The 57,671-nt window shown below is 52.4% G+C and carries 35 protein-coding genes; 24 read left to right on the top strand and 11 right to left on the bottom strand.

The window, feature by feature from the left end:
• Positions 1-131 precede the first annotated feature (131 nt).
• Together MXE39_RS09435 and serB are read left to right on the top strand one after the other, a co-directional pair.
• Positions 132-920 carry a TatD family hydrolase gene (locus MXE39_RS09435; protein WP_348647478.1) on the top strand — a complete coding sequence of 263 codons (789 nt, stop codon included), beginning with the start codon at positions 132-134 and terminating at the stop codon, positions 918-920.
• Positions 921-1,283: 363 nt separating this feature from the next.
• Positions 1,284-2,267: a phosphoserine phosphatase SerB gene (gene serB, locus MXE39_RS09430; RefSeq protein WP_246978680.1), complete on the top strand. Its 984-nt coding sequence runs from the start codon at positions 1,284-1,286 to the stop codon at positions 2,265-2,267.
• 312 nt (positions 2,268-2,579) lie between these two features.
• On the opposite strand, the gene MXE39_RS09425 is transcribed toward serB, so the two are convergent.
• Positions 2,580-3,737: a globin domain-containing protein gene (locus MXE39_RS09425; protein WP_246978681.1), complete on the bottom strand. Its 1,158-nt coding sequence runs from the start codon at positions 3,735-3,737 to the stop codon at positions 2,580-2,582.
• A 1,625-nt stretch (positions 3,738-5,362) separates the two neighbouring features.
• Between MXE39_RS09425 and radA the strand changes: the two genes are divergently transcribed.
• A complete protein-coding gene (gene radA / locus MXE39_RS09420; RefSeq protein ID WP_246978682.1) occupies positions 5,363-6,739 on the top strand; it encodes a DNA repair protein RadA in 1,377 nt (458 codons plus the stop codon).
• Between the two features lie 330 nt (positions 6,740-7,069).
• Here the strand turns inward: radA and MXE39_RS09415 are convergent, their stop codons facing one another.
• The 3 genes from MXE39_RS09415 to MXE39_RS09405 all read right to left on the bottom strand — a co-directional run bounded on the left by MXE39_RS09415 (position 7,070) and on the right by MXE39_RS09405 (position 12,199).
• A complete protein-coding gene (locus MXE39_RS09415; RefSeq protein ID WP_246978683.1) occupies positions 7,070-8,227 on the bottom strand; it encodes a globin domain-containing protein in 1,158 nt (385 codons plus the stop codon).
• Between the two features lie 1,543 nt (positions 8,228-9,770).
• Positions 9,771-10,142, bottom strand: coding sequence for a PilZ domain-containing protein (locus MXE39_RS09410; RefSeq protein WP_246978684.1), 372 nt, complete (start codon positions 10,140-10,142; stop codon positions 9,771-9,773).
• 728 nt (positions 10,143-10,870) lie between these two features.
• Entirely contained in the window at positions 10,871-12,199 is a 1,329-nt protein-coding gene (locus tag MXE39_RS09405) for a DUF416 family protein (protein ID WP_247074010.1), read from the bottom strand.
• A gap of 1,183 nt (positions 12,200-13,382) precedes the next feature.
• Between MXE39_RS09405 and MXE39_RS09400 the strand changes: the two genes are divergently transcribed.
• Together MXE39_RS09400 and MXE39_RS09395 are read left to right on the top strand one after the other, a co-directional pair.
• Entirely contained in the window at positions 13,383-13,787 is a 405-nt protein-coding gene (locus MXE39_RS09400; RefSeq protein ID WP_246978686.1) for a lysozyme inhibitor LprI family protein, read from the top strand.
• A gap of 863 nt (positions 13,788-14,650) precedes the next feature.
• Complete coding sequence (locus MXE39_RS09395; protein ID WP_246978687.1) at positions 14,651-15,040, top strand: lysozyme inhibitor LprI family protein; 390 nt, start codon at positions 14,651-14,653, stop codon at positions 15,038-15,040.
• Between the two features lie 215 nt (positions 15,041-15,255).
• Here the strand turns inward: MXE39_RS09395 and MXE39_RS09390 are convergent, their stop codons facing one another.
• Positions 15,256-15,426: a hypothetical protein gene (locus MXE39_RS09390; RefSeq protein ID WP_246978688.1), complete on the bottom strand. Its 171-nt coding sequence runs from the start codon at positions 15,424-15,426 to the stop codon at positions 15,256-15,258.
• Positions 15,427-16,465: 1,039 nt separating this feature from the next.
• On the opposite strand from MXE39_RS09390, the gene MXE39_RS09385 reads away from it, so the two are divergent.
• Positions 16,466-18,085: a peptidoglycan DD-metalloendopeptidase family protein gene (locus MXE39_RS09385; RefSeq protein WP_246978689.1), complete on the top strand. Its 1,620-nt coding sequence runs from the start codon at positions 16,466-16,468 to the stop codon at positions 18,083-18,085.
• A gap of 67 nt (positions 18,086-18,152) precedes the next feature.
• On the top strand, positions 18,153-18,698 hold the full coding sequence (locus tag MXE39_RS09380) for an Rsd/AlgQ family anti-sigma factor (RefSeq protein WP_246978690.1): 546 nt from the start codon (positions 18,153-18,155) through the stop codon (positions 18,696-18,698).
• 280 nt (positions 18,699-18,978) lie between these two features.
• Here MXE39_RS09380 and MXE39_RS09375 read toward each other — a convergent pair whose 3' ends face one another.
• From MXE39_RS09375 to purH, 3 genes are all read right to left on the bottom strand, one after another.
• Entirely contained in the window at positions 18,979-19,770 is a 792-nt protein-coding gene (locus MXE39_RS09375) for a sulfite exporter TauE/SafE family protein (protein WP_247074008.1), read from the bottom strand.
• Between the two features lie 517 nt (positions 19,771-20,287).
• A complete protein-coding gene (gene purD, locus MXE39_RS09370; RefSeq protein WP_246978692.1) occupies positions 20,288-21,583 on the bottom strand; it encodes a phosphoribosylamine--glycine ligase in 1,296 nt (431 codons plus the stop codon).
• 459 nt (positions 21,584-22,042) lie between these two features.
• A complete protein-coding gene (gene purH / locus MXE39_RS09365; RefSeq protein ID WP_246978693.1) occupies positions 22,043-23,677 on the bottom strand; it encodes a bifunctional phosphoribosylaminoimidazolecarboxamide formyltransferase/IMP cyclohydrolase in 1,635 nt (544 codons plus the stop codon).
• Between the two features lie 1,404 nt (positions 23,678-25,081).
• Here purH and MXE39_RS09360 point away from each other — a divergent pair.
• From MXE39_RS09360 to MXE39_RS09340, 5 genes are all read left to right on the top strand, one after another.
• Positions 25,082-25,363 (top strand): HU family DNA-binding protein, encoded by a 282-nt coding sequence (locus MXE39_RS09360; RefSeq protein ID WP_246978694.1) that lies wholly within the window; start codon positions 25,082-25,084, stop codon positions 25,361-25,363.
• A gap of 1,036 nt (positions 25,364-26,399) precedes the next feature.
• On the top strand, positions 26,400-28,052 hold the full coding sequence (gene pgm / locus MXE39_RS09355) for a phosphoglucomutase (alpha-D-glucose-1,6-bisphosphate-dependent) (protein ID WP_246978695.1): 1,653 nt from the start codon (positions 26,400-26,402) through the stop codon (positions 28,050-28,052).
• A 510-nt stretch (positions 28,053-28,562) separates the two neighbouring features.
• Positions 28,563-29,480, top strand: coding sequence for a flagellin (locus MXE39_RS09350; RefSeq protein WP_246978696.1), 918 nt, complete (start codon positions 28,563-28,565; stop codon positions 29,478-29,480).
• Between the two features lie 3,310 nt (positions 29,481-32,790).
• The gene (locus MXE39_RS09345) at positions 32,791-35,391 is read left to right on the top strand and encodes a flagellar hook-length control protein FliK (RefSeq protein ID WP_246978868.1); all 2,601 of its coding nucleotides are present in this window, start codon (positions 32,791-32,793) and stop codon (positions 35,389-35,391) included.
• A 789-nt stretch (positions 35,392-36,180) separates the two neighbouring features.
• Complete coding sequence (locus MXE39_RS09340; protein WP_246978869.1) at positions 36,181-36,528, top strand: hypothetical protein; 348 nt, start codon at positions 36,181-36,183, stop codon at positions 36,526-36,528.
• Between the two features lie 346 nt (positions 36,529-36,874).
• Here the strand turns inward: MXE39_RS09340 and MXE39_RS09335 are convergent, their stop codons facing one another.
• Positions 36,875-38,026, bottom strand: a complete 1,152-nt coding sequence (locus MXE39_RS09335; RefSeq protein WP_246978870.1) for a glycerate kinase — start codon at positions 38,024-38,026, stop codon at positions 36,875-36,877.
• A gap of 1,849 nt (positions 38,027-39,875) precedes the next feature.
• Here MXE39_RS09335 and MXE39_RS09330 point away from each other — a divergent pair.
• From MXE39_RS09330 to fliR, 7 genes are all read left to right on the top strand, one after another.
• Positions 39,876-40,409: a flagellar basal body-associated FliL family protein gene (locus MXE39_RS09330; protein ID WP_246978871.1), complete on the top strand. Its 534-nt coding sequence runs from the start codon at positions 39,876-39,878 to the stop codon at positions 40,407-40,409.
• A 19-nt stretch (positions 40,410-40,428) separates the two neighbouring features.
• Positions 40,429-41,475, top strand: a complete 1,047-nt coding sequence (gene fliM / locus MXE39_RS09325; RefSeq protein WP_246978872.1) for a flagellar motor switch protein FliM — start codon at positions 40,429-40,431, stop codon at positions 41,473-41,475.
• A 531-nt stretch (positions 41,476-42,006) separates the two neighbouring features.
• The gene (gene fliN, locus MXE39_RS09320) at positions 42,007-42,345 is read left to right on the top strand and encodes a flagellar motor switch protein FliN (RefSeq protein WP_246978883.1); all 339 of its coding nucleotides are present in this window, start codon (positions 42,007-42,009) and stop codon (positions 42,343-42,345) included.
• A 677-nt stretch (positions 42,346-43,022) separates the two neighbouring features.
• Positions 43,023-44,882 carry a flagellar biosynthetic protein FliO gene (locus MXE39_RS09315; protein ID WP_246978873.1) on the top strand — a complete coding sequence of 620 codons (1,860 nt, stop codon included), beginning with the start codon at positions 43,023-43,025 and terminating at the stop codon, positions 44,880-44,882.
• A complete protein-coding gene (fliP, locus tag MXE39_RS09310) occupies positions 44,869-45,756 on the top strand; it encodes a flagellar type III secretion system pore protein FliP (protein WP_348647435.1) in 888 nt (295 codons plus the stop codon). Before MXE39_RS09315 ends, fliP begins: the two co-directional genes overlap by 14 nt.
• Positions 45,757-46,014: 258 nt before the next feature.
• Positions 46,015-46,284, top strand: coding sequence for a flagellar biosynthesis protein FliQ (fliQ, locus tag MXE39_RS09305; RefSeq protein ID WP_246978874.1), 270 nt, complete (start codon positions 46,015-46,017; stop codon positions 46,282-46,284).
• Between the two features lie 319 nt (positions 46,285-46,603).
• The gene (fliR, locus tag MXE39_RS09300; RefSeq protein ID WP_246978875.1) at positions 46,604-47,404 is read left to right on the top strand and encodes a flagellar biosynthetic protein FliR; all 801 of its coding nucleotides are present in this window, start codon (positions 46,604-46,606) and stop codon (positions 47,402-47,404) included.
• 745 nt (positions 47,405-48,149) lie between these two features.
• Here fliR and maoP read toward each other — a convergent pair.
• Positions 48,150-48,497 carry a DUF413 domain-containing protein gene (gene maoP / locus MXE39_RS09295; protein ID WP_246978876.1) on the bottom strand — a complete coding sequence of 116 codons (348 nt, stop codon included), beginning with the start codon at positions 48,495-48,497 and terminating at the stop codon, positions 48,150-48,152.
• 1,454 nt (positions 48,498-49,951) lie between these two features.
• Here maoP and glnS point away from each other — a divergent pair.
• The 4 genes from glnS to purC all read left to right on the top strand — a co-directional run bounded on the left by glnS (position 49,952) and on the right by purC (position 54,664).
• Entirely contained in the window at positions 49,952-51,622 is a 1,671-nt protein-coding gene (glnS, locus tag MXE39_RS09290) for a glutamine--tRNA ligase (protein WP_246978877.1), read from the top strand.
• A 13-nt stretch (positions 51,623-51,635) separates the two neighbouring features.
• Positions 51,636-52,094: a hypothetical protein gene (locus tag MXE39_RS09285; RefSeq protein WP_246978878.1), complete on the top strand. Its 459-nt coding sequence runs from the start codon at positions 51,636-51,638 to the stop codon at positions 52,092-52,094.
• A 638-nt stretch (positions 52,095-52,732) separates the two neighbouring features.
• Positions 52,733-53,881, top strand: a complete 1,149-nt coding sequence (gene bamC, locus MXE39_RS09280; RefSeq protein WP_246978879.1) for an outer membrane protein assembly factor BamC — start codon at positions 52,733-52,735, stop codon at positions 53,879-53,881.
• 72 nt (positions 53,882-53,953) lie between these two features.
• The gene (gene purC / locus MXE39_RS09275) at positions 53,954-54,664 is read left to right on the top strand and encodes a phosphoribosylaminoimidazolesuccinocarboxamide synthase (protein ID WP_246978880.1); all 711 of its coding nucleotides are present in this window, start codon (positions 53,954-53,956) and stop codon (positions 54,662-54,664) included.
• 452 nt (positions 54,665-55,116) lie between these two features.
• On the opposite strand, the gene MXE39_RS09270 is transcribed toward purC, so the two are convergent.
• Positions 55,117-56,493: an ATP-grasp domain-containing protein gene (locus MXE39_RS09270; protein ID WP_246978881.1), complete on the bottom strand. Its 1,377-nt coding sequence runs from the start codon at positions 56,491-56,493 to the stop codon at positions 55,117-55,119.
• 756 nt (positions 56,494-57,249) lie between these two features.
• Between MXE39_RS09270 and MXE39_RS09265 the strand changes: the two genes are divergently transcribed.
• The coding region (locus MXE39_RS09265; RefSeq protein WP_246978882.1) for a hypothetical protein at positions 57,250-57,671 on the top strand (422 nt) is incomplete at its 3' end.

The raw sequence follows: 57,671 nt of genomic DNA, 5'->3' as shown, positions 1-57,671 counted from the left end.
AGTGGCCTTGTGGCTGGGATTTTTCTGTATTGAGGGGGACAGAGATGACGGGGCTTTGTGACCACCATTGCCATCTGCTGCTGGGACTTTATGACCCGCATGAGCTGGTCAGTCGCTTTTATTGCGCAGGTGTGCGCTCACATGATGACTGGTGGCAGTATCTGAATGAGCAGGTCGAAGCTCAGGCTGACAGGCTGTCCGCTGGCGGTCAGCTGGAGGCGCGGCTTGAGAGCTTTGTGTCCTCCGAGGTCGAGCATTTTGTTTTACAAAGCGTCTGTGCCTTTGATGCACTGCTGTGTGCCAGCGTGCTCAGGCGCGCCGGGCTTGCTGACAGTGGGCGCTTTTCTCTTGGAGTCGGGATTCATCCTTTCTGGCTGTCTGACGTGCTTGAGCACAACGCCTGGGAGGCAGAGCTGCAGCTGCTGTTAAAGGTCATTGCCTTTGTGCAGGACAGCTGTCCTAAGCTGTATGGGCAGGCGCTGGGTGAGGTGGGCCTTGATACGCGTTGTACTGTGGATATGGATGAGCAGTACCGCTGCCTCAGTGACTTTCTGCATGCCACCGTGCATCTGAATCTGCCTTATTCCTTTCACTGTGTACGGGCCTTTACTGACCTGCAGCGCTGCATCAGGCAAACAGATCTCAAGGGCAGAATCAGAGGCTGTTTCCATGGCTTTAATGGTAAGCCTCCCCTGGCTCGGGCTCTGATAATGGACGGCCTTAAGACCGGACTTGGGCAGGCTCTGCTCTTTGCAGACAATCAGAAAAAATTCACCCTCCTTGCTCATGACCTGCCTGCCGACCAGATTCTGCTGGAAAGCGATTTTGACGGCACTTTCAGCGACCATTACGACGGTACCCTCATTTCAAGGATCAGCGCTCACCTTGAGCACCTGAGGCAGGCTCCCCTGGTCAAGTAGCCTCTGCCCCGCCAGCCTTTGACCCAGTAGCATCTTAGCCCGTAACCTCTGAGCCTGTAGCCGCTGACCCGGCATCCTCTGACACATCTGCCTCTAAGCCAGCAGTTGGCAGCAGGCGCACAGCGGCGCGCCCAGGTCTGGGCCGCTGTCGCTGCGGCCATGCTGGCGCTGCGCCTTGCATTGGCGGAGCAGAGGCTGGTCATGGGGCGTGCTGAGTCAAAATGGCCTATAATTGGATTTCCTGTCGCCAGCTGCAGTTGCAGCAGCCGCCGCAGCCGCCGCCTGCTGCAATGGCAGCAGGGGCTGACCGGGGACGGTCAGGCAGGTGGCAGGATGTTGTTTATCAGGATTGAAGGATAGAGCATGTTCCGCGATGTATTTTTAGTAGTCAGACGTGAAAGTGGGGAGTCAGCACAGAGCATTACTGAGCGCCAGAAAAACCTGATTGATGAAGTGCTGGGGATGTGCTCATCTGATTTGGGCTCAGTGCGTACCGTTTATCAGTGCGACCCGCGCCGTGAAATGGTTTACAGCCTCAGTGTCTTTGACCATGACATTGACGAGAGCGTCGAGCGTGCGGTAAAGCATGAGGTACTCGAGGGCCGCTTCAGGGGACAGGTTGATGTGCTATTTTCTGAGAGCTTTCCATGCTTCTGTCCTGGTTCCAGCTATGACGGTGCTCTGGTAATGGACATGGACATGACCACAGTGCAGATTGAGGGTATTGATGAAATTGCCCGCTGCCTCAATGTCTTTGACCAGGTGGCCGCCATTACCTCAGAGGCCATGCATGGCAAGCTTGATTTTGCCCAGTCACTGACCCGTCGTGTTGCTCTGCTCAAAGGTGGTGATGCTGAAAGCGTGCTGGAAAAGGTTCGTGGCATCATGGTTGAGACTGACGGTCTTAATGAGCTGCTTACTTTCTGCAATGTCCTTAAGAATGCAGACCATGGTGGCAGGTTCAAAACCTGTATTGCCTCAGGCGGCTTCCATGATCTCATTGATGTCATTGTTCAGCGCTACGGTATTGATGCCGTCAGAGCCAACAGACTTGAGACCGACGACAATGGCTTATTTACCGGCAGGGTCAGCGGCCCGATCATTGATGCTCAGGCCAAGGCCGATCTGGTAGTTGAGCTCAGAGAAAGTGGCACTGCTCAGCAGAACATTATTGTGCTTGGTGATGGTGCCAATGATCTCAAGATGATGGCTCAGGGCGGTCTGGGCATTGCCTATCATGCCAAGCCAAAGGTTCAGCAGGAGGCCCGCAACTGCCTGAACATAGGCACTCTGGCAGCCGTACGTGCTCTGCTGCAGCTCAAGGCTGACCTTAATACCCCGGCCTGAAAGCTTACCATGCGCTCCCTTGGCAATGTCTTCGTCAACGGCCTTGCCAGCGTTATACGCTTCCCGCGCCTCTAGCGGCCGACAACAGCCAGCGTCTGGCTGGGCGGCAGCAGCCAGCCGCAGACCAGCCTGGCCCGGTCCTGGGCCGTGCCTTGCACAGGCCAGGGCCATCAAGGCCAGGTCAGGTCCGTCCGGTTGGGGCGGTTGAACAGCTATGAAAAAAAGCGTCCCTCTTCACAGATGTGGAGAGGGACGCTTTTTTCAGGGCGGCAGGGCCGGAAAACCGGGCCTGCCGTGAGGCGGGGGCCGGGATTAGCGGCCGGTGCCGAAACGCTCGTAGCGGATAGCTGTCTCTGGAACGCCGTTCTTAATCAGAGTGTCAATAATGTTATTGGCAAAACGGGTTGGGCAGCATACATAGTAGGTGGCATCATCAACGACGAGGTTGGCAATGTCTTCTTCTGTTGGATGGCCCATTTCAGCTGTGTAGTGCAGCTGGAGAACACGGATATCCTCTTCGGTAATGAGCTCCTCGATTTCCTCACGGTGTGGGAGGTGAGCCTCATCCTTACATACATGGAAGAAGATGAGTGGACGGCCACGGGCGTCTTCACTTCTTAACATGGCAAGGGCAGGGGTAATACCGATACCTGCAGAAATCAGGACGATAGGGTTATCGCCCTTCTCCAGAATAAATTCGCCTACTGGTGGGGAAACGTCCAGGAGATCACCCACGTTGTAACTGTCGATGAGGGTATTGGAAACCATGCCTGCAGGACGGTCATCAACAGGTGGAATACGGCGTACACTGATGCGGATAGACTTGTGGTCGTGAGCATTGACAGTGTACTGACGTGGCTGAATCAGACCCTGGTCCTTGAGGTAAATACGCAGGGATACGAACTGACCTGCGATAACATCACGCAGCTCACCGCCATCAACAGGCTCGAGAATGAAGCTGAAGATGTCCTCGGTTTCCTGATTCTTGTTGATAATACGGAAAGCACGCCAGCCGGACCAGCCGCCATTGGCGTTGGCACTCTCCTCATAGAGTTCGGCTTCGGTCTTGATGAAGATTTCTGCCAGCTGTGCATAGGCTGAAGCCCAGGCATCGAGCAGCTCATCGGTAGCGGCATCACCCAGAACTTCCTCAATGGCGTCGAGCAGGTGACGGCCCATGATTGGGTAGTGCTCAGCGCGGATGTTCAGAGATACGTGCTTACTGGCAATATGCTGCACAGCATTGAAAAGGACGATAGGGTTTTCAATATTCTGAGCATAGGAAAGGATGGCTGCAGCAAGTGACATGTGCTGCTTTCCAGTACGCTGATGTCCCTGATTAAACAGCTGACGCATTTCAGGATTGCCTGCGAGCAGGCGGCGGTACAGAGCGGCTGTAATTTCTACGCCACGCTCCTGAAGAGTAGGTACCGAGCTTTTGACCAGTTCAATCTGTTTTTCCGTAAGCATGAAGGGGTCCCTGGTTGATAAATTCAGCTAAATATCCGCATCCTTCTGGCAGGTTGCGGCTATGACTAATGGCCTTTAGGAAACTATTTCGCGTAGACAGACCTGAAAGGACCATTGAGACTGCAGCTGGCATTGTGCTCAGGCTTTGACAGGCCCGGGTACATCCACTGACCGCTGAATAATGAAATCCGTTTGTTTGAGCGAACTGCCATCCAGCCGCAGCTGGCGGCTTCCTGGGTCACACCTGCAGTGCTGTACAGGACAGAAAATTGACAGGCAACTTCTGCTTGCTGACAGCTCTGTTACAGGTTTGAGGCTCTGATTTCCCGTAATTATACGGGGCGCCCCTGAACCAGACCAGATAATTCGTTATTTATATGCAGCATTCAGGCCGCGTTTGTATGACGTTTCCCGACGGCAGGCTCATGGCACTGCCTGACGGTCAGCAACTGGAACTGCCTGCCGGGCGGCCATGGCACTGCCATCTGGCAGGCGCAGGGCACCGCCCTGGCAGTCTTATGTGCCTGAGGGTAATGCTGATGCCGTGGCCTTGAGGCCTGTCTCGGGTAGTTTCCCCTGTTAATCCTCAGCTGCATCCTCGTTTGCTGCAGGCTTTACATGCAGCAAAGGGCGATGCTGATAAGGCAGGTGAAGCTGCACTGTGCCCTGAGTCAAAGGCGGCACAGAAAATCAGAGTTTACTCTGAAAGTCTGTAGCTGTTCAGGCATGATACCGCAAACTGCAAAATATGTATCAAGGATATGCGCACAAAAGCGAATCATATCTACTGTTGTAAGTGTGTGATGCTATTGAGCAGTGTGTGGAAAAAAGGCCTGCACGTGCTGTTTGTCTTTGATTTCAGATATGGAAAAAGCCGTGATTTTTTCACTGTGCACCAGTCAAAAAGTGCGCCGGATCCCATATTGGGGCACTGTTAAAGGCACATACTAGCACATAATACGACATATGAATTTGAAGCCCGTGGCACTTATGACCAAAAGTAGGAAAAATCCTTCTCAGTCATTCACGCACGGCAGCATCCTCCTCAGCCATTAATGCGGCAGCATCCTGCACAGCCGGTATTGCGCACAGCAGCATTCTGCACTGGAGCATCCACAGCAGCATCCACAGCATCATCTGTACAGGCTCCAGCGCGGCTGCATGCCTGGTGCTGAATCAGGCTGTGATGCCTGATCCGGGGTGGCGTCCCTGCACTTCTGGCACTTGTCAGGGGCTTACAGGGTTACAGCTTTATGTCCCTGGGGACACAAAATGTAGCCATTGAGGGCCCTTAATGCTATTTTGTGCTGTGCTTTGCTCCGGCAAAAGTTCTGCAAATTCATAAACGGCAGAAAAATACACTTTCTTGAGGACAAACTCTGCATCAGGATCACAATCTTATTAAGTTGTCAGAGGCGGCCCTCAGGCGGCGCCTGCAGGTGCAGACAGGCAGCGCATAAGGGCACCAGCATGCAGCCCGGGCGCAGGCCGGGGCAGCCGGCCCGGGCGTAGGCCGGGTTCGGCTGGGTGGCTGCAAGTACGTAGCCTGTACTGTTGCAGGAGCAGAGAATATTCCGGTTTTGTGAGTACCGGCGGATTTTGATTTTTTATTCAGGCAGAGAGCTATGGCCAAAGCAAAAACAGTTTATGTGTGCCGTGAGTGCGGCGCTGAATTTTCACGCTGGCAGGGACAGTGTAAGGCCTGTGGCGAGTGGAATACCATTGAGGAGCTCAAGCTGGCCGGCCCAAAGGCCGAGCGCTCAGTTGCCCGTGGCATGAGCGGTTTTGCCGGTCAGGCCGATGGCAAAATTGAAAATCTGGCCAACGTTCAGGTGGCCCAGACTCCCCGTATTCCCAGCGGCTACGGAGAATTCGACCGCGTGCTGGGCGGCGGCATTGTGCCTGGCTCGGTAGTGCTTATTGGTGGTAATCCAGGTGCCGGCAAGTCAACCCTGCTGCTTCAGACTGTGTGCAAGCTGTCAGACACTACCAAAGTGCTCTACATCACAGGCGAAGAATCGCTTGAGCAGGTAGCTCTGCGTGCTCACCGTCTGGGCCTGCCAACAGCCAGTGTCCGCATTGGTGCTGAGACCTCCATTGACAATATTGTCAGCCTGGCCATGAAAGAAGAGCCGTCCGTACTGGTAGTGGACTCCATTCAGGTCATGCATGTAAGCGATGTTGACAGTGCTCCGGGCTCGGTATCTCAGGTACGTGAGGCCGCTGCTGCCCTTACCCAGTTTGCCAAGCGCACAGGTATTGCCGTCTTTCTGGTAGGCCACGTTACCAAGGAGGGCAGCCTTGCCGGCCCTAAGGTGCTCGAGCACTGTGTTGACTGCTCGGTAATGCTCGAGGCCGGTAATGACATGCGTTTTAGAACCCTGCGCTGTCATAAGAACCGTTTTGGCGCTGTCAATGAAATCGGTGTGTTTGCCATGACCGATAAGGGCCTGCACGAGATTAAAAATCCATCGGCCATCTTCCTCAACCGTCAGGAAACAGTGGCTCCAGGATCTCTGGCTACCTGCGTGTGGGAGGGTACCCGTCCGCTGCTGGTGGAGCTGCAGGGCCTTGTCGATATATCCCAGTATGGCAATCCGCGCCGTCTGTCTCTTGGTACCGATGCCAACCGACTGTCCATGCTGCTGTCAGTGCTGCACCGTCATGCCGGTATTCAGCTTGCAGACCAGGACGTCTTCGTCAACGTGGTAGGTGGCGTAAAAATCGATGGCACCTCAGCTGACGTACCTCTTATCCTGGCGCTGCTGTCCTCCTTTACCGAGCGTCCGGTAGAGCGCACCACCATTGCCTTTGGTGAAATAGGTCTGACCGGTGAAATCAGACCGGTGCAGTCCGGTCTTGAGCGCCTCAATGAGGCCGAAAAGCAGGGCTTTACCCGCGCCATTGTCCCTTTCGATAATGCCCCGCGTAACAAAAACCGCATAGGCAACATGGAAATCACGCCAGTCAAAAATATCCAGCAGCTCGTTGAGCTGGTCTAGCCGCCCGACAGCCAGCCTGTCTGCCAGGCTGATTGCCTGGCCTTCCTGCCGTCAGCAAGGCATGGCTCTCTGTCTGTCTGTCTGTCCCGGCCGTCTGGCAGGCTTGCCTGACATACGGTCAGGCAGGGCATGGCAATGCAAGGTCAGGCTGGGCCCAGGCAATGCCCTGCAGTGTAATTGGGGGCCGGGGCCGGTATTTTACTTAATACAAAAAAACGTCCCCTGTTACTGCGTGGAGTAACAGGGGACGCTTTTTATGGGGCTGCGTAAGCAGGCCTTAAAAGTCCGGGCTGCTCTGCACTTGCAGAGCGTGCCGGGCTGTGGCTGCTGTTAGCGGCCGGTGCCGAAGCGCTCGTAGCGGACAGCGCTCTGTGGAACGCCGTTCTTGACCAGAGTGTCGGTAACGAACTTGATCATGTCGCCTGGGCAGCAGACATAGTAGGTGGCGCCGTCAACGATCTGAGCAGCAATGTCAGCCTCGCCTGGGCGGCCCTTTTCAGCAGTATGGAAGACATTGAGCTTTCTGCCTGGCTCCCTTGCAATCAGGGCGTCAATTTCAGCACGGTGAGGCATGTGAGCATCATCGCGGCAGACGTGGAAGAAGTTGAGGGCACGACCGCTCATGTCAGAGCTCTTTAACATGGCCAGAGCAGGGGTAATACCAACACCGGCGGTGATGGTTACTACAGGGTTTTGACCCTTCTCAAGTACAAACTCGCCCAGTGGTGGGGAAACCTCAACCATGTCACCAACATTGTAGTTGTCGTGCAGAGCGTTGGAGACCATGCCGGCTGGATTGCCGTTTACAGAGTCAATGCGGCGTACGCTGATACGCATGGACTTGCCGTCGTGAGCATTAACAGTGTACTGACGTGGCTGAATGAGCTTGTCGTCCTTGAGGAATACACGTACGGATACGAACTGACCGGCAGTTACATCACCCAGCTCGCCGCCATCAGCAGGCTCGAGCACGAAGCTGGTGATGTCGCTGGTTTCCTGGGTCTTGGCAGTGATAACAAAACCACGCCAGCCAGACCAGCCGCCCTTGGCAGTGGCAGCGCTGTTGTACAGGTCGGCCTCTACCTTGATGAGCAGATCAGCAAGCTGACCATAGGCTGCAGCCCAGGCGTCGAGAAGCTCGTCATTTACGGCATCGCCCAGAACTTCCTTGATGGCCTCAAGCAGGTGACCGCCTACGATTGGGTAGTGCTCAGGACGGATGTTGAGGGATACATGCTTGCTGGCGATGTGCTTTACTGCATCGCCCAGAACTGAAAGGTTCTCAATATTCTGAGCATAGGCAAGAACGGCCATGGCAAGGGACATCTGCTGACGTCCGGCACGCTGGTGGCCCTGGTTGAAGAGCTGACGCATCTCAGGATTGAGAGCGTGCATGCGGCGGTACATGGCAGTAGTAATGGCTACACCGTGCTCCTGAAGAGCTGGAACTGAAGCTTTGATCAGTGCAATCTGGTTCTCAGTAAGCATGTAGATTTTCCTTTTTGACGAATTATCTGACATCGCGCTCTCTAAAGAGAGCTGCGATAACAACAGGGATAATATCCCTTGTATACCGCATCATAACTTCACAGTGTCAGCAGGCAGAAAGCTGACCTGGTACGGTTCGTATCATTTTGTGTACACACACGCCTGAGCTTAATACAGCATGTTCTTAGCATGGCTGCATTTTGCCTGAGGCGGGGCATGATGAGCATTGTGCTGACAGCTTCATGCTGTGGCGCAGTATGATGATATGCCGGTTTTTATAAGGCAGTGGGATATAAGGTTTGCCTGATGGGGTATGTTCTCAGGCCAGTTCAGGCCATTAAGGCCTGCCAAGTTCATGTTCCAAGTCTGGTAATGAAATCAAACGGGGCAGTAAGGCATGGAGCTTTGGAAACTGGGGGCTGCCAGTACATATAAATCTTCACTCTTAACTGCTGTGGCCGGGCAACACTGTTTAGTGTTGGGCGGCGCGCTGCAAGGTGTGAATTCAAGGTGTTCCGGACTTTTTACATACATGGCTGGTTCCAGATATAGTAAGTCAGCACTTACACAGTGACAATGAGTATTCTGGTGAAATTCTTTCACATGCATCAAAGTAATCACCTGCCTTACAGTTAATTTGTCAACTACCTATGCTGATTTGCACAGCAAGAGAACATATTTGTTCAGAAATTGACCATATTCTCAAAGATGCGGGTCTCTTCACACTGCGCTTTTTCACAAATTACGCATGACGTTGACAACAGGTAATGCTGCCACTTGGCCTGATACTGCCCCAGGTGAAATGTGAAGCGTATCTTAGGCTTTTGTCAGCACGCCGCTGCATATGCGGCTACACAGGGTCTGACCAGTACCACCGACGGCAGTGAAGAGTTGAGGGAACGATTTCACCGGCTCAAGACGGGCACAGCAGACAGGCCTGCAGCGGCGCGACATGCAGGACGGCGGCGGCACGGCAGGCAGGACGGAGGCGGCATCTGCAGTCGGGGCTGCATGCTTTGAATAATGGACTGGGTGATTAGGGACGGGACGTAAATTTCCCTGCTGTTGAACTGGAGTTGCCTGGACAACTCAATGGGGGCGTGCAAGAGGCTGAAAGGGCTGAAAAAGCTGCTCCATGGGGCCAGTGCCAGCTGCTGAGCAGGATGCGCAAGCTGCTGAGTTGGATGCGCAATATGCTCAAGCTGCTGAACCAGCTGCTGCATGGATGGGGGCAATGCTGGCAGGGACAGATTGCAACAGTAAGCGGGATGATTTCCGGCAGATATGAAAGCTAAATAGCGCATGACTGGCACAATCAGGCCATGCAGCAGTGGCAGCTGTCACAAATGCAGGGGTTGTGTCCTGGCAGGTGGTCAGCTGGTAGCAGCGGTCAGCTGACGCCTGTCTGTGCTGTGGCCGGCTGAACTGTGGGCGTCCTTGCATGGCAGTCGGCTACGGGATGGACCTTGCTGGTATGGGGTGGGTACGGGATAAAATAAAATGCCAGACATTTCGTCTGGCATTTTATGGATAAATCTTTTTATCAGTCATTATGCATGAGAACGTTAAGCTCACGGCCAAGAATATCTGAGCGGCCTACGTTCATCTCAACAAGACGGCGCAGGTTGGAAATTGAATCCGAATCAATACGCTCACACTCCAGACCCAGCTTCTTGCCTATTACGTGACGGCAAATCATGAGCATGGTGATCTTGGTAGTGGCCTGCAGCTCGATAACCAGCCTGTACTTCTGGCCTTTAAAGAAATGAGGATCGTCTTCAAAATTTCGCAGCTCTACAAACGCTCCTTTGAGGGATACGTCATGTACCAGAACCATGTAATTCTTCTTTTGAACTTCAGATTGTAAGATGCCTTCCAGATCGAGGGCAACACGAGAGTATTTGCGGCGCTCCATATTCATATTCCTTAGTATTCCTAAGCTTGTTTCCTGATGTAATTAAGAACCTGGCATGAAAATCTGCACTGATCCTGATGCTGGTTGCAGTCAGGATTAAAGGGCTTTCACGGGGTACTCTGTCAGCCTGATGTCTGAACTGACAGGCGTGAGTGCCCGGAGATTCCGCTGCTACATCCAAAACGGGCTGATGTACGCTCAGAAAAACCGTGCCTGAATACTCCCCCGTATCAGGGGAACTCAGCAGTTAAACCTTAGTTTGAATGTTTGACAGCTGCCAGTTAATAAGGTTGCCGGCGTTACCAGGTGCCTTTTCTGACACAAAAGAACGCAAATTGACGATTAAGCAAGCAAAAAAGCGATCGACATAGTGATCACCACTGACTCCGGATAACCGGCCTTTCTCAACTGTGCTTCAATGCCAGTCCTGATGTATGAAAGACTGGACAAAGCATATAGCTGTGATATTGAACTGGCACTAGTTTATCCTGATTCATACTATATTTCTAGTTACACCATAAAAAACCTACAGGCGATTATTTCTAATTGTGATGCAGCGCATCACAATATTGTTAAAAGTGCATTAGAACACGGTAAATCTGCCCTGCAGATTATTCTTAACTGTAAGTTTGTAAAATCAAATATGGACAGTTTTCAGGGGGTTTTTACTGTGTAAACGTTATACTGGTTATCAAGTGTTTGGGACAGCAGAACGTGCACTTTAAAGGTTAATTTTCGGTCCTGGATCCATATGGTCCATAGACAGTGGTCGAACGTCTGGCAGGGCTGCGGGACTGGCGATCTCCTCCTGCTCTGTCACGTCCGTGACGTGGGCCTGAACCATCACGTCCATAGCTGTTACGTTCCTGGCCCAGGCTCTCACCACGTCCGTGGCGGCCACGTCCGTCACGACCGCCCTTGCGGGCGCCGTCGCGGCCACCGGCTCGCTCGTCGCGTCGGCCACCACAGGAACGGCTGCCATTGCGGGCGCCGTCCCGGCGTCCAGGATGACGGCTGTCGCGGTTGCCTGAGCGTTCACGGCGCTGTGGGCCGTGACCGTGCTCAGAGGCGCGGGCAGTGTTCTCTGGGGACCTGGTGTCTGTGTCGCTTTCCAGGAGAGCATCGCCCTCGGTGAAAACTGCATGGCCATGAGCGCCCCGGGCATTGCTGGCGCTGCTGGCGCCGGTGTCGGCGGCTGCTGTCAGGTCGGACTCATCATCAAGGTCATCAAGATCAGCAAAGTCATCACCATCGGTGATGACCACACCGTCTGCAGTTTCGTACTGAGCATCGCTCTCCGGGCTGTCGCTGCCCTCATTGCTGCTGCCTTGAGTGCCGTTGCGGGAGGCTTTGGCATTCTTTTTTCTGGCTGGCAGCTGGCCCCAGACGTTCTCGTCGGAGCTCTCGCCGGGGCGTCCTGCACTGGTGGCGCCATCTGCACCGCCATCGGCGTCGCTGTCACGGGCTGAAATGACAAAGCAGTCGGCAAAGTCCTCGTAGCTTAGCTCAATATCAAGGCCGATATTGCTTACCTCAGGGGCAAGGGCAAAACGCAGCAGCTCCTGGACATTCTTTTCTGAGCGTGGCTCCATGACCTTGTACATAAGGTCAATCTGGAACTGCATCTCACCCTGAATCTCCTCAAGTTCGAGCAGGGCGTCTTCATCAAGTTCCTGATCCGGGTAGTTGTGCTCACAGTAGCGGATAACGCTGGCCATGGATGCCATGGAGGCGTTCTGGGCGTTCTTTGAGCTCATAGGGACGGAGGAGAGGGCTACGTCGAGCATGACGGACACGTCAAAGGCAAAGCTGTCACCTTCGGTATAGTCCTCAAGCTCCATTGGCAGATAAGGCTCGACCTGTTCGAAGGCGGCCTCAAGGTCGATGTGGTTGAATTTGTCGAAGTGATAAGTCCAGCACTGTCTCAGGGCGTTGAGAAACTCGGTGCGACCCTGCACCTGTCTGACTTCACACCACAGGGCAAAGTTGCTGTAGGAGCGGGTAGCCAGCACCAGGGCAAAGAGACTGTGACGCCATGGCGGCATCTTTTTAAGCATGGGATGGAATTTTTCACCAAAAATCAAAATTCACCTCGACGGTATCAGGGATAAACAGTTTTAAGGGCACATTTGATCCAGGCCAGAAATGATTGCATCTAATGACGCATCAAAGCGGCAGGCGGCACTGAAAGCGCCATGGGCGCTTGCTCAGAGCTGTTAACTGCGGCTGGGCAGGAAAGTTCTTTATGGTTAAGGCTGACAGCTGCAGCAGTGAAGTGCGGCTTTTGATTGAGGGCATCCGGAACAGGCCATTATGACCTTAAGTGCAGCCTTATAAGCAGGGACAGCACGCTGTATATCAGCTCTTATGCAGCTGTTAATATTATATCCCAAACACCTGCAAAGGCGATATTTACGGGATTGCATGACCATGCGGTGCCGTCTGTTATTTACGCGCGTCATTGTGTCCATAACAGCACTGCACTGGTCAAGCCCAGGGCGGAATGGTCCGTGCAGCTCACTGAAGCGACTTGGGTGGTTCCATAAGCTGAGGCCAGGCGCTGCTAATCAGGTCTTGCAGCGCAGTTCAGGCAGCATAAGGATCAGTCAGAGGCCAGTTCGAGCCTGAAAGGTCATCCACTTTCGGGCCGTTCGCGGCTGCTGTACTTTACAGGGCAGGACGGTGCTGTCGTAATACATACGACAATGCTCCCTGCCCTGATGTTTTCCGGGCGGCAGTCAGTGCCCCACCCCTGAGCGCTGCAACTGGAGACTCTGCAATTGCAGGTTCTGCAAGTGCAGACGGCGGCTCGGGGCGTGGTGCGTGGGGCGTGAAACAGAACTGAGCTCCTGCTCCTGTCCTGCGCTGTGACTGACATGGGCGGCAGCTGATCTTTGGTATAGCAATACCTTGTGCACCTGATATGACCAGATCCGGGACACAGGCATGGCTGGACCTTACCATGGCTGGACCTGAGCATGGCCATAGAATTTGCCCTGGACGTGGAGTGGACCCTGTCCGGCCAGAACTGAACGGATATGGATGGGGCTTAACTGATGGGCTGTGCTGCCGACTTTTTGTGCAGTGGTCACATCTGCAGTTTGGGGCAGGGAGGACGATGCAGTTACTGTAGTATGATGACAGTGATGAGCGGGTGTGTCCTTGCACTTACCTGTTCTGTTCTGACTTTTCAAGCACTGGTAATTGGTGCTGGTGCTTAAACAAACTGGAGTTATCTCAATGAAAAAGATCATTTGTGCCGCAGTTTGTGGTGCTGCTCTGTTTTCAGCATCAGCCTCCAGCGCTGAACTGAGCGCAGCTTATCAGAAGTGCCTGGATGAGTCCGGCGGTGTTACCGCCGCAATGCTTGACTGTGTTGTTACTGAAAGTGAAATTCAGGACAAGGAACTCAACAGGATTTATGGTCTGTTGATGAAGTCACCTGATGTGGAGCAGGCAACCAAAGACAAGATTAAGGCTCACCAGAGAGCATGGATTAAGTACCGCAATTCAGCCTATGAGGTTTTCCAAACCATTGAAGGCACCATGTACAGATTTAGCGGTGCAGAAAATGACCTCCAAATCCTGGTACGTCAGGTTACCTTCCTTGAGAGTATTGCCTATAGTACAGGTGTTCTTCAGTAATCAGTACGCATCAGGTCTGCGCGCTGTAAATGGCGTACAACTGCTCTAAGCCCGCCTCTGGAGCGCCGCCTGCAAATCACTGCTCGCAGGGCACCAATGCCATGCAGGGCACAAATGCCAGGCATGGCACCAAAGCCATGCAGGGCACCAATGCCTGGCAGGGCGTGACAGTTAGTGGCTGCAGGAGCAGCCCATACATGCACGTTATGCGTCAGTATTAACTGAACACCGGCCTGATCCGAACTGTCTGCACGGTCATGAACCTGCTGGCTTTTGCAGCCACTGCATTTAACAGGGCAGGATGGTTCTGTCGTAATAAATACGACAGGGCCACCTGCCCTGATGCATTTCAGGGCTGCAGGTCTTATCCATCCAGCGGACGCCGCAACAGTGAGCGCCTGCGCCCTGACCTTGCAGGGTCCGGGTGGTTCTGGCTTGCAGGCCAGGCCATGCCAGTGCTGGCAAGGCCATTGTTGAGCATGCCCGGGGGCGTCAGCAGAGCAGGGGCTGGTTATGGCATTGGGGCTGTCGGTGGGGCGGGCGGTGCTGCGGAGCCATGGCTCTGGCATGTGGTGAGTCGGGATTTGACGGGCAAATATCGAAACTGGTCAGTGATAAACAACAGTGCAAGCAGGGCAGTATGGAGGGGAAAAATGGCGGGATCTGTGCTGCAAAGTGCGACAGGGGGCTCATTTTCGGGCAGGGTCAGGGATTTTTGTACAATTTTGTCCGGTAAGTCTATATCCTGAACAGGCAGACCGGTCGGTTCTGTCAGTTACATGCCTGAGCTGCCTGCAGTCTTTTTGTCATCTGGCTCTGGTGGTCGTAACTGCCTGATCAAAAGACACAATGGATTTTTTTGCATGAAAAAGTACCTGAGCGCCCTGGCATTTGGCTCATTAATTTCCACTTCGGCAATGGCTGAGTTTTCTCCTGATTTTCAGCAGTGCATGGACATGTCAAACGGCGTGACCGGAGCAGTCATTGCCTGTTGCGATGCTGAGTCTGCCCGTCAGGAGGCCCGTATTAATGATGCTTTAAATGCCGTAATGAGCTCAAGTATCTCTGAGGAAAGCAAAGCAAAGCTCAAGGCTCACCATGATGCCTGGATGAAGTATCGCGACAGTGCCCGTGACTTCTACAGGACCATGGAAAATAACGTTTATCTGGTTGTCGCCAGTCAGGCTGAGACTGAAATGCTCAATGCCCAGGCTGAATATCTTGAGAGTATTCTCAAGTATGAGGAGCTCTAACATCCCATAGCCTGATACGGATAAGCTCAGAGTCCTGAAATCAGTGCCCCGGCATGACCAGGGAGCGGGCGCCGCAGTACCGGTAAAACGCGTATGAGAATGCGGGGTATATACATACAGCTGGCCTGTGGCTTCTTTTGCAGCTGTTCTGATGGTAGCGGTTCGGCCCCCGGGGCTGCAACCGTCGCAAGTATGAGTGATGGACGGAATGCTGGTCAGAAAGTCGTCAGGCATACTTGCCGGCATGCACACTTGCCCGTCTGCATGGTGGGCTGAATGCCGGGCTGAATGATGTCCTGGAAGGTGGGCTGAATGCCGGGCTGAATGCCGGGCTGAATGATGTCCTTGAAGGTGGGATGCATGCCTGGCTGCGTGATAGCTGTCATGATGGTCATCATGATGGCTGGAGGGCGGGCTGAGAGTTGTTGCGTAATGGCTGTGCCAATTATCGGGGCGCAGGAAGATAATAAAACCGGGAGCTCTCCCGGTTTTGTATTTATGGTTGCATAATTTTGTTATTCCCAGGGGCGCCTGGTCGATTGAGTAGACAGGCTGAGACTGCTAAAATAGCTGATCATTCAGACGTCGGGGTGGGAACTTTTTTCCTGTGCTGATGTCTTAACTGGATAACTGATTCATCAATCCCCGGATCAGGGTATTTCAGCCTGTGCCTGTGCTGGCACTTGGTGTTTGCAGGCTGGATTTATCGGAGGCGGGCTGTGGTGGGTCTTTTCAGGCTGTTTTCTGCAAAAAAATGCCTGCATGTGAGAAATGTCCTGATTATCAGGCCCTGAATATTGCTTTTGAGCATTTCAGGTGTTGGGGACGGCTTTGCAAGGCCGTAACTGCCGGTATCGGGCATGCAGTGAGCAGTCGGCTGTACCAGTACAGCACTTTTCTTTTGTAACTGTGGCCTGTCGTTAATGCGACAGTATTTTTACCCGCATCAGGCGTGATGCATTTTCTGATATCTCTGTGTTTTCGTAAGCTCATTGCCCGGGCGCATGGTCCGTGATGGCGCTGAGTTCAAAGTCTTATCAGCATTTTCTGTTCAGGTTTATCCGGTTAAAGCAGTGCACTGCTGTTTTAACCCTGCTCTAATTCAGTAACTGCAGTAAACCATGGAGCACTGCCCGGCTTTGCGCTGTGTATGGCTGTGCCGCCCTAATACTGCACAAACTGTGCCGCACAAAGTGACAAAATAAAGTCACTTCATGAGAGCACCAGTATTTATCCCGGACTGCAGGCTGAGCTCCTCATGAAAATTCCCGGCTGTTCCCGGGGACAGGTGGTGCCAGGTTCTGCCAGGATTTATCTCACTGTTGTGTCCTGTTACAGATTTCTGTTCAGTCCTTAATGCGAAATGACAACATATAGGTAGGGAAAGAAAGGCGCTTTTGATGTAGTCCATAACCTGGTTAAAAAATGCAAACTGAAGACTATATCTTTCAGGACGACCTGTCTGCCAGCAAGTACCCGCTCTCGAAAAAACATGTTATAGCCATCTCCAGCACTGTATTTCTTGCCAGTGCTCTATATTTCGCCCTGCCTCAGGACAGAACCGTTACCACAGTTGCCTCTCACAATCCGCCAGTGTACGGCGATATAGGGGACGAAAACGGTTACGAGGACGTAATCGATCCAACCCGCTCCCTTACAGATATTCTGCTTACCAACGACAATGACCTGCCGGCATCGTCAAGTGACGTTCTCATTTCCGAAAATAACAACAACCAGGATGTTTACACCCAGTCTGAACTGGGCTCAATGGAAAACTACGATGAGGACGATCTGACTGCTGCCCTTTCCTATACTGATGAATCTGCACTCGAGGCCTCATTAAACGAGCTGGCCAGCAAGGATGCCTCCATGGCAGCTCAAAAGATCAACTGGATAGCTGAAGATGTGCAGCGCGGCGACACTCTGAGCTCCATCTTCTCAGACATGAACATTCCTTATGCTGTCATGATGGCCATTGCCGATAATCCTGAGGCCGGCAGCAACGTGACCAATCTGCGTCCAGGTCACAAGGTATATTTCAGTTTTGACAAAGACAATAATCTCACCGGCTTTGTAAAGCAGATCAATGGTGACGAGCAGTGGCGCTTTACCCGCAGCGACGTTACCACCATGAACTTTGATGTAGTGCGCGAGCCAAAGGGCGAGCACATCATGGTACTGGATGAAAATGGCAAGCTGGTGCCGTCGAGCACTCTTGGTGATGGTCCTGCCTATCGTAACCGTGGCCGCCTGGTAGTAGCTACCATCGAGCAGGGTGACAGCTTCTCAAATGCCGCCCATGAAGCCGGTCTTACCTATTCTGAGATCCGTCAGATTACCGATCTGTTCAAGGGCCAGGTGCAGTTTACCCGTCATATTCAGCCAGGCGACTCCATTCGTGTGCTCTTCTCTGAGGACAAGGGCGCCGGAAAAATCAACGCCATTGAGCTCAAGCTCAAGAAGGTGGGCACTCTTTCAGCCTACCGTAACCTCGCTGACGACAAGTATTATGACGAGCGAGGCTACAATGCAGCAAGCTCGACCTTCCGTCGTTTCCCTATTGATGGCAAGGTAATTATTTCATCCCACTTCAATCCCAGCCGTCGCCATCCTGTAACCGGTGTGATTCGACCTCATAACGGCACTGACTTTGCCGTAAGAGTGGGTACTCCAATTGTTTCTCCTGCTGACGGCGTGGTTGAGCTGGCCAAGTACTCACGTACTGCCGGTTACTACATCATTATCCGCCACCGTGGCAGCTACTCTACAGTCTATATGCACTGCTCAAAGCTGCTGGTAAAGCAGGGTGACTCGGTCAAGATTGGCCAGATGATTGCCCGCTCGGGTAATACCGGTATCTCTACCGGACCTCATCTGCACTACGAGCTGCGACGCAACGGCCGTCCTGTAAACGCCATGCGCATTACCCTTCCGGCCAATGACGATACTACCGTGGCCCGCAAGTACCGTCAGCGATTTAACAGTAATGTAGCCATGTTCAAAAAAGAGCTCTATCAGGACTCATTAATTGCCCAAAAGGACTAAATAATTGTTAAGATGATCCCATGTCCGGCTGGTTCTGGACATGGGTTTGTTTTTTCAGGAGGTCGAAATGACTGTGAAAGCCATAGGCGGTTTCAATACGACCCTGCAGGAGGTCGAGGAGCGCTACGCCTGGATCAATGAAATGATTCAGTCACGTCAGACTCTGGTTCTTAAGTACATGCAGCTGCTGACAGCTCAGGGCGGTCATGATGCGGCCAGTGACGACCTTTACTCACAGGAAAACTCTTACCCTCCTGTATCAGCCATCACCTCTTTTTGCGACCATCTCATCGATTACGTATCCCACGGTCACTTCGATCTCTATCCCAAGATAATGGGACTGCTTGAGAAGTCCTCAAGCCGCTCTCTGTCCATTGCTCATCGCGCTATGCCAAAGATTGAGAAAACCACCGAGTTCCTGCTCAACTTCAATGACCGTTATGCAGAGGATATGGATGAGACCAAGTATGATTCTCTCATGTCCGATCTGGCCCGTGTAGGCGAGTGTCTGGAGCTGCGCTTTAAGAGTGAGGACCGCCTCATCAAGGGTCTGCGCGTGCTCAATATCAGAGACACAGTAGCCGCCCGTGAGCAGGCCGCTGAAAACAGCTGACAGACTGCCACAGGCCCCGGCTGCTAAGGCGTTCCAGCTGCCTCAGCTGCTACGGCCGCCAGGGCTTTCCATGCGCACCAGCTGCGCCGGATGCACCGTCTGACCGGATGCCCCGTCCTGACCTGATGCCAAGTTCTGCCAGGATGCCCAGTCGTTTCAGGCTGCCGTGCAGCGCTGTATGCAGGGCTTGAGCAGCGGGCCGGTCAAAGGGGCTGATTAAGATACGACAAAGCCAGGCATTAAGCCTGGCTTTGTCGTATCTGGAGGTGGCGCTGATCTGCTACTTAAGGGCTGTGTACATGAGCAGGACTCCGCTTAGCATGGCCACTATGGAGAAGACTACTCTGACCTTTTCCGTAGGCATTTTAAGCAGCAGCGAGGTTCCTATATAGGCGCCAAGGAAGGAGGCCACAATCATTGCCGGAATCCACTGCCAGTGAATGGCTGTTACCGCTCCTACAGTAAAGGCGCCCACAGCATTCCAGATAGTGGCTACGAATACCATGGTGTGGAAGATGGCGCGCTTGAGCTCAAGGCCAAAGACCATGGCAAGAGTAAGGGTGGAGAACAGTCCGGCACCTGATGACAGTGAGCCTGAAAACATGCCAATGATTATGATAAGGAATATGCCCAGGATAAAGCGGGAGCGGGAGATGTTCTCCACTCCAGTCGAGCCAAAGCCTTTTTTGAGCATGGTGTACAGGCCCATGGCAATGGTGACCAGGCCCACGGTGATTTCTGCAGCTTTGGTGGGCACGTTAATGACAATCAGAGTACCTGCTACTACAGCCGGGCATCCGGCCAGCATCATCACCAGGGCAACAGAGCGGCTGATGCTGTAATTGCTGCTCTTTTTCTTTGCCAGAGCTCCTATGCCCAGGAATACTACGGCCACCTTGTGGGTACCAAGGGCGGTAGCAAAGGGAAGTCCCATCAAAATAAGCAGAGGAAACTGAACGAAGCCGGCACCACCGCCTGATACAGAGGCAAAAAGGTTGGCGGTAAAGGTGAAGGCAAAGACCAGAACCTGGTCAAGAAGGGCAGAAGCGTCCATCGAAAATCTCTCAAGCACTTGCTAAAGTCAGTCTTCCTGCGGCTGACTGGTATCAGGAAAAGCTGAGTACAGCTTAGATCTTTTATTTCTGATGATGTATCGAAGAGCGTATTGTTGCGGGCTTTTATCATCAATTCAGCTCAATTTGTGATCGCGGTTAAGATCCGGCTTTAATCCATGATCATATGTGGTGCCTCTTTTAAGCCCGGAACAGTCAAATCGGTTCAAAAGGTAAAACAAAAGGCATATTCCATGGGGAATATGCCTTATTGCCTTAAGAAAGCAGGGGCTGTTCTGACCTTGCGGTCAGGCCAGCAGGGCTGACGCCTGGCTGGGCCTGGCTGTGCCCAGCTCCTGATGCCGTCCCAGCCTCCAGAGCCAGAGCAGCAGCCAGAGCCATGGCAGCAGCCAGAGCAGCAGCCAGAGCCATGGCAGGGGCAGAGTGTGGCCACTGCAGGGGCACGGAATGGCCCCGGCAGGGCCTGGTGACGGCATGGGCAGGGCGCAGCCGCGCCCATGACGGACGGCCAGGGGGTTACTTGTCGCCCTTGAGGCGCTCCAGGGCGCGGTGGGCAATGTCCTTACGGTAGAACATGCCATTGAAGCTGATATTGCGAGCCAGAGCATAGGCGCGGGCGGTAGCCTCGGCTACGTCCTCACCCATGGCAGTTGCGCACAGTACGCGGCCGCCATTGGTAACAACCTGGCCGTCCTTCTCAACAGTACCGGCATGGAAGATCTTACCGTACTCAGGAAGAGGGGTATCAAGTCCGCTGATGACATCACCCTTACGTGGACTGGCAGGGTAACCCTCGGCAGCCAGCACAACGCCCACAGCTGGATTTGGATTGTATGAGCAGGTCTTGCCCTCAAGACCGCCAGGTTCACAGCCACGGTAGCACAGGTCAACCAGATCAGAGGTCATACGCAGCATGATTGGCTGAGTCTCAGGGTCACCAAAACGGCAGTTGAACTCAACTACACGTGGGTCGCCATTGTCATCAATCATCAGGCCTGCATACAGGAAGCCGCAGTAAGGAATGCCGTCATCGGCCATACCCTTGATGGTAGGCTCGATAATTCGCTCCATTACCTTCTGATAGACTTCGTGGGTAACAATTGGGGCTGGGGAGTAGGCACCCATACCACCGGTGTTAGGGCCGGTATCGCCGTCGCCTACACGCTTGTGGTCCTGAGAGGTTGCCATTGGAACGGCATTGATGGTATCGGACATCACGATGAATGAGGCTTCCTCACCCTTCATAAACTCTTCGATAACAACGCGGGCACCGGCATCACCAAAGGCATTGTCCTCAAGCATGGACTTGACGGCCTCGATGGCCTCATCTTCGGTCATGGCAACTACTACGCCCTTACCGGCAGCAAGGCCGTCAGCCTTGATAACGATAGGAGCGCCATTCTTCTTGATGTAGGCAATGGCCTCATCAACCATGGTGAAGACTTCATAGGCAGCAGTAGGGATGTTGTGGCGCTTGAGGAAGTCCTTGGTAAAGGACTTGGAGCCCTCGAGCTGAGCACCGGCCTTAGATGGGCCGAAGATGCGCAGACCGGCATCCTTGAATGCGTCAACCAGACCTGCAACGAGCGGACCCTCAGGGCCGACGATGGTCAGATCAATGGCAGCATTGCGGGCAAAATCAACCAGACCCTGAATGTCCTTGACGTCGATATCGACGTTCTCGATTTTGTTTTCCTTACGAGTGCCTGGATTGCCAGGAGCAATATAGACAATATCAGCCAGTGGAGACTGGGCAGCACGCCAGGCCAGGGCATGCTCACGGCCGCCATTACCAACAACTAAAACTTTCATGCAAATTCTCCGAACATGCTTGTCTGCTGACCTTGTGACAGGCCCGGACAAGTCACGTCCTTAATCAGTGCTGAGAGCATATAACCACAGGGTGATATGCCCTCAGGTTAGCCCTTACCGTATAAACGGTACGGGGCGTATCCGGCATCTGAGCAGGCACCCCTGGTGCGGCTGACACCATGCCGGGCATGTAACTGCGTCGCAGCAGTAAGTGTTCTGCTGCTGACGGCACCGCCTCTGTCCTGAAGATGCTCAGACGCCTCTGCTGCAGCGCTCACAGGCTGAGGCTGCAGTGTTCAGAGGCTCAGGCTGCAGCACTCACAGGCTGAGTCTGCAGTCTCGTCGCTGCTGCAGCCCGCCTGGCTTGCACAGCGCGGAGCAGCATGCTGTTTCGTTACAGCATGGGCTTTCTCAATGACAGGGGAAGTGCTAACGTGTCTGAAAGACACGTACTTTTAATTAGTGGCGGAAGTGACGTACGCCGGTGAATACCATGGCAATGCCATGCTCGTCAGCGGCCTGGATGACTTCCTCATCACGGATGGAGCCGCCAGGCTGGATAATGCACTTTACGCCGGCAGCGGCAGCGGCATCAACGCCGTCACGGAACGGGAAGAAAGCATCAGAGGCAAGTGCAGAACCCTGCAGGGAGAGCTTTGCATCTTCAGCGCGAATGGTGGCAATACGTGCAGAGAAGACACGTGAGGTCTGGCCGCAGCCAATGCCCAGAGTGCGGTTGGCACTGGTGTAGACAATGGCATTGGACTTGGTGTACTTGCAGACGCGCCAGGCAAAGAGCATCTCGGTGATCTCTTCTTCGGTAGGAGCACGTTTGGTTACTACCTTGAGGTCCTCGCGCTTTACGTTAACCAGATCTGCGTCCTGAACCAGCAGACCGCCGTTAACACGCTTGAAGTCATAACGTGGCTGACGCTCATCCATGTCGCCTATGGCCAGCAGACGTATGTTCTTCTTGGCAGCAACAGCCTGCTTTGCCTCTTCAGTTACGGACGGAGCAACAATAACCTCGCAGAACTGACGGTCAACAATGGCCTGAGCGGTCTTGCCGTCGAGTTCGCGGTTGAAAGCGATAATACCGCCAAAAGCAGACTCGCTGTCTGACTCAAAGGCCTTGATGTAGGCATCAGTCAGGTTGTCAGCCATGGCAACACCACATGGGTTGGCGTGCTTGACGATTACGCAGCATGGCTGCTCGAGGAACTCGCGCACGCACTCGATAGCGGCATCGGTGTCAGCGATATTGTTGTAGGAGAGCTCCTTGCCCTGATACTGCACGGCAGTGGCAATGGAGGCATTGGTAAGGGAGGTGTCCTTGTAGAAGGCAGCCTGCTGATGTGGGTTCTCGCCGTAGCGCATGCCCTGGAGCTTGACGAAGTTGAGGTTGAGGGTGCGTGGGAACTGACGCTTAACCAGCTCAACACCGGTCTCGGAGATGACAGGAGTGCCGGTCTCGTTCTCATCCTTGTTGCCGTAATCAGAGGCGATAGTACCAAAGTAGTTGGCAATGGCTGAGTCGTAGGAGGCAGTGTGTTCGTAGGCGGCTACAGCCAGATCAAAGCGGGTCTTGTAGGTGAGGGAGCCGTTGTTGGCGTCCATTTCGGCGATCACGCGATCGTAGTCGCCGGCATTGACAACGATGGCAACGTCACGGTGATTTTTGGCAGCTGCACGAACCATGGTAGGGCCGCCAATGTCGATGTTCTCGATAGCCTTTTCCAGGGAGCAGTCAGGATCAGAGGTGGTTTTGACAAATGGATAGAGGTTGACGCAGACAAGGTCGACTGGCTTGATGCCGTGCTCGTCCATTACAGCCTCATCGGTGCCGCGACGGCCCAGGATGCCACCGTGGATCTTTGGATGCAGGGTCTTTAAGCGACCGTCCATCATCTCAGGGAAGCCGGTGTAGTCAGAAACTTCGATAACCTGAACACCATTGTCCATTAAAAGTTTGGCAGTGCCGCCGGTTGAGAGAATCTCAACACCGCGCTTAGATAAGGCCTGGGCAAACTCCAGGACACCGGTCTTATCAGATACAGAAATCAAAGCTCTTCTGACAGGACGAGATAAATCCATTCTTAAATGCTCCGCAGATAAGGTGAAAGAACAAAAAACAGCGGGCATCTAACACCAAAGCCCCGCAGGTGCAGGGCTGATGAAAGATGCCGGCAGAAAGAAACCGGATATGAAGATAAGAGAGGAGGTCCTGTTGCGCCTTATGCGCATCTCTGATGGGAAATCAGAGCTCTACAGCTCAGGACAGAGGTTATTGCTGTCACTGCAGAACAAAACAGTCGTACAGCAACGAACACATCAGTGATACAAACCTTAAGGGCCAGCATATGGCCGGATAATATGACTTGCTGCAGGCATGAACCAGTCAGCCTTGTTTCAAATCAGTAAAACTTATGGACAGGGTCTGAAATTTGCGCATATTTTAGCATGACAATGCCCTTTGATGCCCCTGCACTGCAAAAATCATAAGCTCATCAGGTTCCGGCAAACAGAGGCTTAAAGCACCTGAAAAAGCTCTGCCAGTTGTGAGCGCACTCCCAGCCTCTGGCACAAACCCCACCCAACCCCACCTCTGTCAGTCACCGCCATCAATCCTTATCATCACAGCAAGCACACTGCCCCTTGCTTCCTGGCAGCTGCACAGCAACCATCCTGCATCAGCTGCAGGCCATCACAATCCCACAAGCCCGGAGGGGCTGAGGCAAAAAGAGCTGAGACACATTGCGCTGAAGCAAAGTGAGACGGGGCACGATGGGTTGAGACACAATGCGCTGAAGCAAAGTGAGCCGGGGATGGAGGAGTCACAATGCGCTGAAGCAAAGTGGGTAGAGGCAAAGCCGGCCATGTAGCAGTGTAATGAGTACATACGATATTCAATGGAGTGAGGCATACACTCCATGATATTGCTTACTGCTACTTGTCGTATATTGCGCAACATGTTTTCAGGCCGGGAGCGGGTACCTGACGTATATTAATGGGGTAAAGGTCATAAATGCGATAAATACCGGGTTTTATAATCATATCTACAGATCTGAAAATGGCAGAACAATGCTGTAAGTATGGATAGAAATTCAGCTATATGAGAATGTAAAAGCAATTTTTCACAAATGGCTTACTTAAGGGATTTATGATCGGAACTTCTTAGGGGCAAAACAGGGCAAAAAGTGGGTAGAAATGGCTCTACATAAAGGATTTAGGGGCCTAATTTCAAGTAGCGGGATCAAAAATATTTTTTTGTAAGTTCAGGGCCTTTCAGCCTGTACTGAACAGGCTGCAAAAATGGCTTATATAAGGCATTTTTATATAAGGCTAAAACATGTACGGGCTTACAATAGCACAAGCAAAAGCCGCTATTTATGCCATTTTTCACAAAATTGTGTTGATATTTAGCATTTGATGTGGTGAAATTCTAAAAAAATCGAGTGGTCGACTGACCAGTGTTTCGGATTGAAAGGATATATCGATATGAATAAGTCTGCACTTATCGATCAAATCGCAAAGCGTTCTGAGTTACCAGTTTCCCAGTCCCGCAAGGCCTTAGATGCTATGTTAGAGACCATCACCGAGGCTTTAAGCAATGGCGATCGTGTTCAGTTAGTAGGCTTTGGTACTTTTAAGGTAACTGATCGTAAGTCTCGTGAGGGCCGTAACCCAAAGACCGGTGAGGTTATTGAGATCCCTGCTTCTAAGACCCCTTCTTTCACCGCTGGTGCCGAGTTAAAGAAGTCCGTAAACAACCGTGACTAATTTTTAACTTCTGGAAAGACAAGTCTTTAGTAGAAGACACAAAGGGCAAGTTATTGCATTGCGATGCAGTAACTTGCCTTTTTTCGTGGCCTTAAAAAACACCCGTCCCCGCCAATGCCATATCCTGCAGACCCTCAAGCCCGCCAGCCCGTCCCATCCTGCAGCTCATAGTATGCTGCCTGCTCATGCAATCCTGCCCACACATCCCGTCCGACCTGCACAGTCGCTCCCACAGCTCATTGCATGCAGCCTGCTCATGCAATCCTGCTCGCACATCCTGTCCGACCAGCACAGTCGCTCCCACAGCTCATTGCATCCGGGCTGTACACCCCTCCCAAAGCTCATTGCAAACGGCCTGAAATTGCCATCCGGCCTTCGAGGTCAGGCTCAGCCAGGTTCTCTCACCGTTTACGCGCCCACCTCCAGCTGTTTTACGTATCTGTCATATTAGTCCTCAGTTTCGCCCGTACTGGCTGCACTTCCGATGACTATGCTTATATGAATGTGCAGGCGGTTACGAGCGCCAGACCTGTCACTTGAGGTGGCTGATATGAGGTCAGTGCTGTGCTTGCGTAACTGCAGCGCATTTCAGGGAGCTATTTGCTCAAATTGCGTGCTCTACACCACGCTTTAACAAAGTCGCGCCTGTAATTGACAGACAAAATCCCATACAATAGTTGAGCAATATTGTCAGTTCAGGCCAGCAGGCCATAGCAATCCTGAAGCTGCCCTCTCCTGACTGCAGACAGCTGTGCTGATGCATGGCGTTAGCTGCAGTATCGGCTGTTCTGTCCTATGGAGCAGCTGTTATCGAAGAGTGTGTGTAACCTTATTTGTGCGAGGGATGCTGCAGGCAATATCAGCTACGGCTGGTTCTGAGTTATCAGACAGCAGCTGAACGACAGCAGACCGGGGGTATCAACAGGTGCCCAGGCTGGCTGCCCGGGCCGTACTATGCAGACTGACCGGGAGCCGTAACCGGACTGAAGAACACAGGAAGTCCTCTGGACATAGTTAACAGGTCAAGGAAAGACATATGGCAATTCATGAGCGTGCAGGTACAAAGGCATTAGATTCAGATCTGGTCAACATTCCGCGTCTGATGGCAGCTTATTACTTAAACAAACCGGATGTCGACAATCCTGACGAGATGGTAAGCTTCGGTACCTCCGGTCACCGTGGTACCTCTCTTAACAGCTCCTTTACCGAGACTCACATTCTGGCTGTTTCACAGGCCATTGCTGAGTACCGTGTAAAGGAAAATATCTGCGGACCATTATTCCTGGGTATGGATACCCACGCTCTGTCAGAGGCTGCTCTGGCCAGTGCTGTAGAGGTTCTGGGTGCCAACGGCGTTCAGGTCCGTATTGAAAAGGACCATGGCTACACCCCAACCCCAACCATTTCCCACGCCATTCTTACCTATAACAAGGACAAGACCGGTTCAGCCCGTGCTGACGGTATTGTAATCACCCCGTCTCACAACCCTCCTACCGATGGCGGCTTCAAGTACAACCCTGTTGACGGCGGCCCAGCCGGCACCGAGATTACCTCATGGGTTCAGAACCGTGCCAATGAGATCATCCGCAACGGTCTGAAGGATGTTAAGCGCGTAAGCTACGACCAGGCTCTCAAGCTCGATAACGTTCAGGAATACGATATGCTCACCGAGTATGTTGATGATCTGATCAATGTAATCGACCTCAAGGCAATTGCCGATGCCGGTCTTAACATCGGTGTTGATCCGCTGGGCGGCTCAGGCCTGTTCTACTGGGACCGCATTGCCGACAAGTACGGTCTGAAGATCAAGGTTGTTAACTACAAGGTTGACCCAACCTTCTCCTTCATGTGCCTCGATAAGGACGGTAAGATCCGTATGGACTGCTCATCCCGCTATGCCATGGGTGGTCTGATTGCTCTTAAGGATCAGTTTGATATTTCCTTTGGTAACGACCCTGACTATGACCGTCATGGCATTGTCTGCCACTCCGGTCTGATGAATCCTAACCACTATCTGTCAGCTGCCATTAACTATATCTACACCCACCGTGAGAACTGGCCTAAGGAGGCCATGGTAGGCAAGACCGTAGTGTCCTCCTCCATGATGAATCGTGTTGCTGCCGGTCTGGGCCGCAAGGCTTATGAAGTTCCAGTAGGCTTCAAGTGGTTCGTACCAGGTCTGTTTGACAAGTCCCTGGCCTGGGGCTGTGAGGAAAGTGCCGGTGCTTCCTTCTTAAGAAAGGACGGCTCTGTATGGACCACCGATAAGGACGGTATTATTGCTGCTCTGCTGTCAGCTGAAATGCTGGCTGTTACCGGCAAGGACCCATCCGAGCACTACAAGGAGCTGACCGAGAAGTACGGCAACCCTGTCTACAACCGTGTTGATGCTCCAGCCAGCTCTCAGCAGAAGGCTGTGCTCAAGAAGCTCAACCCTGCCTCTGTTGAAGCTGATACCCTGGCAGGCGAGCCAATCCTTGAGAAGCTCACCACTGCTGCCGGCAACGGTGCTGAAATTGGCGGCCTGAAGGTAGTCACCGAGAACGGCTGGTTCGCAGCACGTCCATCTGGTACCGAGAACATCTACAAGATCTACATGGAGTCATTCAAGGGTGAAGAGCACGTCAAGCAGATCGAGAAGGAAGCTACCGAGATTGTTGACGCTGCCTTAAAGAAGGCCGGCGCTTAACCCCACAGCCGAATACCGCATGCAGTACAATCCTGCCAGGTGATGCTGCCCGGTACAGGGCAGCACTCATGAGAACAGAAAAATGCCAGGTGTAACAGCCTGGCATTTTTCTTTGGAAAAGCGGTGTCTGAATGGTCTTGGCTTACATTCCGCCCAAAGCATACAGGGGGCAAAAAGCATGAGCGGTGTAAACAAACTCATTTACGGAACTTAAAAAACGTGCGTGAGATGCATACTAAAACTGCAAATAAACACATCTGAACTCACACATCCTTACGTGCATGTTCATACTTAGTGATCGTTAACATTGGCGTATTGACGGGCTTTGTCGATTTTGCCAAGTCGTGGTTGTTGCATCTATGACTGGTATACAAGTGTCTATTTATACGATATTTATGCGCGATGATAACTTTTAGTCAAATACATCAATATCCCCGTTACAACGGGCATAGACTATAAATACGCGACATCGAATGCCTGATGTCGCAATACTATGTAGAGAGACAATAAATGGCAGTATACGTAAACACAAATGTGAGCTCCTTAAATGGACGCAGATATCTTAATAATGTTCAGAATCAGCTGACTACTACGTATCAGCGCCTCAGTTCTGGTATGAGAATCAACAGTGCAAAAGACGATGCTGCTGGTCTTCAGATATCATCCAGATTAACTACTCAGATTAATGGTCTTAATCAGGGTAACCGCAATGCCTCCGACGGTATTGCCCTTGCCCAGACCATCGAAGGCGCCATGGACGAAACCACCTCCATGCTGCAGAAGATTCGTACTCTGGCTGTTCAGGCCGCCAACGGCACCAATACTGCCGAAGATCGTGCCGCCTTAAAGAAAGAGGCTGACGCTCTGGGTTTTGAAATCACCCGTATTGCCCGCCAGACCAAGTTTGGCGGCATGACCGTATTAGACGGTGCCAACACCTCTGCAATCTATGGCAAGAACGGTGGTCAGAACAAGTCTGTAGGTAAACTTACTTTACAGGTAGGCGCTAACAACGGTGACACCATCGACTTTGAAGTCCAGACCACTATTATGTCCAAGCTCTTTGCTGGCCAGGCTGGTGGTAATCCTCCTGCTGCTGGTGCAGCTCTTTGGAATAAGGATACTGGATTTACTCTGGCAACTGCTGATGATGCCAGTAAGTTAATCGCAGAGGTTGACAGTGTTATTGCCAAGGTTGATGGCCAGCGCGCTGGACTAGGTGCGATTCAGAACAGGTTAGAGAGTTCAATCCGCAACCAGGCTAATGTTTCTGCCAACCAGGCAGACGCCCGCAGCCGCATTCGTGACGCTGACTTCGCCGAGGAGTCTGCCAACCTGAGCCAGCAGTCCATTATTCAGCAAGCAGCTACCTCTATGCTGATGCAGGCCAACACCCGTCCTCAGCTGGGTCTGTCTCTGTTAGGCTAATACCTGACTTACATTCATACAGGAGCCATTGGCCTCTGTAGCACATGAATAAAGCCTCCGGTTCATAAGAGCTGGAGGCTTTATTCATTCTTGCCTCTCGTAAACGCTAGACTACTTGATGTTATGCCCCCAAAAGAATGGAAAGAAAAACAGCCTCAAGGGCCGTACGTATGCTGGCTGGCGCAAAATGGAGGTGCTAAACGCATGGTCTCGGCAAATGGGGGACGGTCGCGGTGGCAGGGGTCAGTTTCAGCTGTTACACCCCCCACAAGAATGGAAAGAAAAACAGCCTCAAGAGCCGTACGTATGCAGGCTGGCGCAAAAGGTGGTGCTAAACGCATGCTCTCGGCGAATGGGTGACGGGCGCGGTGGCAGGGAGCAGCAACAGCTGTTGCATCCCCCACAAGAATGGAAAGAAAAACAGCTTCAAAGGCTGTACGTATGCCGGTTGGCGCAAAATTGTGGTGCTAAACGCATGGTCTCAGCGAATGCGTGACGGTCGCGGTGGCAGGGCTCAGCTTTAGATGTTACATCCCCCACAAGAATGGAAATAAAATCAGCCTCAAGGGCCGTACGTATGCTGGCTGGCGCAAAATGGTGGTGCTAAACGCATGGTCTCAGTGAGTGTGGGGATGGCGCGGTGGCAGGGCGTAGCATCAGCTGTTGCATCCCCCACAAGAGTGGAAAGAAAAACAGCCTCACAGGGCGTACGTATGCCGGCTGGCGCAAAATGGTGGTGCTAAACGCATGGTCTCGGCTAATGGGGGGGACGGGCGCAGTGGCATGGTTCAGTTACAGCTGTTGCATCCCCTACAAGAATTGAAAGAAAAACAGCCTCAAAGGCCGTACGCATGCAGGCTGGCGCAAAATGGCGATGCTAAACGCATAGCCTCGTAGAAAGGGGGACGGGGGCGGTGTGGAAGGGCTCAGCTTTAGCTGTTACATCCCCCACAAGAGTGGAAAGAAAAACAGCCTTAAAGGCCGCACGCATGCAGGCTGGCGCAAAACGGTGGTGCTAAACGCATGGTCTGGTGGTTCTGGGAATAAGATGCGGTGGAAAGTGCCTGCACTGTTATTTGTGGGACTGACGATGAGTATTGGGCTGTAGCTGTGGCTGTGGCTGTGCCTGTGGCAAAGACAGAGGCAATTGCAGTGGCAGGGCTGGGGCGAGTGCCTTATGCTCTGCTTCTGTTGAGGGGATGGGGATGGGGATGGGGACGGGATGCGGAGGTGGATGGTGCTGTGGAGGAAAATAAGAAACGCCTGAGATCAAAGGGGATTGCATGATCTGCAGGCGCTCTTGCGGGACAGACGCTGGCTCGGGCGTCTTTGGGCACGAGCTGTCTGAATATTCTCTCTTAATAGCGGTAATGTCTGTTACCGGCCTCTCAGGCTTTTTCGTACAGCCGACAGGGCTGTCAGATGCTGCCTGGTTTTAGCTCTCGCTGTTGTACTGCTCTACTGGCTTAAGTACGAAGAATAAGCCGGATGCAACAACACACATAACAAATAAGGCAGCAAATAAAGTAATCATTAAACACTCCTGAGGTCTGACCAGGAGAACTTATGAGAGAGAAATGAATGGTCAGACTGATTTACACAGTAATAACTTCCCGCATATGCAGCATATGAGGTGTGCACGGATTATTACTGCACCGAAAAACATAAAAGTGTGGAAATCAAGGTGCGGCTGAGTATTAGCCATGATGTATGCGGCTACCATTTGATGTCTGATCATGCACAATAAGAGTGCAACCAACATACAACAACCAGTACAACCTTTTGGGCTGTTACAAGTACCGTTTCCGTAACTGTATTTTAGAACATTTTAACCAGCTAAAAGTTCCGGACAAAATGGAAAATTTTTGAAATTTTCCTCAAATCCAGGCCATTTCTTATATCTAGGAATGCCGTTTTTACGCTAAGGAAATGTGGTAATTTGCATCAAGGAAAATGACCAAAATTTTTGCAATTTTCTGGGCTGCGACACGCATACTATCTGCATTACAACGCGCAATTACAGTGCAAACGTTGTCATTGGCTTTCATTATCACCAAAAGTACCATTTCGGTCCTCAGCTGTATACCTATGACAAGATACAGAAATTGTGTCTTTAATTCATTATTTCTACTTTGCACTGCAAAGGAGCCTGTGCACCCGGATGAAACAATATGGCCTCTTTATCATAAATACATGGTATTTATTTTGACATGTATCAATCTTTAATATTTTTGAAGTGATGCCCTGAAAGGGCAGGTCACTGTTGTTTTTGTCTTTAAGCAGAGTCCTCTCTGTTTTTGTCTCAGACTTCAATGGAGTATGGTGAGACTATGCTCGGTTTAGTACGTAGTACGTACTGGCCGGGGGTAAAAGGTGGTCAGATATTCAAGGCGCTCTAAAGGCACAGCTCAGGCTGGTGTCTATTATCTGGCCTTCTGGGGCTGGGGCTGGGGCTGGGGCTGGGGCTTGTCTGTAAGTTGAGCGATACGTGCTGTGTTTGATGTGGCTGTCAAATACAGACCTTGACTTAGATTATTAGAAAGCTTTGCCTGCTTTTAAATTTTATAAAGCATTTTGCTTCATGGCCTGTGTGATTGGGCATAGGGAGGTTATTTGGCATAGAGAGGTTATTTGGCACAGGGATGGGATTGAGTACAGGGATGCCATGAGTACGGGTATGCGATGTGGAGTATTTTGTGGAGTGCCGGGAATTGCCAGGAAGTGCCGGGGCGACTCTTTGCCAGGGATGGCCGGGATTTGGCGTTATCGGGAATAGCCAGGCCATGGCCTTGCCCGCAGGGCACTGTGGGAGACTGTTTTGGTGATTACACTTTTACTACGGTTTTATAAAGTGTGCGGTCACTTTGGTCGTTAGCGGCAAAATTTGAGATCTCAGGCATGGGGCGCAGTATGGTTATCAGCAGTGCTCTCTGAGTGATGTCTGGCGCTGTCACGGGGATATGGCTTTTATATTCTGGTGTATCTGTATGCGCGGTGGGGCATGGACACGGGTTTTTACCTGTCAAAGTAATACGGCTTTTCCCTGGGGCGTGCATGGTTAAGCTGCAGCACAATGGCGGATAAATCCCGTATGTTTGGCCTTTATCAACCTGGTACTCATATTGCATTTTTACTGATATATCGAATTATAAAAAACAGCTTTTCAGCCTGTTTAAGCCATTTGTCTATCCTGGCCCGAGGGCAGGAGATTATTCAGGTGGCATCTGTATCCAGGACGGATGCAGGAACTGCCGCCCCTGAGGGCAACAGAGCAGAGAAAGGCTGATTTTGCCCCCTTTGAGGTCCGGCCATGCAAAATCTCAACAATGTTAACAATGCCCAGTCTGCTTCCGGCGACCGTATTGGTAACAACAACTCTACTGAAAATCTTTTTGATCGCCTGAACCAGACTGAGTCTAAAGGACTTGCTGGCAAGTTCTCTGCGATCCTTTCTGATTTGAAGTCCCAGTTTGGTGGCAACTTTGGCGGCAAGGATAAAGGCGATGTTCACTCCTTTGACAAGGTCATGTCTGACTCCAGACAGCAGGCTGACATCGCTCACGAGCTCAAGAACAAGAAGCTCGACGAAGATGAAGAGAAGAAAAAGAATCACAGCCGTCGTTCTGATGCTAATGACCGTATTCGTGACATCAACAGTGAAGCTGCCAGCATGCAGCTCCAGAGCGCAATTGCTGCCGGTAACCAGATAATTGATCAGAACGTTGAAAAGGATAAGCAGATCGTCAAGGATCGCGAAGATCTGATTGAGCGTATGCGTCCGTCTGACATTCTGGCTGCTGCCATGAGCGGAGCCCAGTCCGGCTCCTCGGCAGCCATGTCCGGTTCATCTTCAGCATCCATGTCCGGCTCATCATCTGCTTCCGGCAAGTCCGGTGATATTTCCGGTGCTCAGGCAGTAAGAGACTTATCCGGTTCGGCTTCAGGTGCAGCTGCCTCCGGCGCTGCATCCGGCCCTTCCTCCGGCGCATCATCCTCGGGCTCTGCTGCATTTGCCTTAAACGCTGCCGCATCTGGTGCAGCTCTTACTGAGGCTGCCGCTTCAGGCAGTTCACTGACCGCCTCCAATGCTGCAGCCAGTGCTGCTACAGCAGGTAATGGTCAGGGCCAGCCGGGTCAGCCTGGAACTGCTCCAGCAGGCTATGGTATTGAGCCAGACACAGCCGGTTCCCAGGCAGCTGCTGAAATGATGCGTGTTGAGGGTGTTGAAAGCGATGTTGAAATCGAAAGTGATCTCAACAATATAAACCGCTCCAACCTGGCAACCACCAACAGCACTGAAGTTGACCCTGATATTGAGTCTTCAAAGCAAATCAGTGGTCTTAACAACAAAGAATTAAGACAGAACCTCGACGTACTGGCCCGTGAGTCCAACGTTTCCAAGCTCAGCCTGCAGATGACAAATCCACAGACTGCTGCTGCAGCCCGACGTGATGCTGAGGCTATTGCTGATATGCCTAAGTCTCAGGACAGAATTACCTCCATGACCTCCTCATCTCAGGCTCAGGGCAATCTGCTTAACAGCTTAAATGGCAGCGTTCAGGGTTCTGCACAGACTATTTCAGGTTCAGCCGTACGTGCCGGTGCCGTAGCTTCAGGCCGCGTAACTGCAGTTGGTACTGAGGAGCTCAGCTCTGAGTCCCTTATCAAGACTGCTCAGGCCCAGAAGCAGTCTCATGGTTCTGAGAGCCTTGGCTCACGTGCCACTCTGTCTCAGCAAGGTGCCCGTGCTGTTACCAGCCGTGCCAATGATCAGGCTGCTGCCAACTCCCTGAATACTGCCCGCAGCTCACTGAGCAACAGTGCAGTTCAGGCCCGTCAGCAGACTCAGGCAGCTGATGAGGCCGCCTCCAGCGCTCTTAACACCCGCAATGCCGCTGAGACTGCCGCATTAAAGGGAGCAGAGCCAGGCAATAATGCAGCTGCCGGACGTACCGGTAATGCCCAGGAAGCCCTGATGCGTCTTGCTCAGGAGCAGATGAGTGCAGGCCGCAATGCCAATGCCATGGCTGAGGCCAATGCACGCAATGCTCTGCTTGCTGATGATGCTCTGCGTCACACCGGCTCAGCTGAGCTAAGCTCCGCTATTGCCTCACTCAAGCAGGGTGCCCGTGGTGTTTCCGGTTCCTCAACTAACAGCACCAATTACGCTAACAGCTCACTGTACGCCTCCATGTTTGACAGTGACAACGCTGTAAACTCTGCTGAAAATGAGATGGATATGGGCTTTGAGCATGATGACTCTGCCTCAGCCTTCGGTTCAGCCATGATGACCTCTCAGGCTTCTGAGAACCGCAATGCTCCTCTGCCTCAGACTCTTACCACCTTTACCCCAACAGGTAATGAGAACAGTGATGCTGAGGAATTACATGAGCGCGTCATGGAAATGGCTTCCCGCAATCTCAAGCAGCTGTCTGTTGAGCTCTCTCCAAATGAGATGGGCCGCATGAAGATTTCCATCAGCCTCTCTGAGGACAATGAGGCCCTGTCCGTATCTCTGGCTGCAGCCAATCCAGCTACCCGTGAGATGCTGGAAAAGGCTCTGCCAAAGCTGCGTGAAATTCTGGCCAATCAGAATATCTCTACCGATGCTGAGGTTTCTGATATGGACAACGAAGCTGACAGCCAGCCTGTTCTGGCCGCCGACGGTCGTGAAAAGCAGGCTCTGAGTACCATTACCAGTGCCTCAGCTGCCAAGCGCAACAATCTGAGCGTTGCTGCTCCAGCCATGGACAATGTTTCAGTTGACTCTCTGATGGCCTCTGCCCGCTCCCTGACTGCTCAGGACCGTGAGGAAATCAGTGCTGTTCACGGCTTTGGATCCGGCTCTGAGGGCCCAATGGATCTCGACAGCGCCAGTGATACTCTGGCTGCCTTTGCCCGCCGCAGCTAACACAGTATCTTACACATGTGGCTGTAAAGGACATACTGTCCCGGTCAGTCACAGTGAGTAGCAGTTCCACAAAAAGGAAAGCCCGACTTATGGTCGGGCTTTTCTTTTTGAGCAAGGCTGGTTGTACCGAACAGTTCAGAGAGGCTTATGCCCCTGACAGGCAAGGTACTTCTTAAACAAGCTGCTGTATGAGCTTGATGATGCCTGTCACTACCGCATAAATTGTTTGACAGCAGTCAAAAAGCATTTGACAGGCAAGCGTGTAAGGGCATGGAGCAGGCTGGGCACGGGACAGGATAAGGCAGACATTATGCTCCATGGTTTAACAGATCAGATTTGACCTGCGCATCATGTATCAGAAGCGGCCACTCCGGCTGGCTGGAGGAGTTTGCGCCAGCACGGCCGACCTGCATGAACAGCGATGGTTATAAGAGAATGACGGGCAGGTGGTGCCTGGTGCTGGACAGCGGCTCAGTATAGCAGGGACTGATGGCGGCACGGCATGGCAGTTCGTCTATGGACTGCGTGCTTGACTGTAATGAGCAGACGGTTATGCTGTACTATTTATCTCTCTAATGATTTAGATTGGTGATATAATTTATCATATGTTCCATGGTTTAACGCCGCTCTTTATGTGCATCTTCTTAAGTTTCTGCTGCGGGAAGTCTAACAGGTGTCATGGATATATATGATCTGCTGTTGTCTCAGCTATAAGCAGATGAGATTCAGCCTTATGAATTGCAGGTGATACTTAATCTGACACTTTACCTGGAGAATTAAGGGGCAACAATGGCTTTTGAAGAAAAGAAACCAAGTTCATATATAAAAACCAACCTTGAGTCAGGGGAGTCGCTGAAGCTGGTCATACAGAGCAGTAAAGGCTTTTTCTGTGATGACAATGATATAGCCATTACCGATAAGCGCATCTTTTTCAGAGGCAAAGACGGTACAGCTTTGAGTTTTCCTAAAGAAAAGATCAAGAATATAGAAGCAGTACCGGAAAAGGGAATTTTCGGTGGTGAAAAGGACTATGGCGTTATCAATGTTTATGGCCCTTACAAAAAGTGTATTTCTTTCAAGGTTAACGATATAAATAACGATATCAACACTGTCAGAGATTTACTGAGAAAAAAATAGCATCCCTCGTTCAGCATCTGTCAGTTAAGAGCAAAGGCCGCATATGCGGCCTTTGTTGTTATCAGGGGATTGAAGTCTGTTATGCGCTCTGTCTATAAGACCGTCATGATCATCTGATGACCATCAGGCACCTGTCATTAGCTGTGGGGCTGTCGGTCATTGTAGGCAGGGCAGACTGTCATGGGAGGGGCGGGCAGCCTGTCATTGGGGCCGGGCCGCCTGTCATTGTGGGGCAGGGCTGCCTGTCATGGGCGGGACTGTCCTGATGCAGTGGCATGGCATGGTGACTTGTCTTTGGCAGCTGCAGATGCTGGGCATGCCATAGCTTGCCAGAGTGCGGCCTTTATTATTGCCTGTTGGTAAACGGGGCTATTGTGCGCATTATGTTGCCGGCTGCACAGCGCAGCAGGACCGGGGCTGAGGTCACTGCCTGATCAAGGCTCATCGGGCCGTTACACAGTGAGAACATGGCAGTGATATTGTGCTGATAGAGCACGTCAGCATCATCAGCAATACTGCCGCATAGCGCAATGGCTGGAACCCCATGGCGGGCTGCCACAGCCGCAATGCCAAGAGGTGCTTTGCCCTGCATGCTCTGACCGTCCATACGGCCCTCGCCTGTAATCACCAGAGCGCTGTCAGCAATATCCCTTTCCACATCAAGAATTTCCATTACAACCTCAATTCCCCTCTTCAGTCTGGCACGACCAAACCACAGAAGGGCGGCACCAAGGCCTCCGGCCGCTCCAGCTCCAGGGGTATCGCATGCTGAAATGGAGTAATGAAGATCAAGCTGTGCACCTACGTGAGCCATATCGGCATCAAGCTCATCAAGCATGTTTGCAGGCAGGCCCTTCTGGGGACCAAATACATGAATGGCGCCGCCACTGCCGGTCAGGATATTGGCAACGTCACAGGTTCCTGAAATGCTTATCCCCTCAAGTCGCCGGTCAATTATTTCTGTATCAAACTCGCTGATTTTGTGCAGCAGGCCTGCACAAATTCTGTCTTTAATCAGAGTATGACCAGAGCTGTAAAACCTGGCGCCCAGAGCCTGAGCAAAGCCAAGTCCGCCATCGCTGGTGGCGCTGCCTCCAAGTCCTATTCTGAAAGTGCGGCATCCCATATCAAGAGCATGCCCCATCAGCTCACCCAGTCCATAAGTCGAGGCATCAAGGCCGTTTCTGCGGCTGCTGTCAACCAGCTCCAGTCCGCAGCACTGAGCCATTTCCATTACGCATTCCTGATCTTTTACAAGGAAGGCGGCTCTTACTTCGCCTCCGTACGGTCCTGAGACTGTCCTGACTTGACGCTTATAGCCTCTGGTACTCAGTACTGGCCACAGAGCATCAATCAGTCCCTCGCCGCCATCAGACACAGGGCAGGTAACTACATCGGCCTGAGGCATAACATCATAAATGCCCTGAGCCACAGCATCACAGGCTTCGCGGGCAGAGCAGCTGCCCTTAAAAGAATCAAGCGCAACGGTAATCTTCATTGGACCTCCATCAAGTCAGCAGAGCCGACCCCAATATGTCTGATGTTCATCTGGCCACAGAGCAGTGTGGCTGCAGACCGGGCTTCCATTGTCAGAGATAATACACCAGCCATGCTCGCTTAGTCCCGGCAGCAGTGCCGGACCTGAAAGCGCAAACTGATGCGCCACCAGGCGCACCCGCCACGCTGCAACCCCGCGTATCCAGGCGCCCACGTATCCATGAACCCACGTATTCAGGTCCCCATGTATCCAGGAACCCACGTATCCGGGCACCCACGTATTCAGGTCCCCATTTATCCTGGTATTTATACATTCATGTGTTTATGCTCTCACGCTTCAGATGACGTGCTGTGCTGTCATGTGCTCAACAGGCGTATGAGCCAGCATTACCACGCTTTAGCGCCGCTGCACCTGGACTCATGCTGCATGTGCAGAGAGCTTGGGCATGAAGCACTCAGCAGAGGGGATGTAGTCTGTACAGCCTGGCCAGTAGTTGATGCAGGAAATCAAGGCGTTCAGCCTGCCAGTCTGAAAGCTGACTGGCCCTGAGCCTGAAATGGTGTCAGGCTGTGGACATGCTTGAGGCATGAAGGGTGGTGGTTCCGGGCAAACTGATGCTCCGGGCATGCTTATGCACCGGGCAGGCTGATGTTCATGGTGTGACAGATGTGTATGCATTCTTGTCGGCTTTGCACAGCAATTGTGCTTTTTGGCACTGGCAGAGCAGCTAAGATGTGCGCCAGTCGTCATGCCTGAATATTGTTGCGTGCCTTGGGGCACGCTCCCGGTTATAATGCCCGCCCATAGAGCCATCATGGACTCAGCGAGCGGACCAGCTTCTGGATGAAACAGCCATTGCTCAACTGTCTGCTCAGCTGCTAAGCAGCGTATAGCCTCCAGTGCATATGAGCCCTGCAGTCAGGGCTGTGGTCTTTGACCTGGGACCGCATACATGGCCTGTTGACAGCCATCATGACAGAGCAGCACGCAGGGGCCGCATGTACAGGAACGTTTCCCGTGCTTTTTGCTCATTTGAGCGCTGAGGTTCAGCTTGCCTGTTGCTGAGCTGGACTGGCGTTGCAGCTGGCCATGAGCTGGACTGGGGTTGCAGCTGGCCGTGAGCTGGACTGGCGTTGCAGCTGGCCGTGAGCTGGACTGGCGTTGCAGCTGGCCGTGAGCTGGACTTGCGCTGAAGCTGGCCGTGAGCGGCCTGGCGAAGCACTGATATGGGGCTGCGACTGTGCAGGCGCTCTGGGGCTCTGGTATCAGACAGGTGATGGTTTATTCTTTGTCACATGTGCGCAGGCATGATCATGGAGTCCTGAACAGGGGATTTTATGGGCCGACAGTGCCAAAAGTATATGCTGTTAAATGGCTTAAATATCGGTTTTTGTCAGGGCTCAGAGTGCCTTTAAATCTGTTTTTGGCAAGCGGGCACAGTCTTTGCAAAAGTCCGTGTGTGCGGTGTTCTTGCTGATTATTTGACAGCATTAAGCCTGCAGCTTCAGTAAATCCCTGATCAGACAGACAACAGGTCTACTGCTGTTTTATCTGCCAACAGAGCCTTTGCTGTAACTGCGCAAAGCATCGTACCCGTTCAGTTTTCACAGAGGCTATCAGGCCTGTCTGCCACAAACTTAAGGCAGCAGTGCCGGGTTCATAACATCCATTTTCTGTCATGTTCAGTTATGTACATCTGACATGATGGGAACGCGGATTCCCGGGGCGCAGATGTCATTTGCAAAGCCCGGTGCGGCTATGATCATCTGGTTTTAGCGGCCTTTTGTGTGCCATAATAGTTTGCTTATACCTAATCAGCATTGATGCTGTTAACTGGGAGAGATAGGTTATGTCAGATAGTACTGATGATTTAGAGACAGGTGGCAAATCCCGCAAAATGCTGTTCATGCTTATTGGCGTCATACTTGTGTTTATCCTCGGTATTGGCGGTTACGGCACATTTGCATATCTGCACCACATGTGGCCGTTCTCCATGGAGGAGCAGGAAAACGCAACTGACATCGCCGGCAAGATGGCTGGTCAGAATTCTCAGGTGGATGTTTCCGACCGCTATGTTCGCTTTGATCTGGCCTTTACTTTCAACCTGCCAGGCAAGACCAAGCGCGGCCACATGGTACAGGTTGAACCGGTTCTGGTTGTTCACGGTTCCGAAAATGCCGCTCTGGCACAGCAGCACCTGCCTTTAATCAGCTCTACAATTTCTGAGATCTGTTCTCAGCAGGATTATGACAGCCTCGCAAGTCCATCCGGAAGACAGCGCTTCAAGCGCCTTCTGCTTGATGGAATCAGAACCAAGCTTACTGGTGTTGTAAATCAGCCAGTTGTTGAACAGGTTCTGTTTGTTAATTTTGTAATGCAGTAATGCGCCGGGGAAGAGTAGCATGACTGAGTTTTTAACGCAGGATGAAATCGACGCGCTGTTACACGGCGGCGATGAGATCGAAGCGGAGCAGTTTGACGGCGACCAGGGTGTCAAACCGTTTGATTTCGGTTCCCAGGAACGTATTGTTCGTGGCCGTATGCCAACCCTTGAGCTGGTAGACGAGCGTTTTGCCCGTCACATGCGTATCAGTCTGTTCAATATGATGCGCCACAGCGCAGAGGTTACCTGGATTGGCGTCAAGATGATGAAGTTTGGTGAGTACGTACAGACTCTGTATGTGCCTACCTCACTTAACATGGTGCGCTTCCGTCCGTTAAAGGGTACTGCTCTTGTTACTCTGGAAGCCCGTCTGGTGTTCATTCTGGTAGAGAACTTTTTCGGTGGTGAAGGCCGTTTCCGTGCCAAGATCGAAGGCCGTGAGTTCACTCCTACCGAGCGCCGTATCATTCAGAAACTGCTTAAGATGGTCTTTGAGGACTACAAGGAAGCCTGGGCTCCGGTTATGGACGTTGAGTTTGAATATCTCGACTCCGAAGTTAACCCTGCCATGGCCAACATTGTCAGCCCTTCAGAGATGCTGGTAGTAAACCAGTTCCACATCGACCTGGACGGTGGTGGCGGTGATATGCATATCGCCTTCCCATACTCCATGATCGAGCCTATCAGGGAACTGCTCGACGCCGGTGTACAGTCCGACAAGGGCGATACCGACGTACGCTGGAACAAGGCCTTACGTGAGGAAGTAATGGACGTGCAGGTTGATATGCGCGTCAAGATGCTGGACCTCGTATTAAGCCTTGGACAGGTTATGGACCTGCACCCTGGTGACGTACTCAATGTGGAAATGCCAGACAATCTGCTGGTATACATTGAAGACCTGCCAAGTTATCACGCCAAGCTGGGTCGTACCAAGGACAAGCTGGCCATCAAGATTTCCGATATCTTGAAGCGTCCTCCATCAATGAAGAGCGACCTTTCCTTCCTCAAGGGATCTGGTATCAACATTGAGGATGACGAGGATATGGAAGAGTTTGATGATGACTAATTCTGTACCGGTGCAGGCAGCCTGAGCCATACTGACCAGGCTGTCTGCCCGGTGGCCCCGGACAGTACTTTTGTGCTGTCAGGGGTTGCTGTCCGGCTTTGAATGGTTAAAGAGAGAAAGAGAGTCCCTTCGGGGACAATCCCTTCGGGGAACGCCCTTTATGGGCAGCCCGCCGCAAGGCGGGCAAGCCTGCCGCTGCACAGGCTTAAGATCCGCATTTCAGATGCGGAAGCAGTGCCGGTTTCTTCTGTCGGACAGGCAGAATTAGTAATCTCACCTGAACATTACACAGTGCCAGATCTGATATCAGTGCTGGACAATGACAGGGCATAACTCTTTGTTCACCTGAAAAGGTGAAGCAGACAACGAATATAATTCTGGCAGGCCGTGAGCCTGGCCTGCAATTTGTGAATTTAAATAGAGGGCTTAGCGCTCAGCGCGGCTCACAACGGAGAGATCCATAGAATGTCAGATATGGAAAACTTAGGTGGCAACACCGACTGGACCGACGGCTTACCTTCCACCGATGGAATGGAGGACATGAATTCTGCTGAGCTCGAGCATTTTGACGATCCCACAAAGAGCAAGGCTCCGCTGTCCCGTGAAGAGCGTAAGAAGTTAGATGCCATTCTTGACATCCCTGTTACCATCACCATGGAAGTAGGTCATGCCAAGATTTCCATCCGCAACCTGCTGCAGTTAAACCAGGGCTCTGTTATCGAGCTTGAGCGTCTTGCTGGTGAGCCACTGGACGTTCTGGTAAACGGTACTCTGATTGCCCACGGTGAAGTTGTGGTCGTTAACGACAAGTTCGGTATCCGTCTTACCGACGTTATCAGCCAGGTTGAGCGTATCAAGAAGCTTCAGTAATCTGCTGATTAGCTACCAGATTTCAGCTGTTTATCTGACCGGTGGACTAAAGTCGTGCAGAGGGGAACTGATGATCCTCACTGTACTGTCCGGTCTTTTTCAAGGTGTCGGCACTATGCTGACACTTTGTGTTTATGGCATACCCAAATTTCTGTCCCATGCAGCATACGCTGCCGATGGCCCCTGTTGCGATGCCCGGTCCTGACGCCTGAGGCGACCCTGACAGCCTCAGGCGAGCCTGACAGCCGGTGACGGTGACGGTCCTGACGCCTTAGGCGACCCTGACAGAGTGTGAGGCCATTACAGTCCCAGGGCCCGGCAGAGCATGGCAGGCCAGGTCAAGTCCAGCCACTGAGTGCATCTGCACCAGTGCTCTGTTGCCTGTCAGACAGGTTGAAGTCTGTCAGTCTGTCTCAGGCACAGGGGTAAGCCATAAAAGCGCGATATTACTGAAAGCACTGCACTGCCGGAGCGGCCGAGGCCGTTTCTGCAGTGCTTTGCTGTGCCTGTATGATGCAGCACTGTCAGTATGGCGGCTGATATATTAAAATTGCATGAGCAGCAGTGACTGGTGCGCATGGCGCCTTAATTTCCATCCGGCCGTTCTGGTGCGGGACCATGGTATACAGATAGCCTGGCTGCTGATGTCAAACCGTTTTCTAGCAGGGTGATGTCTTATGCATTCTCTCCTCAAAGTACCGCCGCATCAGGCGCGTCCTTACCATTCTTCTGATGACAAGTCCCCCTGCCAATTAAAGGATTCATTCCTGTTTCCTGCCGCAACCAGAAGTCTGTGCGTTCTGGCCGCCTCCTCTTTCCTTGCCTTTTCCTTACCTGTTAATGCAGCCCCTGAGGCTCAGTCTGAAAGCGCTGCTGTTTCTTCAGGTGAGCCTGCTCATGTCAACTCTGATATTGCCGCTCCTGATGCTGCTGACCTGGTACTGCCTGAACCAAAAAATATTGATGCCGGCAGTGAACCTGAAAATGAGCGTGTGTCCGGCCGCTCAGTGGTAAGCAAGGAAACAGCTGAGGATCTGATGAGCAGTGGCTCTGAGTCATTATCAGCGGACTCTGAGCAGCACAGTGCTGCACCTTCAGGCGATGCCCGTGCTGTTAATGGCGCCACCCTCAGCTCCGAAAAGAGCGGATTTGGTACCCAGCGCAGCGGTGCTCTGGCCTCAGGTGGTCTTGCCAGCCCTGCAGGTATCATCAACTGGCTGTTATCAACCATTGCCATTCTGGGCGTAATCTTCGCCCTTGCCTGGCTGCTGCGACGCTCCCGTCTGGTTCAGCGTTCCATGGGCGGCAGCATGCATCTTATTACCCAGATGGCCGTAGGCCCCAAGGAGCGGCTCGTTCAGGTCAGGGCAGCCAATCGTGTGCTGCTCGTAGGCGTTACCGCACATTCGGTAAATCTGGTGGCCGATCTTACTGACAGTGAAAAGTCAGACAGCAAGAACACTCAAAAGAAAGACGATTCAGGTCAGTCTGGATTTAATAGCCATGGCAATGCCGGATATAATGCCCAGGACAGTGACCGCTATAATGCATCTTCATCAGCTGCCGACAGCGCTGCTGCCTCACTTGCTCAAAGATACAGCCCTGAAGAGATTGTGTGCATGACTGAGCTCTTTGAAGAGCATATGCGCAAGTCTGGTCTCAACGATGGTGAGCAGGAGCACAGAGCTTACAGTTCCAGCCGTCTGACCGACAGGGATATTGAAAATCGCCAGAATCTGTTCAGAAGCGTTTTTTCCCGCGATGAGCGACGTTCCATGGGGGCAGGTCATGAGGGACTGGAATCTGCCCGCAGCTCAGCAGCATCCGACAGATCAGCTGACAGATCCGCTGCCATGTCCGGTATGCGCCGTAACGGATTTTTCAGGATGGGCCAGGCCTGCGGCATGCCTGATGATGACATTCTCCATGCCCGTGCCAGCCGCGCCAAAAGGCAGATGCGCAGCTCAGCTGTCGACGACGCTGACGGCCTGTCTGGTTCAGCTTTTTCAGATATGCTGGCTCATGAGTACGAAAAGGCCCATGACAGCCTGAATATGAATATCATTGATGACAACGCTCTTTCTGTCATGCGCGACCGCGCTGCCAGTGGCGAGATTGTCCTTAAGGAAATCAATCCGGATAATCCAGATGCCTGTCAGTCATCATCAGGCTCAGTCGCCGGTGCGTCAGCTGGCGCTGCCGCTGATGCGGCCTGCATGGCACAGAGTGCCGGAGATGTAGCCGGAAACTGTTATGATTTTGCCGAGCGTTTTGGTCCGGGAGCCGGTGCTGCCGAAGCTGCTATCAGGGCCACAGCTCAGGAAAAGGCCGGTGGCGACAGTGAAGACTGCGCTCATGCCGGTAAGATTGCTCCTTACCTTTATGGTGAGAATGAGCGTGAGGGCGAGGATGCCAGCAATGTATCGCTGGGTACTGCATATAAGGGGGCTGATGTACCTTTACGTACTTCATCGCCGGCCCTGAGCAGATACAGCATCCGCCGTTCGGCACGCATAAAGGGACGTGGCTCAAGGTAGTAATACCGAGCTGTGTGGAATTAATTCAGGAGGAGCCATGCTCACAGCCGCTCAAAACAATCAGGAGGTCATGAACCAGCGCAGCGACCAGCTCCGTGGCCTTAAGCGCATTTTCATGACAGCCCTGATCACCAGTGTGATTTCAGGACTGATTCTGTATTTCTGCTCGTCTGCCCAGGCAGCAAACCTGGACATGACCGCTTTTACCGTCAAGACCAATCCTGACGGTACTCAGGATTACTCCCTGTCATTACAGGTAGTCATGCTGATGACCCTTTTGACCTTTCTGCCGTCAATCATCATCATGACCACGTCCTTTGTACGAATCATCATTGTTCTGGCCATTCTGCGTCAGGCCATGGGTCTGCAGACCTCGCCATCCAACCAGATTCTGGTAGGTCTGGCTTTCTTCATGACCATCTACATCATGACCCCGGTGCTCAATGCTATCTACAATGAGGCCATCGTGCCTTATCTCAATGATCAGATGCAGGCCCGTGAGGCTATTGTTGTAGGTCAGCGTCCGCTCCACCAGTTCATGCGTGAGCAGACCCGTATGACTGACCTCAACGCCTTTATGGAATATGCTGATGTCCGTGTTGCCCGAGTTGAAGACGTGCCTATTCATGTTCTCATTCCGGCCTTTATCGTCTCCGAGCTCAAGACCGCATTCCAGATTGGCTTCATGCTCTTCCTGCCATTCCTGATTATTGACCTGGTAGTTGCATCCATCCTCATGGCCATGGGTATGATGATGCTCTCGCCAATGATCGTATCGCTGCCGTTTAAACTGATGCTCTTTGTGCTGGTAGACGGCTGGACCCTGATTATGGGATCGCTGCTGGCCTCGTACGGCATAGGTGTGCCAACCTGATAATGCCCGGGACTGACCCGGGCTTTGCCCGTTTTACAGGGCGCCACCGCAGGCTCTGCCGCCGCACGGCCATGCCGCCCATGGCGACAACCAAGGCCGACACAGCGCAGCGCAGCCCAGTTCGGCCCAGTGTAGCCCAGCGCGGCCCAGTGTGGCCCCGGCCGGCATGGCGCATGGACGCACGGCGCCGGGAGTTAAGTACAGGTCAGGGTACAGCTCTGGTCCTGCCAGTTAAGATTGTTCCAAGAGAGGTGAAGCGTGGAACCAGAAGTCTTTGTCGAAGTGGTACGCTCAGCATTATCCCTGGTAGCCGTACTGGTTACCGCATCCATTCTGCCATCTCTGGTTGTCGGTCTGATGGTGGCCGTATTCCAGGCAGCAACCTCAATTAACGAGCAGACCCTGTCATTCCTGCCACGTCTTATCGTGACCATTTTAGGCCTGATGTGGGGTGCCCACTGGGGTCTTACCAAGCTCACCGAGTTCTTCTACGAACTGGTACATAATATTCCAACAGTAGTAGGCTGATCGCCTGCACCTGGCCATATGGCCAGGCGCTGACCGCCAATGCCACTGATAAAGAGCACCCTGTCCTTTTGCTGCATCGCTGCTAAACGTCCTTGATGGCCAGGCCCTCAGCAACTCGGCCCTGATGGACCTGCAGCGCACCCTCTCATCCTTGATGGCCAGGCCCGCAGCAACTTAGCCCTGATGGACCTGCAGCGCACCCTCTCATCCTTGATGGCCAGGCCCGCAGCAACTTAGCCCTGATGGACCTGAACCGCAGCTCCACGGCCTTGATGAGCCAGGACAGAGCAGATTTTGCAGTCACAACAGAAGCAAGACCATGGGAATTAACTTTTTAGAACCGCTGATGCTTGATGCCCTGGATTCTCTCATGTGGCCTTTATGCCGCGTGGGCGGATTTATGATGGCCTTTGTGACCTTCTCAGGTTCTGCTGTACCGCGCAATGCCCGTGCACTGCTGGCACTGACCGTTACCGTATGTTTCCTGCCAAGCATTCCAGCTGTTGATGCCAATCTCGATGCTTTCTCCGGCCTTGGTATTATCACCACCATATCTCAGGTAATCATTGGCGCCGGTCTTGGCTTTATGACCCAGTATCTGATAGCAAGCTTCGTTCTTGCAGGTCAGGCTATCGCCATGCAGACCGGTCTTGGCTTTGCCTCCCTGGTTGATCCGGTATCTGGTACCAATGCCCCGGTAGTAGGTCAGTTCTTTACCGTTTTATGTACCCTGGTGTTCTTTGCAGTTGACGGTCATCTGGTCTTTATCCGTCTGCTGCTGCTGAGCTTTGAAACTCTGCCTATCGGCCCGCATATCTTCAGTCCGCCAAGCCTTGAGGCTCTGATTTACTTTGGCGCTACCATGTTCCAGGTAGCCCTCTCTACCTCTATCGCTGCAATCTGTGCTCTGCTGGTAGTTAACTTCACCTTCGGTGTTATGACCCGTGCCGCTCCTCAGTTAAACGTATTCTCCATGGGTTTTGCCATCTCCATGACCGTAGGTCTGGCTGTGCTCCTTATCAGTCTGGACGCCTTCATGGTTAACTTCACCATCGCTATCAATGAGCTCATGAGCTCTTCATGTACCCTCATTGGCACCCAGTGCGAGGGCATTTTCTAAACTGCCACGTACCTGCGCGCCCGTATGCACACATGCATGACTGCGTGCGCCCACAGTCTGCAGCCCTTGCAGGGCCTGCAGCTCCCGGCCCGCCGGCCCGGCTGCCAGCTGTTCATCTCAGCTGGTGACCGGGCCGGAGTCGTTTTAAAGGGGCGCTTTGATCCTGCATCCATGACTGCCGTGCAGCAAGGCACCAGTAATTTGCTCAGACGGTGGCCCGGTCAGGCCGTCTGGGCGCAAAGCAGGCTTGAGCGGGACTGCAGCTCATTTCAGCTATTGGGCAGGGCAGGGCAGGATTAACATTAAGCATTGCCATGGCATGACATAAGGGCATGCTCAGCCATGGGGCTGGATGACAGACCAAATTTTGCTGTGGGAGTTGAGGTCGCAGGAGAGCTGAAGACATACCGGCGGGCCAGGAGCCTTAAGGACAGGACTGCAATGGCTCAGCAGGAACGCAGTGGGGCGTAAAGCGCCGATGAGGCAGCGGCAGGGCATGAAGCGCTGATGAGGCAGCAGGGCATGAAGCGCCGATGTGGCAGCGGCAGGGAATGATGCGCCGATGAGGCAGCGGAGGGGCATGATGCGCTGATGGACAGCGGCATGATGGCGGAGCAGCAGGGCGAGGCTGGAGGGCAGAGGAAATTTTTGGGGTGGTAAAAACAAATCAGGGAGCCTGAGCTCCCCAATTGTGACAGGAATAATCCTGCTGTGTCAGGCTGCCTTGCAGGCAGGACTGAGCTCCTTAGTCCATGGAGCTGTCGTCACCTGAGCCGCCAAAGTCATTGCCGCCCATCTCATCATCGGCACCGGCAGTGCACAGACGGTGGAGACGACGTGGCTGAATAACCTGTAAGTACTTCTTGAAGATCTTGGCGTTTGGATCAGTGATTACATCGTCAGAGTGTAACTGCTCAAGGAATACTTTCTCGGTAGCATCAGCTGGCTTACGGGTGCCCATGTGGAGTTCCATCATGGCAGTACCGCACTTCTCGAGGATGCCGCTTTCACGAATTGAGAACTCGCCGGAACGACGGATGCCGCGGGCAAAGTGTTGAAAATCGTTAAATTGCTTTTCAGATTCAAAGCTCATGAAAAAAATCCTGTGAACTGCCCTCAGGATCAGTCCTGACGGGCTGCTGTATGTTCAGAAGCAAAACTTCCGGCTACAGCATGTAACGGCACGAGTCCGTACCTGGTTTAACCACCTGTAAGTCCGGCCTTGCTGTGAGCAGGGCGTTCTGGTGGTCTGTTTTTCTATACTGCCAAGGGAAAGACGTCCTTGCCCGGCACTGAGCCGCAGCTGCATCTTTCTGGTAATCACGCCGTTCCGCAGCGGCATCAGGCCGTCGGGACATACATGCTTTAACAGTGTATCAAAAATAGAGCTGTATTCTAATACATTGAGCACTCATGTCAACGAAAACCGGGGGTAAATCCCGTAAATACTTGCTTTTTCAGCAGACCGCCCCCATCCAGCCAGGCAAGCCTGGCCAACAGTAACGCCCCGCATAACTTTGCCTCAGCAGCCCTCTGTGCACAGCCCGGGCTGGCAGCCCGTCTGCAGGTTGCCGGGCTGACCATGATTACGCAAGGCTGAAGCCGGCATCGCGCTTCAGGCCGGGCCTGCAGCCGGGTCAGCAAGGCTATTCGTGGCGACAGAACGGCCAGCATTTGCTCATCATCGATTGCCTGCACCCAGGCTCCTGCAGGCTGGCTCGCAGCCTGGCTCGCAGCCTGGCATTACACCCCCCTGCTGGGAGGCTCGCAGCCGGGCATTACAGGCTCCTGCTGGGAGGCCCGTAGCCGGGCATGCCCAGCTCCTTTAGCCCGGGGCTGCAGGTGGGCAGTCTGAGCTGGTGACTGCAGTTGTCGCTCGTGGTGTGGTCCTTATTACAGGGCAGGGGGTGGCTGCTGAAAATGGCGTAGCCATGGGCCGGAAATACGACGGCACGGGCAATTTTGGCACGAAAAATTTGAGGCCCGCGCCGGGCTTTGCTAAAATTCATCAGACATTGAGATATTGTCATCAGTGGCCCGACAAACAAGCTGCATACAGCGTTTTTCGCGGCATGAACTTTCTCCCTTGAACGTCCTGGAGCCTGCACTGTGAGCAGGTTGTGGCCTTCAGGGATTGCGGCACGTCCAGGCAGTCATAAGCATTGCTGTCTTATGCCTGCAAAAGGCGGTACTCAGGCGCCTGAGGCGCTGTATATTTGCACTGAGTGCTTAAATGCCGCTATGATAGCGATATGATTTTTTTTCTGCAGTTATTAACTCAGTAATAAGTTAAGCCCTCCCGGGCCTCATAAAGACTGTCCCTGTATCTGGGCAGGTCAGCTGCGTCACTGCGCTCAGCCTGCAGTCAGGCGGGCCCTGACATTCAGAGCTGCTCTGACACTCATGTGAGCGCTGGCTGTCTGCAGAGCCTGATGTTCTGTGGAGGCTGATGCTCCATGGAGCCTGATACCCAGGGGAGTATGTCAGTCCGGTTGCGGCTGGGTTTAACTTATTGCTGAGCACACTGCTTTTTGTTTGGAGATCGCGATGGATTCCTGTGAGAAAATTCCACGCAACTTTATCACTGACATCATCGATGATGACCTGAAGGCCGGTCGTCACACCAGCGTAGCCACCCGCTTCCCTCCAGAGCCAAACGGCTACCTGCACATCGGTCATGCCAAGAGTATCTGTCTGAACTTTGGTCTGGCCCGTGACTATCAGGGCACCTGCAATCTGCGCTTTGATGACACCAATCCGGTCAAGGAAGACATGGAGTACATCAACTCCATCAAGCAGGACGTGCAGTGGCTGGGCTTTACCTGGAACGGTGAGGTCAGACATTCCTCAGATTACTTTGAGCGCCTGTACGGCTATGCCGTAGAGCTGATTGAAAAGGGACTTGCCTATGTTGATGAGCTGTCCCCTGATGAAATCCGTGAGTACCGTGGCACCTTGAAGGAGCCGGGCCGCAACAGCCCATATCGTGATCGTCCTGTAGAGGAAAATCTGGCTCTGTTCGAGCAGATGCGCGATGGCAAGTTTGAGGAAGGCAAGGTATGTCTGCGCGCCAAAATTGACATGGCCTCTCCATTTATCTGCATGCGTGACCCTGTTATCTACCGCGTCCGTTATGCCAGCCATGCCATGACCGGTGACAAGTGGTGCATTTACCCAATGTACGACTTTACCCACTGTATTTCTGACGCCATCGAGCACATCACACACTCTATCTGTACTCTGGAGTTCCAGGACAACCGCCGTCTGTATGACTGGGTGCTTGAAAATATCAGCATAGACTGCCATCCACATCAGTATGAGATGAGCCGTCTGAATCTTGAGTATTCCATTACCTCCAAGCGCAAGCTCAATCTGCTGGTGACCGAGGGCCATGTGGATGGCTGGGACGATCCTCGTCTGACCACCATTTCCGGCCTGCGCCGTCGCGGCTATACTCCTGCTTCCATTCGTGAGTTCTGCCGCCGTATCGGTGTTACCAAGCAGGATAACACTGTAGAGATGACCGCACTTGAGGCCTGCATACGTGAGGACCTCAATAACAATGCCCCACGTGCCATGGCTGTGCTGCGCCCTCTGCGCATGGTGATCGACAACTACGGTCAGGAAGGCGTAACGGCTACTTCCTTTACCGTACCTAATCACCCTGACAAGCCGGAGCTCGGTTCCCGTGAGGTAAGCTTCTCAGGTGAGCTGTTTATCGATGAGGCAGATTTCCGCGAAGAGGCCAACAAGCAGTACAAGCGCCTCAAGCTGGGCGGTCTGGTACGTCTGCGCCATGGCTATCTGGTCAAGGCCACCTCCTGTGAAAAGGATGAAAATGGCAGGGTTACCTGCGTACACGTTGAGGCCATTCCAGATTCTCTGGGCCGCGACGTCGAGGGTATGAAAGCAAAGGGCGTAATTCATTTCGTTGACGCAAAGAACTGCTATCGCGGTACTGTCAACATGTACGGCCGTCTGTTCAACGTACCAAATCCTGGTGCTGCTGAGGACTTCCTTGCCTGTGTGGACAAGAACTCTGTTGAGGTGCTGGAAAATGCCGCTCTTGAAAGCTCACTGCAGAATGCCAGAGTGGGCGACAGCTTCCAGTTTGAGCGCGAAGGCTATTTCTGTGTAGATTCAAAGCACTCTGCCGAGAACAGACCTGTATTCAATTTAACTGTTGCACTGCGTGAGACCAAGAAGGTTCAGGCTTAATAAGGAGACAGCAATGTCTGATATTGATGATTTAGAGAAGAGCAATGATCCTGTTGCTCCGCCTCCTGGTTCTGATTATGAAGTTCCATTTATCTTCCATTCAGAAGCTCCTTTAGAGCGTGCTTTTGACAAGGCAGAACACTGGGTCAAGGCCGGTGTGCGTCCAAACCACATCTTCCTTGATGACCGCAATATTTCGGTCATTAACTTCCACAAGGTCATGCGCGACCCACTGCTGGCCCAGGCCGGTGTTGAGCGTTATGTAGACTTCCGCTGCTCCCTTACTCTGTCTGAGACTGATGTTGATGCCGTATTCTCCTCAGTCTGCTACTACGAGCCTGGCTGCGAGCCTGTCTTCATCAATCAGTATGATCCTGAGCTCAGCTCCATCAAGGAAGTGCTCCTGATGGTTGCCAATAATCTCTTTGATTATCTGCAAAAGCCACTCATGCCTAAGGGCGGCAACGACTAAAGTTCATATACCGGCCCCACAGGGGCGGGGCAGTATGACTTTAACTTAATCCAAAGCCGGGACTGGTTAAACCATCCCGGCTTTGTGATCCTGAGGGCTACGGCGGAGCGCGCCGCAGCCCGCTGCAGCCCGCTGCAGCCATAAGCAGGCGGCCCCAGTGGTCACCTCAATTGCCACCTGAGTGTGCCCTCATGCTCCTCAGTTGCTCTGACGCTGCAGCCTGCAGCGGGAGCCTGCAGCGGCAGGGAGCAGCTAAACCTGGTGCACTGGCAGGACCTGCAGAGCGGCAAGGGGCAGATGTGCGTGTTTTTGCTGAATTTATGGCATAGCGCGGCAATATCCATTAAAATATCCAGCGCAGCACCGGGCATCATTGCCCTTGTGCAGGCTTTTAATCATATGCCCTGACGGAGTACGCTCCGCCTGAGGGCGCAGCATGCAGTACAGCACGGCCTCCTCAATGGAATAACGGCCTGACTGATTTGAGGGAGCCGCCCCTGTCGGACGGCCGGCCTGAGCGGTCAGTTATCCGGAGTCGGGATGCGTACCTGTCTTATGGACGGCCTGATGGTCTATCAGTGCGACTGCATCATGTTTTTCAGCGGATTATGACCTGTAACAGGTTTGGGAGATACACTTTGTCCAGCCTCAAGATTAAATCACTGGTTATGGCCCTGGCAGCTGGCAGCACCGCCATTATGGTCAGTGCCTGCGGTGCCAACAGTTCTGATGATTCTCTCAGGACTCCAACCGGTTACTACGATCATGCCGAAGCTAAAGAAGGCTCAGATCCGCTTAAGGTTCCAGCCGGCATCACCCCTCCATATACCGATAAGACCTTTGATATTCCGTTCGTTTCGCCTTCTGAAAAGAGCCGCCAGATGATTGGCGAGAATATGGATATCCGTCCGCCTGTAGTGTCTCAGGTAGCCGAAAGCGGTGTAGATATCGTTCGCAAGGATGAAAATGCCGTTGTCTGGTTCCTGCCATCCAACCAGTTCAATATCCGTGACGAGCACCTTGCCTGGAGTTATCTGACCGAAGCTCTCAAGTACATGAAGATTCCTGTAGCTGCCACCAATGAGGCACGCTATGAGCTTACTACCGGCTCGTCCCGTTTCAATGCCTTTGGTGAGCCATACGACGAGGTCAGCGACAGCGTTCTGGCCGAAAGCTTCAATCAGGTTTACCAGATTAAGGTAGGTCATGCCCAGCAGGGGCAGATTGGCTACTTCATCGCCTTAAAGAGCTCCACCTCATCTGAGACTGCCGTGGAACCTACCCTGGTGCACAAGGCCAATTTCACCAGCGGCTTTGCCAACGCTCTTATCAAAACCATGTCCATTCAGAACATGGCCAATGAGGTTATCCCTGATTATGTTGAGGTAGTACTGGGCCGTGATAACAATGACCAGGATGCCTTAATCGTAAATGCCGGTTACAACTCCACCTGGAATGTCATGCGCGGTACTCTGGACAGCTACGGCATGAAGGTTGAGGAGTACTCCATCTCCCGCTCTACCTACAAGGTTGAAATCAGCGAGGAAGATCCTGAGTTCTACCGCAGCCAGGGCGTAGAGCCATTTGGTCTGCCAGAGGGCACTTATATTGTCCGTCTGGCCGTATCGGGCGACAACACAGTCATCACCTTCTACAATGAAGATGACAAGCCGATCACAGCCGCTCAGACTGCCAGACTGTATCCTGGTTTCTCCAGGGCAATTACTCAGCAGTTTGCCGTATATAAGCGCGAGGGCGCTAACTATCTTGCCAAATTTGACAAGTAGGATTAAAATTTCTGGGCCTGATAATTTGTTTCAGGCCCTTTTATTTTTTTACTTTTCTGGGAATACGCCAAAATGGAAAAGAAACAGGAAATCTATCGCGGTAAGGCCAAGTCTGTTTACGAGACTGATGATCAGAACCACTACATCATGCTGTTCCGCGATGACACCTCTGCTTTCGACGGTAAGATTATTAAGCAGTTGGACCGTAAGGGTCGTACCAACAACCGCTTTAATTTCTTCATCATGAAGAAGCTCGAGGAAGCTGGTGTTCCTGTACACGTAGAGGAGTTACTCTCCGATACCGAGTGTCTTGTCAAGAAGCTGGAAATGCTGCCTGTTGAATGCGTAGTACGCAACGTAGCTGCCGGCTCTATCTGCAAGCGTCTTGGTGTTGAAGAGGGTCTTGACCTCAACCCTCCTACCTTCGAGTTCTTCTATAAGGACGACGAGTTACACGATCCAATGGTTAATGAGTCCCACATCATTTCCTTTGGCTGGGGTACCAAGGAGCAGATCGAGGAGATGAAGAGCCTGTCTTTCAAGATCAATGAGGTTCTCAAGGATCTGTTTGACAAGGCCGGCTTAATCCTGGTTGATTACAAGCTCGAGTTCGGCATGTACGAAGGCAAGTTAATCCTGGGTGATGAGTTCTCTCCAGACGGCTGCCGTTTATGGGATAAGGAAACCCGCAAGAAGCTTGACAAGGATCGTTTCCGTCAGGGTCTGGGTGACGTTATCGAAGGTTACGAGGAAGTTGCACGCCGTATCGGCTGCCCTCTCTAATCTGTTTACAGCTGTCGCTTCCAGAGCTCACTGCCGTGAGTCCCTGAGCGTATAACTGCGACAGACAGGCTGCTGCTGAGGCAGCAGCCTATGTGGCCATGGGGTTAGCCCCATGGCCACTCGTCTTTTCTGGCCCCGGCATTTTATCCCGCCCCAGGCTTCCGGCACAGCCATCGCAGCCGCCGGCCGGCCGCCGACCGGCCACCGCCATCAGGCAGCAGGGCCAGGGCGTGGCTGCCAATGGGAGCTGCAGAGCAGCCTGGCGGGCTGCTTATCGCGCCAAAATGCAAACAGCCGCACAGTCAGGATGTCTGTCCTGAATATGCGGCTGTTTTGTTTTTCAACAGCTGAACCCGTCCGGGGTTGTTGCAGGCATTGCTGCCCAGACCCTGTATGACAGCACAGGCACGGGCAAAGCCCGGCAGAGCGTCAGAACCTGTGCCCGAGGCCGGTCAGCCAGCCATTACTGACTGGTGCTGGCTCTGATCCCGGCTGCTTTTTCTGATTGCCTCAATATAGCGGCGGGTCAGGGCGTCAGCCTGCTCAAGGGTAGCGCCCCTTGCCATGATGTAACCTCGGGCAAGATCTCCGCCATTGTGCAGGGCACCATAGCTTTTGCCAGCCTCCAGATTGTTTTCAAAGGCAATGATGTGCTTTCTTTCCTCAGGGGTAAACATCTCAAGGCCTTTTTCAGGGGCCTCAATGGTCAGCACATTGAAGCTTTCATCCATTGCCGGCAGAGGTGAGCCCCATGAGCCATTGACCGGACTGCCGGAAAAGACAACAGGATGGCTGTCTTCAAAATCAAAGAAACGAATGACTGCAGGCTGCGGGTTGCTGCGGCAGCAGAAGTTCTGCCCATCAATCATTACCTTGCGGAAGATGTGCAGAGGGTTGTTGCCGTTATAAAGGGCAGCCAGCAGGACATTATTACCTGTCAGACGTGGGGCAATATCAATAAAGAAACATCTGTCATCAGGGGTGACGTAGGCATCGACTGTCAGGAATGATGAGCGCAGACCGATGCGTCGGGCTATAAGCTCTGCATACTGGGTAATAATGGCGGCCTCACGTTTACGTGGGACAGAAAAGTATGCACTTTCCTGACGATATGGAGGCTTCGATACTTCCTTGCCCAGCAGGGTCATAATGTGAAAGTGACTCTCCCCGTCTATAAAGCCGGCACAGCAGAACTCCTCTCCTTCAAGGGCTGTTTCAGCCAGCGCACCACCTGAAATAAAACGTTCAGGCAGGCGGTACTCCTCAAGATCGCTTCTGTCCGAAATCAGAGCTGCGCCCATTGATCCCGAGCCCTCAACCGGCTTGATGATAAATGGATAGCCAAACTTCTGTTCCAGATCATCAAAGTGTGCCCTGAGCTCCCTGCAGGCCTTACTGTCAAGAAAAGACCACTGATAGTCCTCAAGTCCCTGCTCACTGAGGAAATGATGGAAAGCCTTCTTGTCTGTCATGGTGTCGATGATCGCAAAAGAAGGACTGTTAAATCCAAGCTGGTCACTGAGCTTGCCCATGATAATCAGAGCACGGCCTACAGGCAGAGCGGCGATATGGCTAATGGCGTAATCTCTGACAATATCGAAAGTCTTTTGTAAATCAGAAAAATCCTGAGCAAGACAGACCAGCTGACCATCCCAGCGGTTGATGAACTCAGCACTCAAAGCCGGGCTGCGGTCCATGCACAGAACATTGACCTGCTCTTTGAGCAGCAGCTCAAGGAAAGGCTCAAACTCGAAGCTGGCTCCGAGAACAAGAACATTAGGTTTAGACAGATCGTAAAAGTAGTAGCTGAGGTTGCAGGCGGAGAACATTATATTCACTTAAAAGCCAGATAATGGCCTGGTGGTTGACAACAGCACAAAAGTCTATGTTCAAAGGACTTTCAAGGGCTTTTTACAAGGATTAAATCAATGTCGAGCAGCATATTGCAGGTTAAGGTCCATGTATGCGGTTATGGTCCCGGACGCGCATCAACAGGACCGGAAACAAGACTGCAGTCCCGCATACAGGCCCTGTGGACAGGATATTGGCCTTAAACATGTTATGAACCACTGCTGCATGCCATGACGTAACAGCTCAGTCTTATGGAAACCGGCTATAAGAATGGCTGTGTGACGAGCAGCCCTGGGCGCAAGCCCCGTCTCTGTCCTGACCAGGGAATTGCCAGAGGCAACCCAATGGCAGACCGTAAGTGGTTTGTTTTAATGTCTGGATAAGTGCTGATATAAGCAGATTCAGACATCATTGCATCCTGGTGTTTGTACTGAAAGTAAGAGTCTCCCCGCCATCGCTGTGAGGTGTCCTTATTTCGCTAAATAACGATGAGTATTTATGAGCTCAGGCACCGGGGGGCAGAAATCTGCATATCTACGTATATACGCTAATTTTGAAATTTTTTGTCCCAAAGGATACTAGCAATAAAAAATATTATCCTAAGATAAGTTATTAGTAAAGCCTTAAAAATCAGGTTTTCAGTGAATATTTTGTAAAATAATAGCTAGAAAAATAACCAAAAATATTGTACAATCAATGGGATCGCGTTATCCCACTGATTTGAGGTTTTTTTGATGGCTATTTTAAAAAATATCACGGAGATGCCTACCCCGGACTGGGCATACATCACTGCAGATGGACGAGTGATTCATAGATACCGCAAGGATGGCAAGCGACACAACGTTGCCATAGGCAAGGTCGTAGATAAGCTAACACCGGACGGACGTCCTATGATGGCTCCTAATGACAACATGCGCAGACTCTATTCTGATGAGTTTGAAAGACATTACGGAGAGGGAAGTTCGAATACGAATCACGTTTCAGCAGGTATTTTTGCTGTTCATTTGAGGGTATGCGCAGGGCTGGGGTTATACCAGTGTGTTCAGAGATCGTTTGGTGGCTCTGACGGCAATGCTCTTATGGATCTTGCAATGATGTCATTCACAAAGCGCAGCAGTGCAGCTTACATGATTGATGACTTTGCTGATTCGAACAT

The organism is Anaerobiospirillum sp. NML120511 (genome assembly GCF_023050955.1).
In the GTDB taxonomy this organism is placed as follows: Bacteria; Pseudomonadota; Gammaproteobacteria; order Enterobacterales; family Succinivibrionaceae; genus Anaerobiospirillum.
The sequence above is the reverse complement of the archived record's forward strand: the minus strand, read 5'-3'. Positions and strand labels throughout refer to the sequence as shown.

Coding starts and splice junctions, on each gene's coding strand:
- serB (WP_246978680.1), top strand. CDS start 1,284: ATGTTCCGCGATGTATTTTTAGTAGTCAGACGTGAAAGTGGGGAGTCA.
- MXE39_RS09425 (WP_246978681.1), bottom strand. CDS start 3,737: ATGCTTACGGAAAAACAGATTGAACTGGTCAAAAGCTCGGTACCTACT.
- radA (WP_246978682.1), top strand. CDS start 5,363: ATGGCCAAAGCAAAAACAGTTTATGTGTGCCGTGAGTGCGGCGCTGAA.
- MXE39_RS09415 (WP_246978683.1), bottom strand. CDS start 8,227: ATGCTTACTGAGAACCAGATTGCACTGATCAAAGCTTCAGTTCCAGCT.
- MXE39_RS09410 (WP_246978684.1), bottom strand. CDS start 10,142: ATGGAGCGCCGCAAATACTCTCGTGTTGCCCTCGATCTGGAAGGCATC.
- MXE39_RS09405 (WP_247074010.1), bottom strand. CDS start 12,199: ATGCTTAAAAAGATGCCGCCATGGCGTCACAGTCTCTTTGCCCTGGTG.
- MXE39_RS09400 (WP_246978686.1), top strand. CDS start 13,383: ATGAAAAAGATCATTTGTGCCGCAGTTTGTGGTGCTGCTCTGTTTTCA.
- MXE39_RS09395 (WP_246978687.1), top strand. CDS start 14,651: ATGAAAAAGTACCTGAGCGCCCTGGCATTTGGCTCATTAATTTCCACT.
- MXE39_RS09390 (WP_246978688.1), bottom strand. CDS start 15,426: ATGACAGCTATCACGCAGCCAGGCATGCATCCCACCTTCAAGGACATC.
- MXE39_RS09385 (WP_246978689.1), top strand. CDS start 16,466: ATGCAAACTGAAGACTATATCTTTCAGGACGACCTGTCTGCCAGCAAG.
- MXE39_RS09380 (WP_246978690.1), top strand. CDS start 18,153: ATGACTGTGAAAGCCATAGGCGGTTTCAATACGACCCTGCAGGAGGTC.
- purD (WP_246978692.1), bottom strand. CDS start 21,583: ATGAAAGTTTTAGTTGTTGGTAATGGCGGCCGTGAGCATGCCCTGGCC.
- purH (WP_246978693.1), bottom strand. CDS start 23,677: ATGGATTTATCTCGTCCTGTCAGAAGAGCTTTGATTTCTGTATCTGAT.
- MXE39_RS09360 (WP_246978694.1), top strand. CDS start 25,082: ATGAATAAGTCTGCACTTATCGATCAAATCGCAAAGCGTTCTGAGTTA.
- pgm (WP_246978695.1), top strand. CDS start 26,400: ATGGCAATTCATGAGCGTGCAGGTACAAAGGCATTAGATTCAGATCTG.
- MXE39_RS09350 (WP_246978696.1), top strand. CDS start 28,563: ATGGCAGTATACGTAAACACAAATGTGAGCTCCTTAAATGGACGCAGA.
- MXE39_RS09345 (WP_246978868.1), top strand. CDS start 32,791: ATGCAAAATCTCAACAATGTTAACAATGCCCAGTCTGCTTCCGGCGAC.
- MXE39_RS09340 (WP_246978869.1), top strand. CDS start 36,181: ATGGCTTTTGAAGAAAAGAAACCAAGTTCATATATAAAAACCAACCTT.
- MXE39_RS09335 (WP_246978870.1), bottom strand. CDS start 38,026: ATGAAGATTACCGTTGCGCTTGATTCTTTTAAGGGCAGCTGCTCTGCC.
- MXE39_RS09330 (WP_246978871.1), top strand. CDS start 39,876: ATGTCAGATAGTACTGATGATTTAGAGACAGGTGGCAAATCCCGCAAA.
- fliM (WP_246978872.1), top strand. CDS start 40,429: ATGACTGAGTTTTTAACGCAGGATGAAATCGACGCGCTGTTACACGGC.
- fliN (WP_246978883.1), top strand. CDS start 42,007: ATGGAGGACATGAATTCTGCTGAGCTCGAGCATTTTGACGATCCCACA.
- MXE39_RS09315 (WP_246978873.1), top strand. CDS start 43,023: ATGCATTCTCTCCTCAAAGTACCGCCGCATCAGGCGCGTCCTTACCAT.
- fliR (WP_246978875.1), top strand. CDS start 46,604: ATGGGAATTAACTTTTTAGAACCGCTGATGCTTGATGCCCTGGATTCT.
- maoP (WP_246978876.1), bottom strand. CDS start 48,497: ATGAGCTTTGAATCTGAAAAGCAATTTAACGATTTTCAACACTTTGCC.
- glnS (WP_246978877.1), top strand. CDS start 49,952: ATGGATTCCTGTGAGAAAATTCCACGCAACTTTATCACTGACATCATC.
- MXE39_RS09285 (WP_246978878.1), top strand. CDS start 51,636: ATGTCTGATATTGATGATTTAGAGAAGAGCAATGATCCTGTTGCTCCG.
- purC (WP_246978880.1), top strand. CDS start 53,954: ATGGAAAAGAAACAGGAAATCTATCGCGGTAAGGCCAAGTCTGTTTAC.
- MXE39_RS09270 (WP_246978881.1), bottom strand. CDS start 56,493: ATGTTCTCCGCCTGCAACCTCAGCTACTACTTTTACGATCTGTCTAAA.